At 44.2% G+C, this 57671-nt stretch carries 53 protein-coding genes, 3 tRNA genes, 1 rRNA gene and 1 pseudogene (1 of these 58 running past the window's edge); 33 read left to right on the forward strand and 25 right to left on the reverse strand.

Going from position 1 to position 57671, the window contains the following annotated elements:
* Positions 1-75: ribosomal RNA gene (rrf, locus tag DK415_RS09590) — 5S ribosomal RNA — on the forward strand; the annotation flags it as partial.
* Positions 76-253: 178 nt separating this feature from the next.
* Here rrf and mutS read toward each other — a convergent pair.
* Complete coding sequence (gene mutS / locus DK415_RS08335; RefSeq protein ID WP_109433231.1) at positions 254-2854, reverse strand: DNA mismatch repair protein MutS; 2601 nt, start codon at positions 2852-2854, stop codon at positions 254-256.
* 21 nt (positions 2855-2875) lie between these two features.
* On the reverse strand, positions 2876-4204 hold the full coding sequence (gene srmB / locus DK415_RS08340) for an ATP-dependent RNA helicase SrmB (RefSeq protein ID WP_109433232.1): 1329 nt from the start codon (positions 4202-4204) through the stop codon (positions 2876-2878).
* Between the two features lie 89 nt (positions 4205-4293).
* Here srmB and DK415_RS08345 point away from each other — a divergent pair, with 89 nt between their 5' ends.
* Complete coding sequence (locus tag DK415_RS08345; protein ID WP_109433233.1) at positions 4294-5001, forward strand: tRNA1(Val) (adenine(37)-N6)-methyltransferase; 708 nt, start codon at positions 4294-4296, stop codon at positions 4999-5001.
* Between the two features lie 58 nt (positions 5002-5059).
* On the opposite strand, the gene pnuC is transcribed toward DK415_RS08345, so the two are convergent.
* Complete coding sequence (pnuC, locus tag DK415_RS08350; protein ID WP_109433234.1) at positions 5060-5749, reverse strand: nicotinamide riboside transporter PnuC; 690 nt, start codon at positions 5747-5749, stop codon at positions 5060-5062.
* A 191-nt stretch (positions 5750-5940) separates the two neighbouring features.
* Here pnuC and rapA point away from each other — a divergent pair, with 191 nt between their 5' ends.
* Together rapA and rluA are read left to right on the forward strand one after the other, a co-directional pair.
* Positions 5941-8799: an RNA polymerase-associated protein RapA gene (gene rapA, locus DK415_RS08355; RefSeq protein WP_109433235.1), complete on the forward strand. Its 2859-nt coding sequence runs from the start codon at positions 5941-5943 to the stop codon at positions 8797-8799.
* Between the two features lie 2 nt (positions 8800-8801).
* Positions 8802-9461, forward strand: a complete 660-nt coding sequence (rluA, locus tag DK415_RS08360) for a bifunctional tRNA pseudouridine(32) synthase/23S rRNA pseudouridine(746) synthase RluA (RefSeq protein WP_048750592.1) — start codon at positions 8802-8804, stop codon at positions 9459-9461.
* Positions 9462-9532: 71 nt separating this feature from the next.
* Here rluA and purT read toward each other — a convergent pair whose 3' ends face one another.
* From purT to DK415_RS08380, 4 genes are all read right to left on the reverse strand, one after another.
* On the reverse strand, positions 9533-10714 hold the full coding sequence (gene purT, locus DK415_RS08365) for a formate-dependent phosphoribosylglycinamide formyltransferase (protein ID WP_109433236.1): 1182 nt from the start codon (positions 10712-10714) through the stop codon (positions 9533-9535).
* 10 nt (positions 10715-10724) lie between these two features.
* A complete protein-coding gene (gene luxS, locus DK415_RS08370) occupies positions 10725-11231 on the reverse strand; it encodes an S-ribosylhomocysteine lyase (RefSeq protein WP_109433237.1) in 507 nt (168 codons plus the stop codon).
* A 214-nt stretch (positions 11232-11445) separates the two neighbouring features.
* On the reverse strand, positions 11446-11931 hold the full coding sequence (locus DK415_RS08375; protein ID WP_109433238.1) for a YqaA family protein: 486 nt from the start codon (positions 11929-11931) through the stop codon (positions 11446-11448).
* A 66-nt stretch (positions 11932-11997) separates the two neighbouring features.
* Positions 11998-12603, reverse strand: coding sequence for a beta-phosphoglucomutase family hydrolase (locus tag DK415_RS08380; RefSeq protein ID WP_109433239.1), 606 nt, complete (start codon positions 12601-12603; stop codon positions 11998-12000).
* Positions 12604-12728: 125 nt separating this feature from the next.
* Here DK415_RS08380 and DK415_RS08385 point away from each other — a divergent pair, with 125 nt between their 5' ends.
* Complete coding sequence (locus DK415_RS08385) at positions 12729-13109, forward strand: PRD domain-containing protein (RefSeq protein ID WP_109433240.1); 381 nt, start codon at positions 12729-12731, stop codon at positions 13107-13109.
* Between the two features lie 70 nt (positions 13110-13179).
* Here DK415_RS08385 and DK415_RS08390 read toward each other — a convergent pair.
* The 6 genes from DK415_RS08390 to DK415_RS08415 all read right to left on the reverse strand — a co-directional run bounded on the left by DK415_RS08390 (position 13180) and on the right by DK415_RS08415 (position 16547).
* Positions 13180-13256, reverse strand: a tRNA-Arg gene (locus tag DK415_RS08390).
* Between the two features lie 54 nt (positions 13257-13310).
* Positions 13311-13387 (reverse strand) — tRNA-Arg (locus DK415_RS08395).
* A gap of 17 nt (positions 13388-13404) precedes the next feature.
* A tRNA-Ser gene (locus tag DK415_RS08400) sits at positions 13405-13498 on the reverse strand.
* Between the two features lie 125 nt (positions 13499-13623).
* Entirely contained in the window at positions 13624-15639 is a 2016-nt protein-coding gene (gene rep, locus DK415_RS08405) for a DNA helicase Rep (protein WP_109433281.1), read from the reverse strand.
* A gap of 9 nt (positions 15640-15648) precedes the next feature.
* Positions 15649-15879 carry a YceK/YidQ family lipoprotein gene (locus DK415_RS08410; RefSeq protein ID WP_109433241.1) on the reverse strand — a complete coding sequence of 77 codons (231 nt, stop codon included), beginning with the start codon at positions 15877-15879 and terminating at the stop codon, positions 15649-15651.
* Positions 15880-15998: 119 nt separating this feature from the next.
* Positions 15999-16547, reverse strand: a complete 549-nt coding sequence (locus tag DK415_RS08415) for an outer membrane protein (RefSeq protein ID WP_109433242.1) — start codon at positions 16545-16547, stop codon at positions 15999-16001.
* A gap of 216 nt (positions 16548-16763) precedes the next feature.
* Here DK415_RS08415 and polA point away from each other — a divergent pair, with 216 nt between their 5' ends.
* Entirely contained in the window at positions 16764-19562 is a 2799-nt protein-coding gene (polA, locus tag DK415_RS08420; protein ID WP_109433243.1) for a DNA polymerase I, read from the forward strand.
* Between the two features lie 15 nt (positions 19563-19577).
* Positions 19578-19895, forward strand: coding sequence for a cupin domain-containing protein (locus DK415_RS08425; protein WP_109433244.1), 318 nt, complete (start codon positions 19578-19580; stop codon positions 19893-19895).
* Between the two features lie 114 nt (positions 19896-20009).
* Here DK415_RS08425 and DK415_RS08430 read toward each other — a convergent pair whose 3' ends face one another.
* Positions 20010-20855: an SDR family oxidoreductase gene (locus DK415_RS08430; RefSeq protein ID WP_109433245.1), complete on the reverse strand. Its 846-nt coding sequence runs from the start codon at positions 20853-20855 to the stop codon at positions 20010-20012.
* Between the two features lie 166 nt (positions 20856-21021).
* Between DK415_RS08430 and DK415_RS08435 the strand changes: the two genes are divergently transcribed.
* The 9 genes from DK415_RS08435 to glyS all read left to right on the forward strand — a co-directional run bounded on the left by DK415_RS08435 (position 21022) and on the right by glyS (position 31639).
* The gene (locus DK415_RS08435; RefSeq protein ID WP_109433246.1) at positions 21022-21384 is read left to right on the forward strand and encodes a winged helix-turn-helix transcriptional regulator; all 363 of its coding nucleotides are present in this window, start codon (positions 21022-21024) and stop codon (positions 21382-21384) included.
* 140 nt (positions 21385-21524) lie between these two features.
* The gene (gene glyQ, locus DK415_RS08440; RefSeq protein ID WP_048749789.1) at positions 21525-22433 is read left to right on the forward strand and encodes a glycine--tRNA ligase subunit alpha; all 909 of its coding nucleotides are present in this window, start codon (positions 21525-21527) and stop codon (positions 22431-22433) included.
* A gap of 53 nt (positions 22434-22486) precedes the next feature.
* Entirely contained in the window at positions 22487-23137 is a 651-nt protein-coding gene (locus DK415_RS08445; RefSeq protein WP_109433247.1) for an FABP family protein, read from the forward strand.
* Between the two features lie 9 nt (positions 23138-23146).
* On the forward strand, positions 23147-23407 hold the full coding sequence (locus DK415_RS08450; RefSeq protein WP_048749786.1) for a hypothetical protein: 261 nt from the start codon (positions 23147-23149) through the stop codon (positions 23405-23407).
* Between the two features lie 66 nt (positions 23408-23473).
* Positions 23474-27493, forward strand: coding sequence for a S6 family peptidase (locus DK415_RS08455; protein ID WP_109433248.1), 4020 nt, complete (start codon positions 23474-23476; stop codon positions 27491-27493).
* Positions 27494-27578: 85 nt separating this feature from the next.
* Positions 27579-28856, forward strand: coding sequence for a histidine-type phosphatase (locus tag DK415_RS08460; protein ID WP_109433249.1), 1278 nt, complete (start codon positions 27579-27581; stop codon positions 28854-28856).
* A complete protein-coding gene (locus tag DK415_RS09475; RefSeq protein WP_162540480.1) occupies positions 28822-28974 on the forward strand; it encodes a hypothetical protein in 153 nt (50 codons plus the stop codon). Before DK415_RS08460 ends, DK415_RS09475 begins: the two co-directional genes overlap by 35 nt.
* A gap of 11 nt (positions 28975-28985) precedes the next feature.
* The gene (locus DK415_RS08465) at positions 28986-29498 is read left to right on the forward strand and encodes a hypothetical protein (protein WP_109433250.1); all 513 of its coding nucleotides are present in this window, start codon (positions 28986-28988) and stop codon (positions 29496-29498) included.
* 17 nt (positions 29499-29515) lie between these two features.
* Entirely contained in the window at positions 29516-31639 is a 2124-nt protein-coding gene (gene glyS / locus DK415_RS08470) for a glycine--tRNA ligase subunit beta (RefSeq protein ID WP_109433251.1), read from the forward strand.
* Between the two features lie 108 nt (positions 31640-31747).
* On the opposite strand, the gene hemB is transcribed toward glyS, so the two are convergent.
* The 7 genes from hemB to yrfG form a co-directional block, all read right to left on the reverse strand.
* Complete coding sequence (hemB, locus tag DK415_RS08475; RefSeq protein ID WP_109433252.1) at positions 31748-32770, reverse strand: porphobilinogen synthase; 1023 nt, start codon at positions 32768-32770, stop codon at positions 31748-31750.
* A gap of 18 nt (positions 32771-32788) precedes the next feature.
* Complete coding sequence (tatC, locus tag DK415_RS08480) at positions 32789-33556, reverse strand: Sec-independent protein translocase subunit TatC (RefSeq protein ID WP_048749774.1); 768 nt, start codon at positions 33554-33556, stop codon at positions 32789-32791.
* Between the two features lie 37 nt (positions 33557-33593).
* Positions 33594-34205 carry a Sec-independent protein translocase protein TatB gene (tatB, locus tag DK415_RS08485; RefSeq protein WP_109433253.1) on the reverse strand — a complete coding sequence of 204 codons (612 nt, stop codon included), beginning with the start codon at positions 34203-34205 and terminating at the stop codon, positions 33594-33596.
* Positions 34206-34208: 3 nt separating this feature from the next.
* On the reverse strand, positions 34209-34439 hold the full coding sequence (gene tatA / locus DK415_RS08490; RefSeq protein ID WP_109433254.1) for a Sec-independent protein translocase subunit TatA: 231 nt from the start codon (positions 34437-34439) through the stop codon (positions 34209-34211).
* A 295-nt stretch (positions 34440-34734) separates the two neighbouring features.
* Positions 34735-35610 carry an Hsp33 family molecular chaperone HslO gene (hslO, locus tag DK415_RS08495; protein WP_109433255.1) on the reverse strand — a complete coding sequence of 292 codons (876 nt, stop codon included), beginning with the start codon at positions 35608-35610 and terminating at the stop codon, positions 34735-34737.
* Positions 35611-35676: 66 nt separating this feature from the next.
* Complete coding sequence (hslR, locus tag DK415_RS08500; protein ID WP_109433256.1) at positions 35677-36093, reverse strand: ribosome-associated heat shock protein Hsp15; 417 nt, start codon at positions 36091-36093, stop codon at positions 35677-35679.
* A 12-nt stretch (positions 36094-36105) separates the two neighbouring features.
* Positions 36106-36765 (reverse strand): GMP/IMP nucleotidase, encoded by a 660-nt coding sequence (gene yrfG, locus DK415_RS08505; protein ID WP_109433257.1) that lies wholly within the window; start codon positions 36763-36765, stop codon positions 36106-36108.
* A gap of 39 nt (positions 36766-36804) precedes the next feature.
* On the opposite strand from yrfG, the gene nudE reads away from it, so the two are divergent.
* The 12 genes and pseudogenes from nudE to DK415_RS08565 all read left to right on the forward strand — a co-directional run.
* On the forward strand, positions 36805-37395 hold the full coding sequence (gene nudE / locus DK415_RS08510; RefSeq protein WP_109433258.1) for an ADP compounds hydrolase NudE: 591 nt from the start codon (positions 36805-36807) through the stop codon (positions 37393-37395).
* A 123-nt stretch (positions 37396-37518) separates the two neighbouring features.
* Positions 37519-39525 carry an OPT family oligopeptide transporter gene (locus DK415_RS08515; protein WP_109433259.1) on the forward strand — a complete coding sequence of 669 codons (2007 nt, stop codon included), beginning with the start codon at positions 37519-37521 and terminating at the stop codon, positions 39523-39525.
* Between the two features lie 63 nt (positions 39526-39588).
* A complete protein-coding gene (locus tag DK415_RS08520) occupies positions 39589-40017 on the forward strand; it encodes a hypothetical protein (protein WP_109433260.1) in 429 nt (142 codons plus the stop codon).
* A 36-nt stretch (positions 40018-40053) separates the two neighbouring features.
* Positions 40054-40872 carry a 3'(2'),5'-bisphosphate nucleotidase CysQ gene (gene cysQ, locus DK415_RS08525; RefSeq protein WP_109433261.1) on the forward strand — a complete coding sequence of 273 codons (819 nt, stop codon included), beginning with the start codon at positions 40054-40056 and terminating at the stop codon, positions 40870-40872.
* Between the two features lie 71 nt (positions 40873-40943).
* Positions 40944-42428, forward strand: a complete 1485-nt coding sequence (zwf, locus tag DK415_RS08530) for a glucose-6-phosphate dehydrogenase (RefSeq protein WP_109433262.1) — start codon at positions 40944-40946, stop codon at positions 42426-42428.
* 94 nt (positions 42429-42522) lie between these two features.
* Positions 42523-43221 (forward strand): 6-phosphogluconolactonase, encoded by a 699-nt coding sequence (pgl, locus tag DK415_RS08535; RefSeq protein ID WP_109433263.1) that lies wholly within the window; start codon positions 42523-42525, stop codon positions 43219-43221.
* 33 nt (positions 43222-43254) lie between these two features.
* Positions 43255-43647, forward strand: coding sequence for a GNAT family N-acetyltransferase (locus DK415_RS08540; protein ID WP_109433264.1), 393 nt, complete (start codon positions 43255-43257; stop codon positions 43645-43647).
* Positions 43648-43830: 183 nt separating this feature from the next.
* Positions 43831-44250 (forward strand): hypothetical protein, encoded by a 420-nt coding sequence (locus DK415_RS08545; protein WP_109433265.1) that lies wholly within the window; start codon positions 43831-43833, stop codon positions 44248-44250.
* 165 nt (positions 44251-44415) lie between these two features.
* On the forward strand, positions 44416-44949 hold the full coding sequence (locus DK415_RS08550) for a hypothetical protein (protein WP_039847814.1): 534 nt from the start codon (positions 44416-44418) through the stop codon (positions 44947-44949).
* A 204-nt stretch (positions 44950-45153) separates the two neighbouring features.
* Positions 45154-46608 (forward strand): decarboxylating NADP(+)-dependent phosphogluconate dehydrogenase, encoded by a 1455-nt coding sequence (gene gnd / locus DK415_RS08555; RefSeq protein ID WP_109433266.1) that lies wholly within the window; start codon positions 45154-45156, stop codon positions 46606-46608.
* A gap of 75 nt (positions 46609-46683) precedes the next feature.
* Entirely contained in the window at positions 46684-47001 is a 318-nt protein-coding gene (locus tag DK415_RS08560; RefSeq protein WP_109433267.1) for a DUF4298 domain-containing protein, read from the forward strand.
* Between the two features lie 15 nt (positions 47002-47016).
* Positions 47017-49194: pseudogene (locus tag DK415_RS08565) on the forward strand (TonB-dependent hemoglobin/transferrin/lactoferrin family receptor); the annotation flags it as partial.
* 81 nt (positions 49195-49275) lie between these two features.
* Here the strand turns inward: DK415_RS08565 and aphA are convergent.
* Positions 49276-49983, reverse strand: a complete 708-nt coding sequence (gene aphA / locus DK415_RS08570; RefSeq protein ID WP_109433268.1) for an acid phosphatase AphA — start codon at positions 49981-49983, stop codon at positions 49276-49278.
* A 219-nt stretch (positions 49984-50202) separates the two neighbouring features.
* Here aphA and hslV point away from each other — a divergent pair, with 219 nt between their 5' ends.
* From hslV to DK415_RS08590, 4 genes are all read left to right on the forward strand, one after another.
* Positions 50203-50730, forward strand: coding sequence for an ATP-dependent protease subunit HslV (gene hslV / locus DK415_RS08575; protein WP_005704683.1), 528 nt, complete (start codon positions 50203-50205; stop codon positions 50728-50730).
* A 20-nt stretch (positions 50731-50750) separates the two neighbouring features.
* Positions 50751-52082 (forward strand): HslU--HslV peptidase ATPase subunit, encoded by a 1332-nt coding sequence (gene hslU, locus DK415_RS08580; RefSeq protein WP_109433269.1) that lies wholly within the window; start codon positions 50751-50753, stop codon positions 52080-52082.
* Positions 52083-52219: 137 nt separating this feature from the next.
* On the forward strand, positions 52220-52963 hold the full coding sequence (locus DK415_RS08585; protein ID WP_109433270.1) for an MlaA family lipoprotein: 744 nt from the start codon (positions 52220-52222) through the stop codon (positions 52961-52963).
* A gap of 13 nt (positions 52964-52976) precedes the next feature.
* The gene (locus DK415_RS08590) at positions 52977-53471 is read left to right on the forward strand and encodes a YfbU family protein (protein ID WP_109433271.1); all 495 of its coding nucleotides are present in this window, start codon (positions 52977-52979) and stop codon (positions 53469-53471) included.
* Between the two features lie 79 nt (positions 53472-53550).
* Here the strand turns inward: DK415_RS08590 and DK415_RS08595 are convergent, their stop codons facing one another.
* On the reverse strand, positions 53551-54234 hold the full coding sequence (locus DK415_RS08595; RefSeq protein WP_048749730.1) for a 2,3-diphosphoglycerate-dependent phosphoglycerate mutase: 684 nt from the start codon (positions 54232-54234) through the stop codon (positions 53551-53553).
* Positions 54235-54526: 292 nt separating this feature from the next.
* On the opposite strand from DK415_RS08595, the gene DK415_RS08600 reads away from it, so the two are divergent.
* Complete coding sequence (locus DK415_RS08600) at positions 54527-56185, forward strand: phospho-sugar mutase (protein WP_109433272.1); 1659 nt, start codon at positions 54527-54529, stop codon at positions 56183-56185.
* Between the two features lie 76 nt (positions 56186-56261).
* Here the strand turns inward: DK415_RS08600 and DK415_RS08605 are convergent, their stop codons facing one another.
* Positions 56262-57116 carry a DUF808 domain-containing protein gene (locus DK415_RS08605; protein WP_109433273.1) on the reverse strand — a complete coding sequence of 285 codons (855 nt, stop codon included), beginning with the start codon at positions 57114-57116 and terminating at the stop codon, positions 56262-56264.
* A gap of 202 nt (positions 57117-57318) precedes the next feature.
* A protein-coding gene (locus DK415_RS08610) for a hypothetical protein (protein ID WP_109433274.1) crosses the window boundary here: on the reverse strand, positions 57319-57671 show its 3' portion. 64 nt of this gene lie beyond the right edge of the window; 353 of the gene's 417 nt are visible here — the last part of the coding sequence; the start codon falls outside the window, past its right edge; it ends in the stop codon at positions 57319-57321.

Consider the following 57671-nt stretch of genomic DNA (forward strand, 5'->3'; position numbering starts at 1 on the left):
GAACTCAGAAGTGAAACGCCGTAATGCCGATGGTAGTGTGGGGCATCCCCATGTGAGAGTAGGTCACCGCCAAGCCTGATACGAACCCCTGATGTGAGAGCATCGGGGGTTTTTGCTTTTTACAGCATAGGAATTTAGTCGTATTAAAAAAGAATAGAAGAAAACTGACAATAAACTATAAATGGCTGAGATAAACCATAAGAAAACCGCACTGAGATTTTTATCTAAAGTGCGGTTTTATTTTTTTCTATTTTTATTGCTTTATCATTTTCTTTAACTGATACAAATAGGCCAATGCCTGTTTTGGACTTAATTCATCCGGATCTAATTCTTGTAACATATTCAATAACATCTCCTTATTTTCATCTTCCGCCTGATCAAATGTTAATTCACCTTGGCGTTGATTTAATAAACGAAGATCCTGAATCTGTTGGTTGGCGTTTTGCTGTGACAGTTTTTCTAATTGTGCCAGTTTTTGTTTGGCAAGCTTGATAACCTGTTGCGGTACTCCTGCTAAGGCGGCGACAGCAAGACCGTAACTTTTGCTGGCAGCACCTTTCTGCACGGCATGCATGAAAGCAATGGTGTCATTATGCTCAATGGCATCTAAATGAATATTACCTATGCCTCGTACCTGTTCCGGCAGTACGGTGAGCTCAAAATAGTGGGTGGCGAATAAGGTTAAAGAACGAATTTTCTTCGCCAACCACTCAGCACAAGCCCAGGCGAGGGACAAACCGTCATAAGTGGAGGTTCCACGGCCGATTTCATCAATTAACACCAAACTTTTGTCTGTCGCTTGATGCAGAATATTCGCCATTTCCGTCATTTCCACCATGAAGGTTGAACGCCCTGAAGCAAGATCATCAGAAGCGCCGATACGGGTAAAAATACGATCAATAGGGCCAATGACTGCACTGTCTGCCGGTACAAAACTGCCCATGTACGCCATTAAGGTAATCAGCGCCGTTTGACGCATATAGGTACTTTTACCGCCCATATTCGGGCCGGTGATAATGAGGAAATGTTGCTGTTCCGTAAGCTCTGTTGGGTTGGCAATAAACGGTTCTTTCAATACTTGCTCCACCACGGGGTGACGGCCATTTTGAATATGAATGCCCGTTTGTGCCGAGAAGGTCGGCGCCACATAGCTCAGACTTTCCGCCCGCTCCGCTAAATTGGTGAGCACATCCAATTCGGCTAATGCCAAACCGGCGAGCTGTAAGTCCCCCAAGTGCGGTAATAATTGGTCGAAAATTTCATCATATAGCTGCTTTTCCAGCGCCAAAGAAGCACCTTTTGCTTTCAACACCTTATCTTCATAGGTTTTCAATTCAGGAATGATATAACGTTCTGCATTTTTTAAGGTTTGACGGCGCACATAATGAATCGGCGCCTTATGGGCTTGCCCCTGGCTAATTTGAATGTAATAGCCGTGCACCGCATTGAAGCCTATTTTTAAGGTATCAATGCCGGTGTTTTCCCGTTCCCGCTGTTCCAGTTCTTCTAAATAACGGGTGGCACCCTCGGCTAATTCACGCCACTCATCCAATTCGGCGTTGTAGCTCGTCGCAATGACGCCACCATCACGAATTAACACCGGTGGGCTGTCAATAATCGCCCGTTGTAAAAGGTCAAATTGTGCGGAGAAATCACCTAGCTGCTGATAAAGTGCGGTCATTTTGGTGGATGTTTTTTCAGCCAACAGATTTTTTATATAAGGAATTTGTTCCAGCGCGGTACGCAAGCGGGTTAAATCACGCGGACGGGCGGTGCGTAACGCCACGCGCGTTAAAATGCGCTCCATGTCACCCACTTGTTGTAAATAAGGTTGCAAATCCGCCGCTAAATCCTGTTCTAAAATCACCCCAATGGCTTGTTGGCGTTGTTTGAGTTTTGCCACATCGCAAATCGGCTGATGAATCCAGCGTTTGAGCAAGCGACTGCCCATTGGGGTCACACATTTGTCTAATACGGCCGCCAACGTGTTTTCCGTACCGCCCGCCAGATTTTGAGTGAGCTCCAGATTGCGACGGGTTGCCGCGTCCAACTGAATATTTTCGCTGTGTTGAATGAGATGAATGCTTTGAATATGCGGCAAGGCGGTGCGTTGCATTTCGCGCGCGTATTGCAATAAACAACCGGCGGCACATAAACCCAGAATCGCTTTTTCCACACCAAATCCGCACAAGTCTTTGGTATTAAATTGATGGCAAAGCTGTTGAATTGCGGTTTTTAGCTCGAATTCCCAAATAGGGCGACGACGTAAACCTTTAGCGTGTTCAATGAGCTGAAAATCGGCAAAATTCTCACAATAAAGCAATTCTACCGGCGCGATGCGTTGTAATTCTGTTTGCAAATCCGCTTTGGATTGCGGTTCGCATAGCTGAAAACGACCGGACGTCATGTCTAATGTCGCCAAACCGAAATGATCTTTTTCCTGATACACGGCGGCAATGAGGTTGTCTTGTCGTTCCGGTAACAACGCTTCATCGCTCACCGTGCCCGGCGTGACAATGCGCACAATTTGGCGTTCAACAGGGCCTTTCGCCGTATTCGGATCACCGATTTGTTCACAAATGGCGACGGACTCCCCTAACTGTACCAACTTCGCTAAATAGCCTTCCACCGCGTGATAAGGTACACCTGCCATGGGAATCGGCTGCCCTGCAGACTGTCCGCGTTTGGTCAGCGAAATATCCAACAGTGCGGAGGCGCGTTTCGCATCGTCATAAAACAACTCGTAAAAATCGCCCATGCGATAAAACAACAAAATATCCGGATTCTCCGCTTTGAGTTGCAGATATTGTTTCATCATCGGCGTATGCTGTTCGAAATTTTCTTTTGACATCATGTGGTTATCTTATTCTGGCGATTATTGGGCGGTTTTCGTTGTAGCGGCACTTGGTTTACGGCGTTTCCCGATATTTTTACGATCTTGATGGCGCTGTTTAGCTTTTTTATCCGTTTTCTTTTGCGCTTCGCGTTTTTCTAATTTTTTCGCTTTTTGTTTTTTGCTGACGGTTTTGATTTCGCCGTCTTTCGGCGCTTTGGTACGCGGTTCCAAACCTTCAATCACACGGGCTTTCAGAATTTCTTGGGTATAACGCTTAATTTTGCCCAACAGACGATAATCGTGCGCTTCTACGAAAGACACTGCGGTGCCTTTTTTGCCGGCGCGCGCGGTACGCCCGATGCGGTGCAAATAAGTATCGGCGCTGTACGGTAAATCAAAATTCATAATGTGGCTGACGTCATCAATATCGATACCGCGTGCGGAGACATCCGTGGAAACCAATACCGTTACCACGCCGTTTTTCAGTTTATCGATAGCATTGTTGCGTTGGGTTTGCGCCATTTCGCCTTCCAGATACGTGCTGCGAATACCGCGTTTGCGCAGATTTTCCGCCAGTTCGCGCACATCTTCCCGACGACGTACGAACACAATGCCTTTGCTGACTTGTTCTTGCTCAATGAAACGCGCTAATAATTTGAATTTATGCTCATTACTGTCGGCGTGATAATACCACTGCTGAATTTTCTTCCGCTCACGTCGGCTCGGTTCTGCATCAATTTTCACCGGCTCGTTTAACGTGCGGTCGGCAAAATCTTCCAATAAATCCCCTTCAAGGGTTGCCGAGAACAACAACGTTTGCTTACGCCAACGGGTTTCTGCCGAGATTTTCTCCGCATCTTGCCCGAAGCCCATTTGCAACATTCTGTCCGCTTCGTCAAAAATCAGAATTTCTATTGCGCGGCAATCAAAATTTTCTTCTTTAATGTATTGCAACAAACGCCCCGGGGTCGCCACCACGATGTCTTGATTTTTATTGAAAATCTCACCGTGATTTTGATACGCCACACCACCGGTGATAGTTGCAATGCTGAGTTTGGTGAAGCAGGCAAGTTCTTCCGCCTGTTCCGCCACCTGCATGGCAAGTTCACGGGTTGGTGTAAGAATCAACACACGTGGCGCGCCCGGTTTACGGCGTGGATAATCCAACAAATGTTGAATCGCCGGTAGCAAAAACGCGGCGGTTTTTCCGGTGCCGGTCGGTGCTGACCCTAGGACATCAAAGCCCTCCATCGCGGCAGGAATGGTTTCCTGTTGGATGGCGGTAGGACGTTGGTAGCCTTTTTTCTGGAGGGCGTTGAGTAATTCAGGCGCGAGATCAAAATCTGCAAATTGAGTGAGGTTTGTCATTGGTATTTGTTGTTCATTAGCATTAAAATTGCGCCGAATTATACCGCACTTTGCCGTTAAAGTGCGGGCCTTTTTGACGGTGTTTTTCGATGAGTAATACGGGTTTTCGTTTTAAACAATTTCAGGTAAATCATGATCGCTGTGCTATGAAAGTGGGCACGGACGGCATTTTATTGGGCGCGTGGGCGGATGTGACGCAGGCAAAACAGATATTGGATTTAGGTAGCGGCAGCGGTTTAATCGCCTTAATGTTGGCTCAACGCAGTTCTGCCGAAAGCCGAATTTTTGCCGTAGAAATTGATCCTGCGGCGGCACAACAAGCCTGTGAAAATGTATTAATTTCACCGTGGAAGAATAAAATTCAGATGTATCAGCAGGATATAGATAGTTTTTGTACTCAAACAGCAGAGCGCTTCGACTTGATTGTCGCCAACCCACCCTATTTCCAAACAGGAGTAGATTGCCGTAATGAGGAGCGGAATACAGCCCGTTATTTTGCCGCACAAAGTCATTTACATTGGTTAGAGACCGCTGCTGCTTGCTTGGCACCCAAGGGAAAAATCAGTTTTGTGTTACCTTTTGACGCTGGAGAAACTTTGCTAAAAAGCACCGCACTTTATTGTGTTGCGCGTTGCGATGTCATTACTAAGCAAGGCAAAGCGCCACAACGTATGTTGTTGACCTTTGCCAAACAACCAGAAACATTGCGATATGACGAGTTGATTATTTACGACATACAAAATCAATATCACGCCGATTTTGTTGCATTGACGCAGGATTTTTATTTGAACTTCTAAAAACGCCATAAAAAAAACACCGCACTTTCTTTAAAAGTGCGGTGTTTTTCTTTGTTTCTTAGGCCTGTTTCATTAATTTCGTCCAGTTGTAATAACCGTATAACGAGTTCAATAAATAGGCACTATACATTAAATACATGGCTGGGGTTTCCGCCCATAAGGCAATGGAAAGGATATTTAACAAAATCCATAAAAGCCATTGTTCCCGGTAGCGTAAAATCATCAATAATTGAGCTGAAACAGTAATCACGGTGGTCAAACCGTCTAATCCAGTGGAGCTGCCGCCTGCCGCATTAAGGGCTTGCACGAACAATAACGTACCGACAATCACTGTGGTGGTTAGGATGAGCCAGCCTTGCAGTGTTAGTGATTTCGCAATAACGCTTTCTGCACCGCTCTTTTCTTGTTGCATATGGGTTTTCCACATGAAATAACCGATAAATTGCGCTGGGATATAAACATACAAGACGGTATTCATTTCGCCGATGAAATTCTCGCCCCATGCTACATAGAAGTAAGTGTAGGCAAAAATCAGCCCGAACAGATAATTACTGATTTTCCCTTTACTGACAAACACCACACAAATCACGCCGGCAATCCCGGAAATCATGGCTAAAGGCGATTGCGGATCTAATACAAAAGCAACAATTTGCGCCGCAATAAAGAGAAATAGCCAAAACACTTCAAAAGGTTTCCAGTCGGAAAAAAGTTCTTGTTTTATTTGATGTAAATACGGTTGTAGATTCATAGTCACCTCACAAATGGGATAAAGTGCGGTCATCTTAGGAAATATTTTTTAGAATGTAAAGGATTTGCTACGTTTTTGTGTTGCTGATCACAAAAAAGATGTCATCACGTTAAACATGAATGGCATCGTGTCATTTCTTTTTCAGCGTAACAGGGCTAAAATAGCACCTTTTTATCAGTAGAGAGAACATCATGACTTTTGCGATTGGGCAGCGTTGGATCAGTGAAACGGAAAATAATTTAGGCTTGGGGGTTATTCGTGCCGTAGATTTTCGGCAAGTGACAATTGATTTCCCTGCAGCACAAGAACAACGTATTTATTCGGTGCAAAACGCGCCGTTAAATCGTGTGCAATTTCGTATCGGTGATTTGATTCAACATGTAGAAGGTTGGCATGGCGAAGTGCTTAATGTGGCGGAAAATAATGGCTTGCTGTTCTATTTGGTACAACAAGAGGGCAAGGAAGACCGTGTCGTCAGTGAAATGGAGCTGGCTCATCGCATTTCTTTTTGCCGACCGCAAGAACGTCTGTTTTCCGCACAGATTGATCGTAACGACCATTTCGTGTTGCGTTACCAAGTGTTGCAATACCAAAAAGCGCAATTTCAATCGCCTTTGCGGGGCTTACGCGGTATCCGCGTCGGGCTGATACCTCATCAATTACACATTGCGAAAGAAGCCGGGCAGCGTATTGCACCACGTGTGTTGTTGGCCGATGAAGTGGGTTTAGGTAAAACGATTGAAGCCGGCATGATTTTGCAGCAGCAATTATTTGCCGAAAAGGTACGCCGCGTGCTGGTTATTGTGCCGGAAACGTTGCAACATCAATGGTTGGTCGAAATGTTGCGTCGTTTTAATTTACATTTTTCGCTGTTTGACGAAGAACGTTGCGCGGATTTTGCCGCGATAGAAGAGCAAGAAGAAGTGAATCCGTTTACCACCGAATCCATGATTATTTGTGCCTTGGATTGGTTGGTGCAAACGCCAAAACGGGTACAACAAATTTTGGCGGCCGGTTTTGATATGCTCATTGTCGATGAAGTGCATCATTTGGTGTATGACGAAGTCAATCCAAGTTTGGAATATCAGTTAGTGCAACAACTGACACAACAGATTCCCGCCGTGTTATTACTCACAGCCACACCGGAGCAGCTTGGTCAGCAAAGTCATTTTGCCCGTTTGAATTTATTGGACCCACATCGTTTCCACGACTATCAGGCTTTTTTAAAGGAACAGCAAAATTATCAGCCGATTGCTGAAGCCACACAGGCATTACTGGAGAATCGCCCATTAAATGTGGATGAAAAGCGTACGATTTCCTTGTTGTTGGCTAAGTCGATTAATTTTGAAACCGGCAATAAGGCGAAGTTAATTCAACAGCTTATCGACCGCCACGGCACCGGGCGTTTATTGTTCCGCAATACCCGTCAAAGCGTACAAGGCTTCCCGAAAAGGGTGTATCACCCTATTGCCTTATCTCAGCCGAAGCAATATGAAAATGCAGTGAAAACGCTCCTTGCCTTTGGTGAAAATCCGTTGCAATGCGCGCTTTATCCTGAACATTTTCTGCGAGAACTTAACGCCAATATGGCATGGTGGGAATTTGACCCACGTGTGCAATGGCTGATAGATTTTTTAAAACAACATCGACAGGAAAAAGTGTTGGTGATTTGTCGTTATGCAGATACGGCAATTCAGCTGGAACAAATTCTGCGAGAAAAAGAAGGCATTCGTAGTGCGGTATTTCACGAAAAAATGTCTATTGTGGAACGCGATCGTGCGGCGGCGTATTTTACCCAACAAGAAAATGGTGCACAGGTGCTACTCAGTTCCGGGATCGGCTCTGAGGGGCGAAACTTCCAATTTGCCTGCCATTTGGTGCTGTTTAATTTGCCGGAAAATCCTGATTTGTTAGAGCAGTGCATCGGGCGTTTGGATCGCATTGGACAAACGCGAGAAATTCAAATTTATCAGCCGTATTTTGCCGACAGTGCGCAAGCGATGTTGGCTGATTGGTATCACTTGGGCTTAAATGCCTTCAATGAGACATGCCCGATGGGTGCCTTGTTGTTCGAACAGTTTGCCGAAGCCTTGCAAAAAACGTTGAAAAATCCGACCGCACTTGACGCTCGTCAGGACTTAATTAAGCGTACTCAAGAGGAGCGGTTACGCCTGAAGCAGCTGTTGGAACAAGGGCGTGATTTGTTGTTGGAGCTCAATTCTAATGGTGGTGAGGCAGCGAAGCAGCTGGCACAAGACATTGCTGGGCAAGATGGCAGTCAGGAGTTAGTCAATTTTGCCTTGAATCTGTTTGATGTCATCGGTGTGGAACAGGAAGATTTAGGTGAGCAATCCATCGTCATCACGCCCACAGGCACGATGCTTATGCCCGATTTCCCGGGCTTGAAAGAGGAAGGTGTCACGGTCACTTTCGACCGTCAATTGGCGTTGGCGCGTGAGGAGTTGGAATTCCTCACTTGGGATCATCCGATGATTTACCACGGCATTGATTTAATCACTTCCGGTGACATTGGCAAAAGCGCCGTGGCGTTGTTGGTGAATAAAAATCTGCCGTCAGGCACGCTGTTGCTAGAGCTGATTTATGTGGTAGAAAGCCAAGCGCCACAAGGGTTACAATTAACCCGATTCTTACCGCCAACACCGATTCGCCTGTTGCTGGATAATCGCGGTAATGATTTGGCACCGCAGGTGGCATTTGACACATTACAACGCAAATTGAAGCCGATGGAACGTAATGTGGCGAATAAAATTGTGAAAATGCTGCGTCCGAGCATTGAAGGGCTAATTGCCCAAGGTGAGCGTTTGGTGGTGGCGCAAAGTGAGCAGATTATCAATGCCGCACAGCAAGAAGCCGAGCAGCAATTGGATGCAGAACTCAACCGATTAATTGCGTTACAAAAAGTGAATAAAAACATTCGCGCCGATGAAATTCACACGTTAGAACGTCAACGCACCCAAATTTTACAGCTGTTACAACAGGCAACCTGGCGTTTAGATTGCTTGCGAGTGATTGTGAGTAATAAGGAATAAATATGGCCCTGATTGAATATAATCCGCCGCAAGAACCTTGGCTGGATTTGGTGTATCGCGATGATTATATTGCGGTGGTGAACAAGCCAAGCGGCCTACTTTCAGTACCGGGCAATCAGCCGCAATATTACGACAGCGCGATGTCGCGGGTGAAAGAAAAGTACGGTTTTTGTGAACCGGCACATCGACTCGACATGGCCACCAGCGGGATTTTGTTGTTTGCTTTGAGTAAAGCGGCCGATCGCGAGTTAAAACGCCAATTTCGTGAACGTGAACCGAAAAAATATTATCAAGCGCTGGTTTGGGGACATCTGGAGCAAGATCATGGTGTGGTGGAATTGCCACTGATTTGTGATTGGGAAAATCGCCCACGGCAAAAAATTTGCTTTGAACGAGGCAAAAGAGCGGTCACTTTTTACGATGTTTTACAACGTTATCCCAATAATACGACACGCGTAAAACTTACGCCGATTACAGGGCGTTCCCATCAATTACGCTTGCACATGCTGGCACTTGGGCATCCGATTTTAGGTGATAAATTCTACGCACATCCACAAGCCAAAGCGTTATCGCCTCGCCTCTGCTTGCACGCGGAAAGCCTGCAGATTCAACATCCGATTACCGGAGAAACGATGGAATTCACCGCGCCAGTCGGTTTTTAATAAAAAAGTGCGGTGAAAAAATAAGGTATTTTTTCACCGCACTTTAACTGTGATTCAACGATAAGCTGAGCTTATAAAATCACATCTAATTTGTCATAGGCACGACGGGCTTTTTCTAAGGCTTTTTCAACGCTGATGTCGCGTGTCAAAATCACCCCTAAACGACGATGGCCATTCACTTCGCCTTTACCAAAAATGCGTAAGTTGGTTTGTGGTTCGGCAAGTACCTGCGCCAAGTTAGCAAATTGTACTTGTTTGGATTTACCTTCCACCACAATGGCTTTAGAGGCGGACGGGCTGATGAAATCGATGCTTGGAATCGGCAAGCCTAAAATGGCACGAGCGTGCAAGGCGAACTGTGATAACTCTTGTGAGATCATGGTCACCATACCGGTATCGTGTGGACGCGGGGAGACTTCGTTAAAAATCACGTCGTCGCCACGCACAAACATTTCCACACCAAAAATCCCACGACCACCTAATGCACCAGTGATTTTCTCCGCGATGTCTTGCGCTTTTTTCAATGCAGTTTCCGACATGGCTTGTGGTTGCCAAGATTCACGATAATCGCCATCGACTTGAATGTGTCCGATTGGCGCAAGGAACGAAGTACCATTCACATGGCGTACGGTGAGCTGGGTAATTTCGTAATCAAATTTAATGAACCCTTCCACAATGACGCGTCCGGCACCGGCACGTCCGCCTTCTTGGGCGTAATCCCATGCGGATTGGATTTGATCGAGGGTACGAATAACGCTTTGCCCATGACCGGAGGAGGACATAATCGGTTTGACTACGCACGGAACACCGATTTTTTCGACCGCACTTTTGAAGTCGTCAAAGTTGTCTACGAATTCATAAGGTGAGGTTGGCAAGCCCAATTCTTCCGAGGCTAAACGACGAATGCCTTCGCGGTTCATGGTCAGCTTCGTGGCTTTGGCGGTCGGGATAACGGTGAAACCTTCTTGTTCCAGTTCAAGTAAAGTATCGGTGGCGATAGCTTCCACTTCCGGCACGATAAAATCAGGACGTTCCTTTTCCACAATGGCGCGTAATGCCGCACCATCCAACATGGAAATGGTGTAAGCACGGTGTGCTACTTGCTGTGCGGGGGCGTTTTCATAGCGATCTACTGCAATCACTTCAACACCTAAACGTTGTAATTCAATGACAACTTCTTTGCCCAATTCACCCGCACCAAGCATCATTACTTTCAGTGCTTTTGGGGTTAATGGCGTGCCGATTGTGGTCATGGGGGGCTCCTTATTGTTTGAGTAGGCTTTCGTCTAAGGTTAAGTCTTCGTTTTTATTCACGCCGATACCGCGTTCTAATACGTTTTGTGCGATTTGATGTGCTTCATCCAAAGAATGTTCGGTGTATGTACCGCATTGGTATTCATTCAGTTCAGGAATTTCACGTTGATTTTTCACATTGAGAATATCCTGCATGGAGGCCGCCCAAGCCTGTGCAACTTGAGTCTCATTTGGGGTGCCGATTAAGGACATATAAAAACCGGTGCGGCAACCCATCGGCGAAATATCGATAATTTCGACATCTTGACTATTGAGATGATCACGCATGAAACCGGCAAATAAATGTTCTAGTGTGTGAATGCCCTTCGGTGGCAAATTTTCCTTATTGGGAATGGTAAAACGCAAGTCAAAAACAGTGATGTTGTCTCCTTTTGGAGTTTGCATTATTTTGGCAATTCGCACAGCTGGCGCATTCATGCGGGTGTGGTCAACTTTGAAACTATCAAGTAATGGCATTTATTTTTCCTCAAATGGAGTGGTTTTTGTTTATAAAATAATCAATTGATACTTTTTTCGAGATTTTTTAAATTATTTACGAACTTTTTTCGCTATACTGCTGTCATAGATAACGAGCAACTTGCAGTTGTTTTAATAAAATTGGTTCCTTAGGTTATTCGCCTCTCCTCGTGAGAGGCATTTTTTTAGCCATTCTACCGTAAAATGGCCTTATTTAAAGAACGGCAACACCCAAAAATAATAAAAAAACGTACCGCACTATTTTTCCCAGTGTCATAAAAATCAGACACGCCACCCAATTTAATCTCAACCAGCCTGCCACGGTACAAAATACATCACCGACGATCGGTAACCAGCTAAAAAATAACATCACACTGCCGTAACGTTGTGTTTTTTCTAATACCCAAGTGAGTTTTGCATTTTGTGGCGGTGTATTAAAAGTGGGGAGCCAGCGCCCAAGCGCATAGGTGGTCAGACTTCCCAGCGTGTTTCCGGCGACGGCAATCCACAGTAGGCTTTGAATATCCACAGAAAAATAAGGGGATCCTGCCCATAAAAGCGGTGTGATGAGGGTGACAAAAATAATTTCAGAATTACCGGGAAGGACAGTCGCGCTGAGAAAAGCGCTGGCGAACATAATCCACAATCGATGCTCGCCAAATAAGGCGAACCACCCATCCCAGCTAAAAAGATCAAACATGATTAAATGTGCGGAAAATAAGCGCGTAAGTCATTTTCATGATCTGCTGTGATTGCGCATTGATAATCACGAATTACCTCGTATTAATTTGTTGACCCGAACATCAAACACATCCATGCCGGCGCGTAATCCGGCTTGGATGCCAAAATCGCCATCTTCAAAGACTAAGCAACGTTGTGGTTTGGCTTGAATCAGTTCGGCGCAACGTAAAAAGGTGTCCGGCGCGGGTTTATGATTTTGAATATCTTCGGCAGTCACGATGGCGGAGAAATATTTCTCAAAATCGAATTTGTCTAACAAAATTTTTGCAATAGTGCGGTGAGAGCCTGTGCCTAATGCCAAAGGTTTTTTATTATAAAATGCGCGAACAATATTGGCGGCTGGCAGCAATGTGGCATGTTGCATAATCAGTTTTTTGCCATATTCTCTTTTTAATTCAATGACATCCTCTAACTTATCTAAAGGCATGGCATAGCGTTTCATCATTTCTAGCGCAATAGTTCTTACCGGTGCTCCGCCCATTTCATATAACAGGTTGCCATCAAACGGATAACCATAATGTTGCCCGACCATTTCCCATGCTTTGGCATGGCTAGGCATGGTGTCGATGACGGTGCCGTCCATATCAAAAATTAAGCCGTCATACTGATTTATTACTTCATTATCTAACATGTTGCTTTCCGAATTACCTTAATAAAATGAGAGGGGAGTTATTTTGCTACAATTTTGTGATCAATGCACCGTTTAATTCATCGCGATTCGGTTATACTTGGGCAACTTTTTTGAGAGCGAGAAGAATGGATCTTCAACAACGACTTTGGGCATTTCAAGTCCGAGAATTAATTGACGAACATATTGTGCAAATCGTGCTGAATGTGCGTTGTCATTTGCAACAAGATTGGCGGGTAGATGTTGAAACCGAGCAGGTAAAAATGATGTTGGTGCACATTGCCAGTGCCTTGGGGCGGATTCAACGTGGCCATTGTGTTTCGCCGTTGTATGCCGATTTTTTGGAGGAAATTCAAAGTGCGGTGGTTTTTCCACAAGTTTTGCAAATTCACCAAAAGATATTGAAATTAATTCCGTTGGCGATTCCCGAAGAAGAACAAACGTATTTTTTGGCAAACGTGTACGGATTAGTATTGGATCAACCACAGGTGTTAGAACGGCTTCGTTAAAAATACACGAAAAAACGACCGCACTTTTGGTTGTTCTAGAAAATGAGTTGGAGATTATAAAGAAGTGAAATGGCGCACCCGAAAGGATTCGAACCTTTGACCGCTCGGTTCGTAGCCGAGTACTCTATCCAGCTGAGCTACGGGTGCGTAGTTGGTGTTTAATTTGCTCAAACCATTTTAAACAATAGAGTCGATTTAAAATGGCGCACCCGAGAGGATTCGAACCTCTGACCGCTCGGTTCGTAGCCGAGTACTCTATCCAGCTGAGCTACGGGTGCGAGACAAATTAAACAAATGGCGGTGAGAGAGGGATTCGAACCCTCGATGGAGTTTTTGACCCCATACTCCCTTAGCAGGGGAGCGCCTTCAGCCTACTCGGCCATCTCACCACAATCGGTTTGTGGGCGGTATAATACGGGTTTATGACAATAAGTCAAATTATTTTTTCCGAAAAGTGCTTGAAATCAAGTTAGTTGTGCGATTTCTCGACAACTTCAAGTATCCCCTTCGCTGATTATTTCCCGCGTAAAATCGCCCGTAAATTGGCAATATGGCTTTGTGTTTTCGCTTGTTGCTGTTCGGCACTTAACGGCGGTTTATCCCGTTCCCATTGCAAATCGTTTTCCGGCAACTCCAGTAAGAATCGGCTTGGCTCCGGACGAATCAATTCGCCGAACTGGCGTCGTTCTTTGCACAACGAAAACCACAGATTCTGCTGCGCACGCGTAATGCCCACATACGCCAAACGGCGTTCTTCTTCCACGTTGTCTTCGTCAATACTGGTTTGATGCGGCAAAATGCCTTCTTCCATACCGATTAAAAACACATGCGGAAATTCTAGCCCTTTGGAGGCATGAAGCGTCATTAATTGTACCTGATCGCTGTCGTCTTCCTCTTCTCCTCGTTCCAGCATATCGCGTAAGGTTAAGCGGGTAACGATCTGATTGAGGTTCATCGGCTCGTTAAATTCATCGCCTTTGAGCATATCAGCAACCCAATCAAACAACGTTGCCACGTTTTTACTCTGCATTTCTGCCGCTTTTGGACTGGTGGCGTATTCGTATAAATATTCTTCATAATGTAACGAAGCAAGCATGGAGCGCACAGCGCGTTCAGGTTCGGAACGTTGTATTTCATCATTCAATTCCACAATCCAACGGGCGAATTTTTGCAACGCATCATAGGCTTTCGGGGTGACCCTCTGAATCAGCTCAAAATCAAAAATTGCTTCAAATAAGCTGACATGTTTTTCTTGTGCCAGCGAACCCAATTTTTCCAGCGTTGCCGTACCGATTTCTCGTTTTGGTGTGTTCACAATGCGTAAAAACGCTGCATCATCATCTTGATTTACCACCAAACGCAAATACGCCATCATATCTTTAATTTCCGCACGGGAGAAAAAGGATGTGCCGCCGGAGATTTTGTATGGAATGCGGTTTTGCATCAGAATTTTTTCCAGCAAGCGCGATTGGTGGTTGCCACGATACAAAATGGCATAATCACGATAATGGGTTTTAGCGATAAAACGGTGAGCAATGAGTTCGCTCACAACACGTTCTGCCTCATGTTCTTCGTTTTTCGCTTCAATAATTTGTAACTTTTCTCCTTCCCCTAACTTGGAAAAGAGTTTTTTGTCGAAAACATGATCATTGTTATCGATGAGGATATTGGCGCAATGCAAAATGCGTTGGCTAGAACGGTAATTTTGTTCCAGTTTAATCACCTGTAACGCCGGAAAATCATCGCGTAATCGCACCATATTCTGTGGTCGCGCACCACGCCAAGAATAAATAGATTGATCGTCATCACCCACCACCGTGAAACGTGCACGATCGCCCACTAACAACTTAATCAACTCATATTGGCTGGTATTGGTGTCTTGGTATTCATCCACCAACAGATAGCGAATTTTCTCCTGCCATTTGGACCGCACTTCGGCGTTCTGTTTGAACAGTAGGGTCGGCAACATAATCAAATCATCAAAATCCAAAGCATTGTAGGCACGCAGTTGTTTGTTATAGCGGTCGTAACAATGAGCGAAGGTTTGTTCTTGCTTATCACGCGCCAATGTCATCGCTTGTTGTGGGCTAGATAAGTCATTCTTCCAATTAGAAATGCGATTGATCAGCGTACGCAGTAAATCTTTATCTTCCTGCAACAGGTCAGCGGTGAGTTCCTTTAACAGCGCCATTTGATCATGCTCGTCAAACAACGTCATATTGGCTTTAAAACCTAAGTGCTTATATTCACGCTTAATAATGTCAAAACCGAGGGTGTGAAAGGTGGATACAATTAGCCCTTTGGAGGATTCCTTACCGATAGACTGTGCCACGCGTTCTTTCATTTCGCGAGCGGCTTTGTTGGTGAAGGTGACGGCGGCGATTTGCTTTGGAAGATAACCACACTTGCGAATGAGATGAGCAATTTTATTGATGATGACGCGCGTTTTTCCAGAGCCTGCACCGGCTAAAACGAGGCAAGGACCGGACACATATTCCACGGCTTGTTGTTGTTGCGGATTGAGTTTCATAGTCATTGATTATTCACTTTGCGACCACGCATAAGGCAATAACGCCGTATCCAACAGGAAGGACAAGGGCACATCCAAAATCGGCAAGCCCCAATGCTTTGCCATCTCGACATCGTATTTTGTGCCGGCATAAGGGCTATAAGGTTCTGTCGGATCCACGAGTTTTACCACGGTGCCACAGGCATTTGCGGTGAAAAGTGCAGTCGAAAAAAGCACTGTTTTTAAGGGTTGAAATTTCATAAGTGGGCGGATTTTACACCAAATAAGAAAAGATGTGGAAAGGTTTGCACAAGATTATTCGGGCAAAAAAATGCGCCGTTGGTTTTCCTTCGGCGCAATGTATTTAAAATCAATTTAAATTAGAAACGGTAAGACGCATTGGTGCTGAAAGTATTGCCTTTGAGGCTATCGCCACCAAATCTGTTACCGGTACGTAAGTATTCCAAACCTAATTCAAAGTTTGGCGCTAAGTTCGCTTTTACACCTGCACCTAAACCATAACCGGCTTTTGTTTCGGTGATTTTGGTGACAACTCTACCGTCAGTCGTTGTTGCATCAAATTTAACCACTTCTGCGCTTACTTTTGCATAAGGTAACACAGATGGGGTCGCACGGTAGCCAAGTAGATATCCTACGCCTAAACGGCCTTTTTGTTGTACTTTAGTGTCAGCATTGTCCACTAATGTAGAGTTGTGTGGTTTGAATTTACCTTCAACAATACCCACAACATTTTGTCCATGGTTGAAACCATAGTCCGCGATTAAATCTACGTTTGAGATGCGTTTTGCATGTTCGTATTTGGTTGTACCTACGCCAACACCTACGCCGAAACCGGTGAAATCAGATGCGACTGCGGAAGTTGAAGCAAGAACAACGGCGCTAAGTGCTAAAAGTGTTAATTTTTTCATGAGATCCTCTGCTGGATTGTATTAAAAACGGCCTGAGTATAGGCATTTTTTCTATAAGGATCAAGATCCTTTGGTGATATCAAGGATCTTGAAAGACGAAGTGTGGTCTGTTTTTTCGGTGTTTTTTAATCCCTTTTTTCATGGGGATTTCCCCATGCGCCCTTGGCCGATTTTCGCTATAATGCGACAACATTTTATCAACATCATGAGATGATTATGGCTCAAATTGCTGCAAATCCCCTTGTCCTCGTGGACGGTTCTTCTTATTTATACCGCGCCTTTCACGCTTTCCCTCCGCTCACTAATTCCAACGGAGAGCCGACAGGCGCCATGTATGGTGTGTTGAATATGCTGAAAAGCCTGATTTCTCAGGTGCAGCCAAGCCACATAGCGGTAGTGTTTGATGCCAAAGGCAAAACCTTCCGCGATGAAATGTTTGAGCAATATAAATCTCACCGTCCACCGATGCCGGACGATCTGCGTAAACAAATCCAGCCGTTGCATGACATGATCCTTGCCTTGGGTATTCCGCTGTTGGTGGTGGAAGGCGTTGAAGCGGACGACGTAATCGGCACGTTGGCACGCCAAGCGTCGCAAAACGGGCAAAAAGTACTGATCAGTACCGGCGACAAAGACATGGCGCAGCTGGTGGACGACAACATTATGTTGATTAACACCATGAACAACAGCCTGCTGGATCGTGATGGCGTGATTGAAAAATACGGTATTCCGCCAGAGTTGATTATTGATTATCTGGCGTTGATGGGCGACAGCTCCGACAACATTCCTGGTGTCTCAGGTGTCGGTGAAAAAACAGCGCTAGGGCTTTTGCTGGGCATCGGCAGCATGGCACAAATTTATGCCAATTTGGATAAAGTCGCCGAACTGCCGATTCGTGGTGCGAAGAAACTCGGAGAAAAATTGCTTGCTGAAAAAGACATGGCAGATTTGTCCTACGCGTTGGCAACCATCAAAACCGACGTGGCATTGGCATTTTCTCCGCAAGAACTTGTGCTTGGTGACAGCAACAATGACGCCTTAATCGAATATTTCGGGCGGTATGAATTCAAACGCTGGCTAGGCGAGGTGATGAACGGCACCAATTCTGTAACGCAACCGACGCAATCAGTGAAAATTAATCACTATCAAGCGACGCCGGCAGTCAAAACCGATGAAAGTGCGGTTGAAAACTCGGTTAAATTTAACATCGACCGCAGCCGCTATGAAAACATTCTGACTGAAGCGGATTTAGCCCGTTGGGTGGAAAAATTGAGTGCCGAGAAACTGATCTCGGTGGATACGGAAACCGACGGGCTGGATTATATGTCCGCCAATTTGGTCGGTATATCTTTTGCATTGGAAAATGGCGACGCAGCGTATTTACCGTTGCATTTGGATTATCTCGGTGCGCCAAAAACGTTGGAAAAAAGCACCGCACTTGCTGCCCTCAAACCCATTTTAGAGAACCCGAACATCGGGAAAATTGGGCAGAATCTCAAGTTTGATATGACTATTTTTGCCCGCAACGGCATTGCGTTGCAGGGCATTGAATTCGACACCATGTTGCTTTCTTACACCTTGGACAGCACCGGTCGACACAACATGGACGACCTAGCGAAACGCTATCTCGGACACCAAACCATCGGCTTTGAAGATATTGCCGGCAAAGGGAAAAATCAGCTGACGTTCAACCAAATCCCGCTAGAACAAGCGGGCGAATACGCGGCGGAAGATGCCGACGTGACCATGAAATTGCAACAAGTGTTGTGGGAAAAACTTCAGTCGCAACCCAGTTTGGTGGAACTCTATCAATCCATCGAATTGCCGTTGCTCGGCGTGTTGTCGCGCATGGAGCGTTGTGGCGTACTGATTGATTCTGATGCGCTGTTCTTGCAGTCCAACGAAATTACCGAAAGATTGACCGCACTTGAAATGCAGGCGTACGAACTGGCAGGACAACCGTTCAATTTGGCGTCCACGAAACAGTTGCAAGACATTCTGTTCGATAAACTCGGCTTGCCGGTGTTGCAAAAAACCCCGAAAGGCGCGCCGTCCACCAATGAAGAAGTGTTGGAGGAACTGGCGTACAGCCACGAATTGCCGAAAGTGTTGGTGGAACATCGCGGTTTGAGCAAACTGAAATCCACTTACACCGACAAATTGCCGCAAATGGTGAACCCGCAAACCGGGCGCGTGCACACCTCTTACCATCAAGCCGTAACGGCAACTGGGCGGCTTTCTTCCAGTGATCCGAATTTGCAGAATATTCCGATTCGTAACGAGGAAGGACGCCGCATTCGCCAAGCCTTTATTGCACGCGACGGTTATAAAATTATCGCCGCCGACTATTCCCAAATTGAGCTGCGCATTATGGCGCATTTGTCCAACGACGCGGGTTTGATTAACGCGTTCGCACAAGGTAAAGACATTCACCGCTCCACCGCGGCGGAGATTTTTGGTTTGCCGTTGGAACAGGTGACGAGCGAACAACGCCGCAACGCGAAAGCCATTAACTTCGGCTTGATTTATGGCATGTCCTCTTTCGGACTTTCCCGTCAGCTTGGGATTTCCCGCGCGGATGCGCAACGCTACATGGATTTGTATTTCCAACGTTACCCGGGCGTGCAAACCTTCATGCACGACATCCGTGAAAAAGCGAAAGCACAAGGCTATGTGGAAACCTTGTTTGGACGACGCTTGTATTTGCCGGAAATCAATTCTTCCAACGCCATGCGTCGTAAAGGTGCGGAACGGGTGGCGATTAACGCGCCGATGCAAGGCACCGCTGCCGACATCATTAAACGCGCCATGATTAAACTAGATGAAATCACGCGTGATGATCCGGATATTCATATGATTATGCAGGTGCACGATGAATTGGTATTTGAAGTGCGGTCGGAAAAAATCGCGTTTTTCAGCGAGCTCATCAAACAACACATGGAAGCTGCCGCCGAACTTGTGGTGCCACTGATTGTGGATGTTGGCGTGGGCGAGAATTGGGACGAAGCCCACTAACGTTAAGGAGAGAGCATGGCACACAAAATTATCCGTAGCGCAGATTTTACTGCCACCCGCGCTTGGGGCGGTTTGGATATCACTGAAATGAATGGCATCAGCGTGCGGTTACATTGGACGGATGAGCCTTATAAATGGCATATCAATGATGGTGAGGAAGTTTTTGCTGTGATGAACGGCGTGGTGGAAATGCACTACAAAGAGCGCGGCGAAGCCAAAAGTGTGTTGCTAGAAACCGGTGACATTTTCTATGCCGGCATCGGCACCGAACACGTCGCGCACCCGCAAGGCGAAGCACGGATTTTGGTGATTGAAAAGGTGGGGAGTGTTTAAAAATAAAAAGAGCGGTCGGTTTTAAAAATGTTTTTATATCGACCGCTCTTTTTTATTCTTTTGCCAATTGTTTTTGAGGAGCGCCAATCTAAGGGACACAGATCAAATGAACAATTACAGCGCCTGTTTCACCGCCACATCCAGACCTGCTGTTGGGCGGCCAAGCAATTTCTCAAGGGTTTTGTCTTCTGAGAATAATGCACCGTTTGACGCATCCACATCCCATTGTGCAATTAAGCCTGCAAAGCCTTCATCTAATCCTGCTTGCACAAGTGCTGCGGCATAATCTGCTGCAGGAATATCCACGTAAGGGATTTCTTTACCGGTTTGTCTACTGATTTCTGCAGCAAGATCAGCTAATGTCCAGCTGGTTGATCCGGCAAGCTCGTAAGTTTGGTTTTCGTGGCCTTCACCTAGGGCGACATTTACGGCCGCTTCTGCAAGTTCTGCGCGAAGTACAGAGGAAATTTTGCCGTTTTTTGCTGAACCGTAGAAAGCATTATTTGCCAACGCCGCCGGGATGGACGCAGTATAGTTCTCTGTATACCAGCCATTGCGTAAAATGGTGTAAGTGATACCGGAGGCTTTTAATGCGGCTTCGGTTGCAACGTGTTCACCAGCAAGAGATTTGACGGTATTTTCATTAGTGGCGCCTAATAAACTGGTATAAATAATGTGTTTTACACCGGCTTTTTTTGCCGCTTCAATCACATTTTTATGTTGTTGAATTCGCTGCCCCACTTCACTGCTTGAGACTAAAATTAACGTATCCACGCCTTGTAACGCTTCTACTTGTCCTTCTGGTTTTGCATAATCAAATTTGCGGGCTTCTACGCCGGAAATTTTTTCCGGGGAACGCACAAGTGCGATGACGTTTGCGTGTTTTGCTTTTAATAAATTTAACGCGATTGCGCCGAATTGACCTGTTGCGCCGGTAATTGCGATAGTTTTCGTTGTCATGATGTTTTCCTTCTCGTTAAGTTTAAATTGAGTTTGAACATTTGATTGTTCGCTTGATGTGGCGTATTATATTTCAATACTTACTTTTAGGAAGTACTTACATAAACGTAAGTTTTGGGGTTTTTTGAAAATAATTTTTAATTGATTGATTTTTAAGGAATTAAAAATGGAAAAAGTTTTTGAGCGTGGCAATGTGTTGGCTTCTGCCTGTCCTTCCCGGCAAATTTTGCAGCATTTAACCAGTCGTTGGGGGGCGTTAGTATTGGTGAGCTTGCATTCCGGCACCAAGCGTTTTAGTGAACTTCGTCGCTCTATTGATGGCGTGAGCGAGCGTATGTTGACAAAAACCTTGCAGGAACTGGAAGCGGACGGCATGTTAATTCGCAAATCCTACAATACCGTGCCGCCGCAAGTGGATTACACCTTAACGGAATTCGGTTCGCAGGCGTCCAATAAAATGTTTGAGTTGGTGGATTGGTTGGAAACAAATCTTGACGGAATTTTGGCGAAGCAAGCCGCGAATCCGTAAGAACTACGGCATGATGGTTGCTAAAGTGCGGTGAAAAATCGACATGTTTTTCCACCGCACTTTTTTTCACCTTTCCTTTATCCCGCCTTGTGTTTTCAGTATAATGGCACACATTTTCTCCATCTAAATAGACAGAACATATTATGACAAAATTTAATGTAAAAACTTTCCAAGGCATGATTCTTGCCTTACAAGAATACTGGGCGAACCAAGGCTGTACCATTGTGCAACCCTTTGATATGGAAGTGGGCGCAGGTACCTCTCACCCGATGACCGCATTACGCGCGTTAGGTCCTGAGCCGATGGCGTTTGCTTATGTGCAACCTTCCCGCCGTCCGACCGATGGTCGCTATGGTGAAAACCCAAACCGTTTACAGCATTACTACCAATTCCAAGTGGTGATTAAACCCTCTCCGGACAATATTCAAGAATTGTATTTAGGTTCCCTTGAAATGCTTGGTTTTGACCCGACCAAAAACGACATTCGTTTTGTGGAAGATAACTGGGAAAACCCAACTTTAGGCGCATGGGGCTTGGGCTGGGAAGTGTGGTTAAACGGCATGGAAGTGACTCAATTTACCTATTTCCAACAAGTGGGCGGCTTAGAATGTAAACCGGTTACCGGCGAAGTAACTTACGGTTTAGAGCGTTTGGCAATGTACATTCAAGGCGTGGATTCCGTGTATGACTTAGTTTGGTCTGACGGCCCGCTTGGCAAAACCACTTACGGTGACGTATTCCATCAAAATGAAGTGGAACAATCCACCTACAACTTTGAATATGCCGACACCGATTTCTTATTCCATTGTTTCGATCAATATGAAAAAGAAGCGAAAAGCTTATTGGAATTAGAACGCCCGTTGCCACTGCCGGCTTACGAGCGCATTTTAAAAGCGGCACACAGTTTCAACTTGTTAGACGCGCGCAAAGCGATTTCCGTTACTGAGCGTCAACGCTACATTTTACGCATTCGTGCCCTTACTAAAGGCGTGGCGGAAGCCTATTATGCCAGCCGTGAAGCCTTAGGCTTCCCGGGTTGTAAAAAATAAAGCGAAAAGTCACCGCACTTTATGTGTTAACACCGTGATATAAGGAGAACATCATGAAAGATTTTCAATACCCCGACGATATTTACACCGAAGCTGAACCGGACGAAAACACGCTAGCGAATTTAGGGCCTTTAGCGCCTATGGCGGGAATTTGGAAAGGAAAGCGTGGGCTTGATATCAACCCGAAAGCTGAAGGGGCAGTGAAAGATCCTTATATCGAATATTACGAATTACAACCGATTGATGCGCAAACCAATGGGCCGCAATTGTTTTATGGCTTGCGCTATCACACGCATATTGTGCAGCCTGATGAAGTGGAAACCTTTCACGATCAAGTAGGCTATTGGTTATGGGAGCCGGCAACAGGCAATATTTCCTTGTCGTTGAGTATTCCACGTGGACAAAGCCTCATTGCCACCGGTAATGCTGCGGCAGATGCGAAAGAGTTTACGCTAAAAGCCGTGCGAGGCTCTTTAACGAATGGCATTATCTCGAATCCGTTTTTAGAACAATCTTTCACGACAGAAAGCTATGAAATTACGGTGAAAATTCATGAAGATGGTACTTGGTCTTACGATCAAATTACCACGATGATTATCCCGAATTACGACAAGCCGTTTGAGCATCGCGATCGTAACCGTTTAACCAAAATCGCTGAACCGACATTAAATCCGACCGCACTTGCTGTGGCAAATAAAAAGTAAGGTATTGCGATGAAACCTATTCTTTATTATGCCGAGCAATGTCCCGATACAGCCCCGTTTGTGGCGGAATTAAAACGTCTTGGTGTGGAATATGAGAAAGTGGAAGTTTTATCTTCTATTCCTAATTTGAAACAATGGTTGCGTTTACGTGATCGTCATCCTGCATTTGATGAGGTGAAAGCACAAGGTTATGCCGGCTTCCCTGCGTTATTGTTGGACGATGATCGCGTTATCTTGGATCAAACCCAATTAAAAACTGTTTTTGCTTGATATGAGCACCATGCTTAAACTCGCTAAATTTTGATAAACCTCGTTCAATTTTATTAAATCCATTTTATGAAAAAGAGACATTCTCAACCTACATTCATTGCGCTGTTTGTGGCGTTAAACGTAACCCCAGTGGCTTTTGCCGGACAGGTCTATTCCGGTGTGGATTATCAATATTTTCGTGATTTTGCCGAGAATAAAGGTAAGTTTACGCCCGGTGCGCAAAATATAGAGGTGGTGAATAAAAAAGGCGAGTCTGTCGGCACTATGATGCAAAACGCACCGATGATGGATTTTTCGGTGGTTAGCCGTAATGGTGTGGCAGCGCTGGTGGGTGATCAATATATCGTTAGCGTGGCACATAATGTGGGTTATAGCGGTGTTGACTTTGGCATGGAGGGTAGTAACCCCGATCAGCACCGATTCGGTTATAACATCGTTAAACGAAATAATTATAAAAACGACCCTACTCACCCTTACATGACGGACTATCATAACCCTCGTTTAACCAAATTCGTCACGGAAGCTGCGCCGATAGAAATGGTGTCAAAGATGCAGGGTAGCATCTATGGCGATTTAGAAAAGTATCCAATGCGGGTACGAATTGGTAGCGGTCGGCAAGTTGTGCGTGATGCTCAGGACAAGGATACAGAGGTTTCAGGCGCATACCACTACAGAACCGCAGGTAATACGTTTATGCAAGGCTGGGCGAACAATGGTGAGGTCAGTTTAAGCGGTGATGTGCGTTATCCGAATCAATATGGTCCGTTACCCATTTCAGGTTCTAGCGGTGACAGTGGTTCACCGATGTTTATTTATGATAAAACCGCAGGAAAATGGCTGTTAAACGGTGTATTGCGTAGCGGACACCCTTATGAAGGCAAAGAGAATACCTACCAAATTGCACGTAAGAATTATTTGGATGAAATCATTGCAAGAGATTTGGTCACGGTATTTGAAGCTACAGCAGCCTCTTATGACTGGACAACAGACGGCAATGGCAGTGGCACCTTAACCAAAGGTAGCCGTGCTGTTACGACCACACCACTGGCCAATTACAGCCTACCTTCTTCCGGTAGAGATGAATCTTTTGGATATGGCGGACCAAACCCTTATATGCCGGCACAGCATCACGGTAAGAACATTTACTTTGGAAATATGCAAAGTGGCACGATAACCCTGAAAAATAATATCGATCAAGGCGCCGGTGGGTTGACCTTTGAAGGGGATTTTGTGGTGCAGCCTACCACCGATGAAACCTGGAAAGGTGCTGGCGTTTCAGTGGGGGAAGGCAGTACGGTCACATGGAAAGTCAAAAATCCGGCAGGCGATCGTTTGTCTAAAATTGGGCAAGGCACGTTGTTGGTTAATGGCAAAGGCGAAAACCTTGGCGATATCAGTGTAGGGGATGGTGTTGTCGTTTTAAATCAACAAGCAGACGAGCAAGGCAAAAAACAAGCCTTTAATCAATTAGGCATTGTGAGCGGTCGCCCAACGGTGAAATTAGAAAGTGACGACCAAGTCAATCCAAACAATATTTATTTCGGTTTCCGCGGTGGTCGTTTAGATCTCAACGGTCATTCGCTTACCTTTAATCGCATTCAAAATACCGATGAAGGCGCACAAATTGTCAACCACAACAAAGACACGGCAGCCACTGTCACGCTTCTTGGTAATGTACAAATCAATAATGAAAAGAACATTAATCAATCCAAAGCCACCGCATTTAACGGTTGGTTTGGTGAAACCAATGCGGCACTTCACAATGGTCGATTAAATGTCGCTTATCAACCTACGAACGCCGACAGTGTCTTTTTATTGTCAGGCGGAAGCAATTTAAAAGGCAATATTACACAAGAAAACGGCACGTTAGTTTTTAGCGGTCGCCCAACGCCTCATGCTTACAACCACTTGAATAGACCTGCGCTCATTGGTCGACCACAAGGCGAAGTGGTGATGGACGATGACTGGCTAAGCCGTACCTTTAAAGCGGAAAAATACATTATTAACGGTGGAAGTGCGGTCGTTTCTCGAAACGTTTCTGCGATAAACGGCGATTGGCAATTAAGCAACAACGCCAATGCTACATTGGGAGTTACCGATAAACAGGCGAATTTCATTTGTGCCCGTTCTGACTGGACGGGGCTGACCAAATGCGCCAACCAAACCTTATCTGATAAAGTCTTTGCGAGCATTGAGCGTAGCAAAATCAATGGTAATTTTGTCCTGAACGACAGTGCGAAATTATCGGTTGTAGGACTTGCAGATGTTATGGGTAATGTGGTGTTAAACGGGCAAACTCAATATCACTTGGCACATAAAGCCACTCAAACTGGCACGCTTGCGCTGAATAACCAAACTGTGGCAACGGTTGAAAATGCGACTTTGACGGGCGATGCAACGCTTTCTGATCAGGCAAAATTAAACTTCATTAACGCTCGTTTTGATCATCAAATTCAGGGCAGCAAAGAGACGCTGGTTTCTTTGTCAGACAATGCAAACTGGATGTTACCGAACAGCACAACAATAGGTAATTTAAGCCTCAATAACGGGCAAGTGACCCTTGGTGCGGATATTGCATCTCAAGCGAATGATCAAATATTTAAGAAACTTACGGTGTTAGGTGATTTAAACGGAAAGGGAACGTTTAGTTACCCTACTCATTTGCAAGAAAATAAAGGCGCACATGTGACAGTGAATGGCTTGGCAACAGGTGATTTTGTGCTAAACGTACGCAATACCGGTGTAGAGCCTCAAACCTTGCAACAGCTCAGTTTATTGACTCTGATAAATGCTACTCAAACCGATAACGTCAAGGTTTCTTTGGCAAATGGCAAAGTCGATGTGGGAACCTATCGCTACGAGCTGAAAAATGATAATCACGATTACCGTTTATACAATCCGAAAAAAGAACTGGAGTTGGAAGAACAGGCTCGTTTAGAGGAAGAGAAGCGCAAAGCGGAAGAAGCACGAATCGCCGAAGAGAAACGTAAAGCAGAAGAAAAACGACTTGCTGAGGAGAGACGCAAGGCAGAAGAAGCGGCAAAAACCGCTGAAGAGAAACGTAAGCTAGAGGAAGCGCTTCGAATCGCGGAAGAAAAGCGTAAAGCGGAAGAAGCTCGAATTGCGGAAAATAAACGTAAAGCAGAGGAAGCTGCACGAATCGAGGCAGAAAAACGTAAAGCCGAACAAAAACGCAAAGCAGATGGGCAAACGCAAAAAGAGATGATCAGCCGTTATTCAAATAGCGCCTTATCCGAGTTGTCTGCAAGTGTGAATGGCGCCTTGCTCATTATTGATGAATTAAATAAACATCTTGTTGGAGAGAGCCGATCTCACGTTTGGGCAAATACGGTTCGTGCTTCTCGTCATTATGAGGCAGATGAATTCCGTGGTTACAAGCAAGAAAGCTATTTAACCCAGTTAGGGACACAACATATTGATGACAATTACCGCGTCGGTTTATTGTTCTCTCATGCCCGAGCGAAGAATACTTTTGATGACAATATCGGTGGGAAAAATCGCCTGACCATGTTGTCTGCTTTTGGCAAATATGATTTTGCTAACGGCTTGAACATCACAGCAGACATGAGTTATGGCTCAAGTGCGGGTGAAATTCGAGGTGAATTGCAAGATGCGGATATTCAACGCCATATTGTCGCTTTAGGCGCAGGAGTGGGATACCAAATCAATTTAGGCAAACTTGCTGTTAAACCGAATATGAGTCTTCATCGCTACCACATTTCCGGCGAAAATTACCAATACGAGCAATCAGAAATTCATGTGCCGGCGGCGAATTTTAATGTTTACCAAGCGGGCGTGACGGTGGATTATTCGTTTATGCCATGGCAAGGCGTAACCCTTCGTCCATCACTTGGCGTAAATTATGTGGATGCCTCTGATTCCAAACTCACCGTGCAGTTAAATCAGGCGCCATTGATGCAACGTTTTGATCGTTATTGGCAACAAGAAATTGGCTTAAGTGCTGATTTAGGCGGTTGGCAGGTTAGCACCTATGCTGCCCAATCTCGCGGCAAACAGTTGGATAAACAACATCAGTTTGGTTTGAAAGTAGGGTATCGTTGGTAAAGCAATCGAACCCGACAGAAACAAGCACGAAAGATGATAGCATTGTGCGGTTATCGAGTTATTCTTATTTAGAAAGGTAAAAAAGATGAAAAAAACACCTCAAATTCTGACCGCACTTTTGCTTGGTTCTGCCTTTGCGGGCGGTGTATTTGCCGAGGAACATCGCCTAAATACACCGAGTGCAGAGTATGAACTTGAGAAAGTCTTAATTTTCAGCCGTCATGGATTACGCTCGCCGGTGGAAAAAGATCCGCAAGAAATGGCAAAATATTCTCCGTATGCGTGGGCGAAATGGGATGTGCCATCCGGTCATCTCACGGCAAAAGGTACCGTGCTAGAAACCTATTTCGGGCAATATTTAGGGCAATGGCTTGCGGATAAAGGGTTATTAACAACAGAACGTTGTGCATCGGGCGAAGGCATTTTCGCTTATGCGAATGGTGTGCAACGCACAATTGCAACAGGTCAGGCGATTGTTTCTGGCGCATTTGCAGGCTGTAATGTTCAACTGCAACATCACGGTAAAATTGGTTCAGAAAAAGATCTGATTTTTAATACACAGGCGCATAATCCAAGTAAAACCTTGATTGAATCTGCAAAAAATAATGTTGATTTAACCGCTTTACAGCAAAAATTAGCGCCAAATTATGCGTTATTAAGTGAAATCATCGATTATAAAAATTCACCAAACTGTTTGCAAAAAGGCGAGTGTGATTTAGGTGGGAAAGTCGGTGAATACAGTATTAAAGACGGAAAGTCGGTCAAAATTACGGGTTCTATTAGCACCGGGAAGAAAATTGTCAGTGCATTATTGCTCGCGCATTATGTGGGTAAACCTGATTCAGAAATTGCAAACAGCAATGTTGATAGCCAAGAAAAATGGCGTGCAATTAACGAAATTAAAAACGAATATTACCGCACTTTATTTAAAAACAATGAAGCGCTGGCACAAAATGTCTCGTATCCGTTGTTAGCATTTATTCAGCAACAGCTGAATAGTGAAAACAAAATTAACGTATTGGTTGGACACGATTCGAATATCGTCGCTCTGCTTGCGGCACTAGGCGTTGAGCCTTATGAGTTGAATGATTCATTGGAAAATATCCCAATCGGTGGCAAGTTGCTATTTGAAGTGTGGAAGCACAAACCCAGTGGTAAGTTCAAATTTAAGTTAGATTATGTGTATCAAACTACTGAACAGCTGATTAACATCACGCCATTAAGTTTAGCGACACCACCAAACCGAACAGCATTAACCCTCAAAGGCTGTGAAAAAGATGAAAATGGTTTTTGTGATTACGAGCGTTTTCAACAGGTGTTGAGTGAGAGTGTTGGAAACAGCAAGCTATCGGGAAGTAGATAATTCTGATATTCATATCGCGGAATATATGATGGTGTTGCCAAGTAAAGAAGTGCTGGAACAACGGTTGCATTTGGCGGTAGAAAGGGCGAGAGAGCGGTTTTGGATTCAACATAACTAAAAAGGATAAATATGACTAAATATCAGGATTCATCAAATAATGTAACCTTTGGTTCGGACTCTCCGATTATGAAGGATATTAAAGGGGATGTGATATATAAACCAGGTGGTGATGTGATTGTTAATCCACCACAAGAAAAAACTGTAAAAGCTTTCATAGAATGTTCAGATGAAGAATTAAGAGAATATGCTTTTGAATTAGCTGAACGTTTTAAAAAAGAAAGATCTGAAAAAAAGAAATTAGTTAAAGAACGTTCTATTAAGTTATTTTTAATAACTGTAGCTATACTTATCATAGCTACAATATATGTAGTCATTAAAAGCCAAGATAAACATATATTAGATATAGCAGTATTTTTAGTTGCTGTATTATCAATAGTTATCGGATATGCTGCCTTTTTAGGTATATCAACTCCCAATAAAATTGAAAAACAATATCTTGCCACAGCACAAAATATTATTGATGAACTAGATTTTAGACAAAATAAATCTTATTCGGAAGAAATTAGAAAAAAATTTAAATAACATTTTAGAGAAACAAAATGACAACCCAAAACTTCCTAGTAGAAATCGGCACAGAAGAGCTGCCACCAAAAGCTCTCAAAACATTAGCGACCTCTTTTGCGGATAACGTTGAGGCGGAATTAAACCAAGCAGGTTTATCATTCGACAAAATCGAATGGTTTGCGGCGCCGCGTCGTTTGGCGGTGAAAGTGTTGAACTTAGCCACACAGCAACCGAGCAAAGAAATCGAAAAACGCGGGCCCGCAGTCTCTGCAGCTTTTGATGCAGAAGGTAAACCAACTAAAGCGGCAGAAGGCTGGGCGCGTGGTTGTGGTATTACCGTTGAGCAAGCAGAACGCATTGCAACCGATAAAGGCGAATGGCTCGTTCACCGTGCGAAAATTGAAGGTCAACCGACTAAAAACTTGCTTAACGGCATTGTGGCAAATGCGTTGGCAAAATTGCCAATTCCAAAACCAATGCGTTGGGCAGATAAAACTGTGCAATTTATTCGCCCTGTTCACACGGTAACTATGTTGTTAGGTGATGAATTAATCGAAGGCGAAATTTTAGGTGTGGCAAGTGCGCGCACCATTCGCGGTCACCGTTTCTTAGGCGAGAAAGAATTTGAAATTCAACATGCAGACCAATATCCACAATTATTGCGTGAAAAAGGTTCTGTAGTAGCAGATTTCAACGAGCGTAAAGCCGAAATTTTGTCAAAATCTCAAGCAAAAGCGACCGCACTTGGCGGCGTGGCTGACATTGAAGAAAGCTTGCTTGAAGAAGTGACTTCATTGGTGGAATATCCAAACGTCTTATCGGCAAAATTTGAAGAACGCTTCTTAGCGGTGCCTGCGGAAGCTTTGGTTTACACCATGAAAGGCGACCAAAAATATTTCCCAATTTATGATAAAAATGGCAAATTATTACCGCACTTTATTTTTGTATCAAACATCAACCCAGAAGATCCAACAGCGATTATCGAAGGGAACGAAAAAGTGGTTCGCCCACGTTTAACCGATGCGGAATTCTTCTTCAAAACCGACTTAAAACAAAAACTGGTCGATCGTTTACCACGTTTAGAAACCGTGTTATTCCAACAACAGCTCGGTACATTGAAAGACAAAACTGACCGTATTGAGCAACTGGCAGGCGAAATTGCAAAACAAATCGGCGCAGATGAAGCGAAAGCAAAACGTGCCGGCTTACTGTCAAAATGTGACTTAATGACCAACATGGTGTTTGAATTCACCGATACGCAAGGTGTCATGGGGATGCACTATGCCCGTCATGATGGTGAAGATGAAGAGGTCGCAGTGGCGTTAAACGAACAATATATGCCACGCTTTGCCGGTGATGAATTACCAAAATCACTCGTGGCAAGTGCGGTCGCTTTAGCGGATAAATTTGATACCTTAACGGGGATCTTTGGTATCGGACAAGCGCCGAAAGGCAGTGCAGACCCGTTCGCCCTTCGTCGTGCAGCATTAGGTGCGTTACGCATTATCGTGGAGAAAAAACTACCGCTTGACTTGGAAGACTTAGTGAAAAAATCTATTGATGCATACAATAGCATTTCTATTAGCAAGTTCAATAAACTCGATATTGAAACTCAAGCACAGGTTATGTTTGGAGAACGTTTTAAAGGTATTGAGAAAGAAGTGGTGGACTTCATGCTTGGTCGTTTCCGTGCATGGTACCAAGATGAAGGCATTGCGGTGGATGTGATTCAAGCGGTATTGGCGCGTCGTCCAACCCGTCCGGCTGATTTTGATGCGCGTGTGCGTGCGGTTTCACATTTCCGTACACTTGATTCTGCGGAAGCTTTGGCAGCTGCTAATAAACGTGTGGCGAATATTTTGGCGAAAGCGGAAGACGACATTGGCACAATTGATGTGGCGTTATGCGTTGAACCGGCAGAACAAGTGCTTGCGCAAAGCGTGTTAAGTCTGGCGAAAGAGGTTCAGCCGTTAATCGCACAAGGCGAATACACGGCGGTGTTGGATAAACTCGCCGGCTTGCGTCAACCGGTAGATAACTTCTTTGACAATGTGATGGTGAATGCGGAAGACGCGAAATTGCGTCAAAACCGTTTAGCCATTTTGAACACGTTGCAAGGTTTGTTCTTACAAGTGGCGGATATTTCGTTGTTGCAATAAAAGATAAAAGTGCGGTCACAAAATCATGTGTTTTTTCCACCGCACTTTCCGTATAAAAAAAGCCGAATAGGATTATTCGGCTTTTTCTTTAGATCTTCTATCAAGAAATTATTTATTCTTTCCTTCCAAATACAACCACTCTGCCACTTGTTTGGCGAAGTAAGTCAAAATACCGTCAGCGCCGGCTCGTTTGAAGCAAAGTAAAGATTCCATGATACATTCTTTTTCTTTTAACCAGCCGTTTTGAATGGCGGCCATGTGCATGGCGTATTCACCGGAAACTTGGTAGGCAAAGGTTGGTACGCCGAATTGTTGTTTTACGCGATAGACCAAATCTAAATATGGCATACCCGGTTTCACCATCACCATATCGGCACCTTCCTCCAAGTCTAATGCCACCTCTTGTAAGCCTTCGTCGCTGTTAGCCGGATCTAATTGATAGGTCTTTTTATCGCTGCCTTTTAAGTTACCGGAAGAGCCCACAGCGTCACGGAACGGGCCGTAATAGTTGGAGGCATATTTAGCGGAGTAAGCCATGATGAGGGTGTTAATAAAGCCTTTTTCTTCCAAAGCGTTGCGGATTCTGCCGATTCGGCCATCCATCATATCGCTTGGTGCGACCACATCTGCGCCGGCTTCTGCGTGGGACAGGGCTTGTTTGATTAATACCTCGGTGGTGATGTCGTTCAGTACGTAGCCTTCTTCGTCGATAATGCCGTCTTGTCCGTGCACGGTGTAAGGGTCAAGCGCCACATCGGTTAACACGCCAAGGTCAGGATAGGCGGATTTCAGTGCTTTCACTGCGCGTTGCACCAAGCCGTTCGGGTTATAGGCTTCTTCCGCCATTAAGGATTTTTTCGCCTGTTCTACCACAGGAAATAGCGCAATCACCGGAACGCCGTATTTCACTAATAAACCTGCTTCAACTAACAGTTGGTCGATGGTTAAACGTTCTACGTTTGGCATGGAAGGCACGGCTTCACGATGATTTTCGCCTTCAATAATAAATACGGGATAAATCAGATCATCAACAGTTAGTTTGTGTTCCGCCATCAAGCGGCGACTAAAATCCTGTTTACGCATACGGCGTAAACGGCGGGTTGGAAAACCGGTAAAAATTTGTTGTGTCATATTATCTCCCGAATTGAATTAGTGATTAGATGTGTTGTTTTCTTCTTGAGCGGTTTCATTTTCTTCACGCGGACGGTAGAAGCGGGAGAAAAGAATGCCCACTTCAAATAACAAACACATCGGAATGGCGAGCAGGGTTTGTGAGAACACATCCGGCGGAGTTAAAAGCATGCCGATAAAGAACGCACCCACAATAATGTAAGGGCGTTTGGCTTTTAAATCTTCTGGCGTGGTGACTCCTGTCCAGCACAGCAAAATGATAGCAACAGGCACTTCAAAACAAATGCCGAAAGCCAGGAATAGAGTAAGAACAAAATCTAAGTAGCTACTGATGTCCGTGGCGATCGAGACGCCTTCCGGTGCTGTTTTTGTTAAAAAGCTAAACACTAATGGAAAGACAACATAGTAAGCAAAGGCTACGCCTAGATAAAACAACAGCGTGCTGGAAAATAGCAGCGGATAAATGAGGCGTTTTTCATGCTGATATAATGCCGGTGCCACAAACGCCCAAATTTGGTAGAGCAAAAATGGGACTGAAATAAAAATAGCGACAACCCCAGTCAGTTTAATCGGGGTGAAAAACGGCGTTGCAATGTTGGTGGCAATCATACTGGAGCCGTTTGGCAAGTTTGCGGTTAACGGTGCCGCCACAAAGTTATAAATTTCATTGGAGAAGTAAACAAGCGCGATAAATATCACCGCAACAAAAATAATGCTGCGTAATAAACGATTGCGTAGTTCTACTAAGTGAGTGATAAGGGGTTGAGTATCGTCAACGCTGGTCATAAGTTATCCTGATGTGAGGCTGCCCCGCAAAGCACGGTTAACTTTTGTCTGAGGCTTTGTCTGACGTGTCCGATTCCGTGTGAGCTGGTAGCGGGTTGTCCGGATCATATTGATTGATGTAGTAGGCGAGTTTCTCGTCTAATTCAATTTCTTCTTGCTCCGCCTGTTCTGCCGGAGAAAGAGCGGTTATATTTTCCGTTGTTTCTTCTTTTGGTGTTTCTAAAGCGACAGTATCCAATGCGGGCGTTTCTGTTTGTAGCGATTCAGTGAGATTTTCTACCGCACTTTTATCCGCCTGCACCTGCTTCAATTCATTGATTTGATCTTGAAGTGTTGTGTTGGTCTCATTGGCTTTTTGTTCTAGCTCAGAGCGTAGCTTGTCAGCGGAAGCTTTAAGTTCTTCCACGGTTTTGCCTAATTCCGGCGACAACGCCTTGAGGTTTAAACTTTCCGCTTTTTTGATGCTGTCTTGTAATTCCTGCAATTTCAGCTCTTGTTTTAGTTCATTTTGGACGTTCGCCGCCAGGCCGCGAATTGTGCGCACCCAACCCATTACGGTACGAATCGCCACCGGTAAACGTTGTGGGCCTAGTACTACTAAGCCCACAATGCAAACTAATACAATCTCGGAAAAACCAATATCAAACACGGATTATGCCTGTTCTTTTTCTTTGTTTTTTTCTTGTTCCGGTTGTGCGCTTTGTTTTTGTTCCACTTTGTCGAAACTTGCGTCAGCCGGTTTGGCTTCTTCGTTCATAGCTTTTTTGAAGCCTTTTACTGATTCACCTAAATCAGTACCTAAACTACGTAATTTTTTCGTACCGAACAGTAACACGATAATTAAGACTAAAATCGCTAATTGCCAAATGCTAATACCGCCCATAAAAACCTCGTCATTCTATAAAAGTAATAAATAAAAAACGTGCGAAACTATACCCGTTTTACGCAGTTTGAACAATAGCTCGGCAGGATTATTTTTGTATTTCTTGATTTAGTTCATATTGGGTTAATGCCTTGGTGGATAAGGCTTAACGTAATAGTTATCAGCATGGATTTATTGTAAAAAACAAATGGAAAAAGCACCGCACTTAACCGAGCAGACTTTTGCCTGTGGTAATTGGAATAAAAGAAAAAGGCGCACATTTAAAATGTACGCCTTAGATGAGATAGGTTTGCGGTTAAGCTTGCGAACCTGCTTTTAATTTCTCAATCGTTTCTTTATTGAAGAAATAATGCGTGCCACAGCATTCGCATTGCATATCGATGGTACCTTGGTGTTCAGCAAGAATATGGTCAATTTCTTCTTCCGAAATTAATAACAAGGCAGCGCCTGAACGTTCTTGCGAACAGCCACAGTGGAAGGTCACCGATTGTGGCGCGAAGAGTTCAACGGTTTCTTCGTGGTATAGGCGGTACAACAATTCTTCTGCGCTTAAGCCAAAAATCTCGTCGTCTTTAATGGTGGCGGTTAAGGTAGCTAAATGCTCAAAATCGTCCGGTGAGCCTGAACCATCCGGGACAATTTGTAATAACATGCCGGCGGCGACCGGTTTGCCGTCATATTCACCACTGCGGATAATCAGTTGTGTTTGGAGTTGTTCGGAACGGACGAAATAGTCTTCCAAACATTCACTGATGGTCGGTTTGTCCAGTGGTACGATTCCTTGATAGCGTTCGCCTTCTTTCGGTGCAATGGTGATCACCAACACGCCTTTACCGATCATTTGGTGTAGGCTCATGTTGTTATCAATATCGCCTTGCAAACGGGCAAGCGCACGGATTTGTTGCTGATCGTTGCCGTTGATTAATGCCAGTTTTAATGGGCCGTCGCCTTGAATTTGCACAGTGATGTCGCCGTTAAATTTTAAGGTGGCGGTCAGCAAACTGGTGGCGACCATCATTTCGCCTAATAAATTGCGCACGGCTTGCGGGTAATGATGGGTATTTAAGGTGTCGTTGAACGTTTGATTTAAGCGTACCCATTCGCCACGCACTGCGCGGTCTTTGAATAGGTAACGATAAAGTTGGTCGTTGTCTTTGGTATAAGTGGTCATCTTTTATTCCTAATTGAATGTTATTCGCCAAATATAGGGGCGTTTCCCTCGATTACAAGGTGGCGCTTATACTTGGTTTTGATGTTTGAATTTAAGTAAATCGCGACGTTCTTTTTTGTCCGGGCGGCGATCCGGATGCGGCATGGACAGCGCGTTCATTTTGCGTGCCATGGCAAGTTTTTCTCGATTGGCAAGGCTTTGTTCCGTTTCGCGATAAAGCAGTTGCGCTTCCGGTGCGCCTCGCCGTTGAGTGGAAAGCGCCAACACAACGATTTCTTTTTCGTCACTGCCTTGGCGTATTTTTAGGGTGGCGCCTACTTCCACGATTTTATTCGGTTTGCTGCGTTGCCCGTTGTAATGGACTTTGCCTCCGTCAATCATTTCTTTGGCGAGTGTGCGGGTTTTGTAAAAACGCGCTGCCCACAGCCATTTGTCCAAACGCACTGCTTCTTTTTCTTCTTCCATTTGAGAATGTTTTGCCATGTTGCCGCGTCCTTACAGTAAAGTGCGGTAGTTTTTGACGGAGAAATGACGCTCAAAGGATTTGTCCGCCAATGTACTGTCCGGGTTTTCCACGCCGATGGTGTAGGCGATGCCAAATTTTTTAGCGCTATCCAACACCGGTTCTGTGTCGTCAATAAAAAGGGTTCGGCTCGGATCGAATGGCGTGAATTGTTGCAAACGTTGCCACAAAGACTGTTCCACTTTGGGCGCATTAAACTGATGGCTGGAAAGCAACAAATCAAAGTGCGGTGCTAAATCGCAGTGTTTTAATTTTTCTGCCAAACTAAACGGGTGGCTGTCGGTGAGCAAAATTAATTTTTTGCGGCGTTCGCGGGCGGCTTGTAAAAACGGATAAACATCCGATCGCACTTTGATGTAATCGCGCTGTTGTTGTAACAATTCGCGCAACGGTAAATCTAAATTTTTCGCCCAAAAATCAATGCAATACCATTGCATACTGAATTCCACCTGCTGATAACGACGATGGATCAGTTCGCGACTTTTTTCCACAGAAAGCTTGAATTTGTCGGCATATGCCTGCGGCACCACCTTTTTCCAGAAACGATGATCGAAATACAGATCGATTAGCGTGCCGTCTAAATCTAGAATCACGGTGTCGATTGCTTGCCAGTCAAATTTTTGTTGCGCCATCCCTGTTGTGGTCCCTTTTCTTTGTAAAAATAGTGGGGTATGGTATCGCTATTTCAGTGGTTTGTAAAACAAGGGAAGAAGAGAACAATGTTACAAAAACCAACCATTCTCAATATAAAAACTGTAGCAAAATCAACGATATTTGAAATTCAATCGGTGGATTTGAAATTCGCCAACGGAACGCACCGCACTTATGAACGTTTTCGCCCCGGCAAATACGCTTCGGTGATGGTGGTGGCGATTGATGGCGAGGATATGTTGTTAGTGCGTGAATATGCCATGGGAACAGAGCGCTATGAGTTAGGATTTGTGAAGGGCAGAATGGATGCAGGTGAAACGCCGGAACAAGGCGCCAATCGCGAGTTGCAAGAAGAAATTGGTTTAGGCGCAACATCTTGGGTACATTTGCGCACGATTAATTCATCTGTTGGTTTCATGAATAATCCTATGCACATTTTATTGGCACAGAATTTTTATCCGAGCCAACTGGAAGGCGACGAGCCGGAACCGTTGCAAGTGGTACGCGTGCCGTTGGCAAACATTAACGAATTGTTGCAAGATCCGGAATTCAATGAAGCGAAAAATCTGACCGCACTTTATTTACTTCGGGATTATTTAAATAATCATTAATAATCACTATGGTTATTTAAATAAATTCTAATAAAAATAAAAAGATATTAAATGAAACTTGATTATTCACCGCTTTTTTGTCAAGGTGGCAACGTTTTTTATTTAAAAGATAGGTAATGTGTTATGCAATCTACAAACTTAAAAGAGTTGACCTTCCGAGGCATGTTCCTTGGGGCGTTGATTACGGTGTTGTTTACCGCATCTAACGTTTATTTGGGTCTGAAAGTGGGGATGACGTTTGCGTCGTCGATTCCGGCGGCAGTTATTTCCATGGCGGTACTGAAATTCTTTAAAGATTCCAGTATCTTGGAAAACAACATGGTGCAAACTCAAGCATCTTCTGCGGGTACGCTTTCCTCTGTGATTTTCGTGTTGCCGGGCTTATTGATGATGGGCTACTGGCAAGACTTCCCGTTCTGGCAAACCATGTTGATTTGTGCTGCGGGTGGTACGTTGGGCGTGTTGTTCACGATTCCATTGCGTCGTGCCATGGTGGTAAATAGCGATTTACCTTATCCGGAAGGTGTTGCTGCGGCGGAAATTTTGAAAGCCGGTAATAATTCTGATGCAGACAGCGGTGTGAAAGATATTGCTTATGGCGGTATTTTTGCCAGCGTCGTGGCGTTCTTAACGAACGGTTTACGTTTGATGGCAGATGGCGCTAGCGCGTGGTTTACCGGCCCGGGCGGCAAAGCCATTTTCCAACTGCCGATGGGCTTTTCTTTAGCCTTATTAGGCGCTGGTTACTTAATCGGTATCGTGGGCGGTATTGCGATGTTGTTGGGTACCTTCTTTGCTTGGGGCTTAGCGGTACCGTTCTTTACCATGTCCGGTGATATGCCAACTGATGGAACTATCGTAAGTTACGCCATCAGCATGTGGAAAACGAAAGTACGTTTTATCGGTGTGGGAACAATCGGGATTGCGGCTATTTGGACGTTATTGATTCTGATGAAACCAATGGTGCAAGGCATGGTACATTCTTTCCGTATGTTGAAAGGCACACAAGGTGCGTCTGAACATCGTATTGATATCGACCTTTCACCAAAAACCATGATTTACATTTTAATTGCCGCTGTGGCGTTAATCGTGGTTTCCTTACATCACTTTATTGCTGCTGCACCGATTTCTCCGGAATTGGCGTTATTGTTAGTGGTGGTTTGTACTTTCTTGGCGGTATTTATCGGTTTCTTCGTGGCGGCAGCTTCCGGTTACATGGCGGGACTTGTGGGGTCTTCCTCCAGTCCGATTTCCGGTATCGGGATTATTTCCGTGATCGTGATTTCCTTGGTGTTGGTTTCTATCGGCAATGCGTCCGGTTTATTTGAAACCGTCGATGGACAGAAATTCTTGACCGCACTTACCTTGTTTACTGCGTCTATCGTGTTAACCACGGCGACCATTTCTAACGATAACCTGCAAGATTTAAAAACCGGTTTATTGGTCGAAGCGACGCCTTGGCGTCAACAGGTGGCATTGATTATCGGTTGTTTCGTGGGTGCCTTAGTGATTGCTCCGGTATTGGAAATCCTTTACCACGCTTATGGTTTCACCGGTGCGTTACCGCGTACGGATATGGACCCTTCACAAGCCTTATCTGCGCCACAAGCAACGTTAATGACCACCATTTCACAAGGGATTTTCTCTAATAAATTAGAGTGGACTTACATCTTAACCGGCGTGGGTCTTGGTGCGGTGTTAATTATTATTGATAGCTTCTTGAAAAAAATGAGTAACAAAGCCTTTGCGTTACCGGTATTGGCTGTAGGGATTGGTATCTACTTACCACCTTCTATCAATATGCCGGTTGTGACCGGGGCATTCTTGGCGTGGTTGATTAACCGTCACATGACCAAATATGCGGCACGTAGTGGCGACAAAGACGTGACTAAACGTGCAGAGCGTTTCGGCACCTTGTTCGCCGCGGGCTTGATTGTAGGCGAAAGCTTAATGGGCGTTGTATTAGCCTTTATTATTGCCGCCTCCGTTACCTCAGGTGGATCTGAAGCGCCATTGGCCTTGAATTTGGCAAACTGGGATACGATTGGTGAAGTGCTTGGTTTAGCCGTATTTATCGCCGGTGTGACCATTTTCACCTTGCGTGTATTACGTGCAAAAAAATCTGCGTAATCGCTAAAATTACTCTACAATAGGCTGTCTTTTGATAGCCTATTTTTTTACTCAGGAATTCTTATGCCGTCTAAATTTCCATACCTAAAAGCACTCGTTTTATTTCCTTTACTTGCTCAAATTATTGGCACGCTCGTGAGCATTTACGTTGATGACAACACTGATGAATTATTCACCACAGCAGATGTCGTGCTATTTAGTTTCTTAGCCACATTTATCGTGGCAACCGTGCCGGCGTTGTTGATTGCGTTATGGGCAAAGATTTATCGTTACACGCGTTATAACGTGGTGGCGATCGTGTTAATTTCTCTGACTATTGCCTTTTGTTATGGAAACATCGCGAGTTTTATTTATATGACGCTAACCCAACCTGCTATGACCTTTGGTGTGTGGTTGCATGGCGGCGGCATTGATATGGCATTTTTGCTCAGCTTTGGTATGGCACTGTATTCGGTTCTCGTGTTGCCTTTGTTGTTGCCGAAAACGAGATAAATTGCGACTTGGATTGAGAACATAGGAGGGAAGACTATGCCAATTCTCACAACGCATTTATTACAGGATGTGATTCATATCGCCCAGCAGGCGGGCGAGCATTTACGTCGTTTTTATCAACATTCGGTGTCTGTGCAAATCAAAGCAGACAACACACCGGTGACGGAAGCAGATTTGTTTTCCAGTCAATTTTTAACGGAAAAACTGACCGCACTTACCCCACATCTTCCCATTTTGTCAGAAGAGAATTGCAATATTCCCCTTGCGGAGCGGCAGGCGTGGGAGTCTTATTGGTTAATTGACCCTCTTGATGGCACGCAACAATTTATTAATCGCACCGATCAATTTTCCGTGCTCATTAGCTTAGTGAAAAATCATCAACCGGTGTTGGGCGTGATTCATGCGCCGATATTGGGCTACACCTATTACGCCATGAAAGGATTCGGATCCTATAAGCTGCAAGAGGGCAAACCGTGCAAATTGGCATTCCGCGACATTGCTTTAGACCGACCTTTGCGCATTGCTGTCGGTTCGGCGACAACCGCTGAAAAAGTGCGGTCGATTTTAAGCCCGAATTTTGATTATGCATTTCACATCTGCGGTTCCAGCAGCTTAAAAAGCACACTGGTGGCGGATGGTGTATGTGATTGTTACATTCGCTTAGGTCGCACCGGTGAGTGGGACACGGCCGCCGCAGAGATTTTGCTGGCGGAAATGGGCGGGGTGGTTTTTGACTTAAATTATCAACCGCTGACTTACAATCAACGGGAATCTTTCGTGAATCCGAACTTTTTAATGGGCGTTACGCGAGATTTTCCATGGGATAATATCTTTCGCTCCGATTTATCAGAGTGATTAGAAATGCCGGATGATTTTCCTTATCATACGATGCATTTATTAAATCGTAACATTAATGTGGTAACCAAATGAAAACAGAAAACTGTTGTATCGTTATCTTCGGCGCATCCGGAGACTTAACCTATCGTAAACTTATTCCGGCGTTGTATGACCTTTATAAAATTGATCGGTTAGGCGATGATTTCTCCGTTTTGGGTGTGGCGCGTACTGAATTAAACGACGATTCTTTCCGTGAAAAAATGCGTCAAACGCTAATCGAACACGAAGGCGCGGAAGGCGAATGTTTAGAACAATTTTGTCGCCACTTATATTACCAAGCCGTTAACACCTCAGACAAAGCGGATTATGCCAAATTGATTCCGCGCTTGGATGCCTTGCATGAAACTTATAAAACCAACGGCAACACCTTATATTATTTATCCACGCCGCCGAGTTTATATGGCGTGATTCCGGAATGTTTGGCAGAGCATGGTTTAAACAAAGAAGAGAATGGTTGGAAACGTCTCATTGTGGAAAAACCATTCGGTTATGACCGTAAAACCGCCGAAGCCTTGGACGTTCAAATTCACCGCTTCTTTGATGAACACCAAATTTATCGTATCGACCATTATCTTGGTAAAGAAACCGTACAAAACCTGCTTGTATTGCGTTTTTCTAATGGTTGGTTTGAGCCGCTTTGGAACCGTAACTTTATTGAATACGTGGAAATCACCGGTGCTGAATCTATCGGTGTAGAAGAGCGTGGTGGTTATTACGACGGTTCCGGCGCAATGCGTGATATGTTCCAAAACCATTTGTTGCAAGTGTTGGCGATGGTGGCAATGGAGCCTCCGGCGATTATCAATGCGGATTCCATGCGTGATGAAGTGGCGAAAGTATTACACTGTTTACGCCCGTTAACCCATGAAGACATGGAGCATCATTTAGTCCTCGGACAATACACGGCCGCAGAAATCAACGGCAAAATGGCGAAAGGCTATTTGGAAGAAAAAGGCGTACCGGCAGATTCCCGCACGGAAACCTACATGGCATTGCGTTGTGAAATTGAAAATTGGCGTTGGGCAGGCGTGCCGTTTTATGTGCGTACCGGCAAACGTTTACCGGCGCGGGTCACCGAAATCGTGATTCATTTCAAAACCACACCGCACCCGGTGTTTAGCCAAAATGCGCCGGAAAATAAATTGATTATCCGCATTCAGCCGGATGAAGCTATTTCCATGCGTTTCGGGTTGAAAAAACCGGGCGCCGGTTTTGAGGCAAAAGAAGTTTCCATGGATTTCCGCTATGCCGATTTGGCGGGCGCTACCGTGATGACCGCATACGAACGTTTGTTACTTGATGCCATGAAAGGCGATGCGACCTTATTTGCCCGTACCGATGCTGTACATGCCGCTTGGAAATTCGTGCAACCGATTTTGGATTACAAAGCTCAAGGCGGTCGCGTGTATGACTACGAAGCCGGCAGTTGGGGGCCGGTATCAGCCGATAAACTAATTGCCAAAGAAGGCAAAGTATGGCGAAAACCAAGTGGTTTGATGAAGAAAAAAGTTTAATTTAGTCAATCTCATGTAGGGTGGGCTTCAGCCCACCGTTCCTAATATCTAACATAATAAAATGGTGGGCTAAAGCCCACCCTACGGAAAAACAATGAACTATATTACCTTTCCAACTGCTCAACACGCGGTAGAAAAAATTGCCCAAGAATTTGTGATTTATAGCCAAGCAAATCATCCCGTACACATTTCCTTGTCCGGCGGTTCTACACCGAAATTATTGTTTAAAACTTTGGCGCAAGCGCCTTACGCGGATGCTATTAACTGGAAAAACCTCCATTTCTGGTGGGGCGATGATCGCATGGTGCCGCCATCTGATTCCGAAAGTAATTACGGCGAAGTACAAAAACTCTTGTTCGATCACATCAACATTCCGGCAGAAAACATTCACCGAATTCGTGGCGAAAACGAACTGCACTTAGAGCTTAAACGCTTTGAAGAAGAATTAAGTGCGGTCATTCCTGACGGCGTTTTTGATTGGATTATCCTCGGCATGGGCACAGACGGGCACACGGCTTCTTTGTTCCCGAATCAAACCAATTTCGCGGATGAAAACCTCGCAGTGATCGCCAAACATCCGGAAAGCGGACAGCTCCGCATTTCCAAAACCGCCAAGTTAATTGAACAAGCCAAACGCATTACCTATTTGGTGACAGGCGAAGGCAAAGCGGAAATCCTCAAAGAAATTCAAACCACACCAGCGGAATACTTGCCTTATCCCGCTGCAAAAATCAAAGCAAAAAACGGCGTGACGGAGTGGTATTTGGATAAAGCAGCGGCGAAGTTGCTATAACGGATTGCGATTAGGCATAGTGAGCTTAAAGACATGATCGAATACAAAACCAATTTTCCTATTTCAGTAGAACAATTTATTGAATTGCTCAATAAAACTACTTTAGGCGCACGTCGTCCATTAGAAGATAAAAAACGTGTGGCGGCGATGTTACACCATGCCGATTTATTGGTGACAGCTTGGGATGGCGAGCGATTGGTGGGTGCCGCCCGTTCGGTGACGGATTTTGCCTATTGTTGTTATTTGTCTGATTTGGCGGTGGACGAACAATATCAAAAACAAGGTATCGGCTCGCAGTTAATTGAACACACCAAACAGGCGTTACATCCACAAGCCAAAATCGTGCTGTTATCTGCCCCGCAAGCGGTGGATTACTATCCGCATATTGGATTTACGCAACACATGAGTGCGTGGACGAAGAGTTAAAAAACGCTTGGAAAAGTGACCGCACTTTTGCGTAGCAAGAAGAAGGATTACTGATAGCGCACGCTTCATAGCCTGTGCTTGTAGATAAAGGCACACGTTGGGAAACGTGCGCTATTGTGAAAGTCGGGATTGCCGGCGGTGGTGGCAATAATTTTACAAATACCTCTTTAATGGAGATAAAAGATGAAAAAACTTTTAATAATTGCCTTAGCAACCGTGCTTGTTGCTTGTTCTTCCGGCATTAATGTTGATGAGCTCATGATGAAAATGCCGAAAAATGACCGCACTTTTGTGTTGCAAATTCCGGCATCCAGTAATCCACTTTCGGATTCGATGGTGGTAGGAATGATTAAAACATCAGGTTCTCCATCAACGTCAAGTATGGTGCAGGCTTTATCTATTGATAATGCAAATATTGGTGTGGCAGGGAATAGTCAAATGATTAATAAAGCCACTGCACTTTATGCATTGGAACATGTAACGCAAGTCGGTAAAAATGTCGGCGTCTATATGATGGGCGACAGTGAAAGCGATAAAGCGGATCTAGAAAAAGCTGCAAGCAGAAAAAATATTAAATTACATTATTTCATTAACAAAAAGTAATCTCACTGATAGCGCACGCTTCATGGCCTGTACTTGTAGATAAAGACACATGTTGGGAAATGTGCGCTATTGTGGGGTTATTAGTATTTGAGTCAGTATTATAGCTAATTAAATAGTTATAGATATGCTACCTTAGTGAGAATTTATTATCTTAGATTTAAGTGTATGAAGAAAAATATCAATTTTATTATTGGATTAGTAATAATTATCTTATCTTTAATAACTATCTACTATATTATTCGTTGGATATCTGAGAATAATACTATTGGCATCCCATTATTCACAGCAACTTTAGGTTTTATCGGTATTATTTATAGCCAATATCAATCTAAATCCAGAGATATAAGAGAAAGCCACCGAGCCAGCAAGATTGAAACATATAGAATGTTTTTTGACTTGGTAAACCTATTTCAAAATAATGCCAGAAAAAATATAAGCATAGATTTAGACGATGAAGAATTCCAAAAAAATATACAAGAACTCACAGAGAATATGATGCTTTGGGCTTCAGAGGAAGTAATCATAGCATGGCGTGATTTCAAAAATATCGAGTCTAGTTCTGACGATCCTTATTTGGCATTACGAAAAATTGATAAATTATATAGGGCTATAAGGAAAGATCTTGGACACAATGATAACAATCTAAAAGATTTAGATTTGATAAAAATAAATCTTAAGGATCCAGAAAATCTTAACTAGCTAGCTCAGATAGCGCGCGTCTCCCGACGCGTGCTGATAACTTACGAAATTTGTAAGGCGCGCGTCGGGAGACGCGCGCCAGTATAAGTAAAAAATAATTGAAAAAACGACCGCACTTTTTGCGTGTGGTCATGTGGTGCAACTTGTTGCACCAAAGTATTCAAATCGGTACAACAACTTGTACCCTACCAACAGGAGAAAACAATGTCAGTAAAAGGCGACATCGGTGTTATCGGCTTAGCCGTGATGGGGCAAAACCTCATTTTAAATATGAACGACCACGGATTTAAAGTGGTGGCGTATAACCGTACCACATCCAAAGTAGATGAATTTTTACAAGGTGCGGCAAAAGGCACCAATATTATCGGCGCTTATTCTTTAGAAGATTTGGCGAGCAAATTAGAAAAACCGCGCAAAGTGATGTTAATGGTGCGTGCGGGTGAGGTGGTGGATCAATTCATTGACGCATTACTACCGCACTTAGAAGAAGGCGACATCATTATTGATGGCGGTAACTCAAACTATCCGGACACCAACCGTCGTGTGGCGGCATTACGTGAAAAAGGCATTCGCTTTATCGGCACCGGCGTTTCCGGCGGTGAAGAGGGCGCACGCCACGGGCCATCCATTATGCCGGGCGGTAACGAAGAAGCATGGCCATTCGTGAAACCGGTATTACAAGCGATTTCCGCCAAAACCGACAAAGGCGAAGCGTGCTGTGATTGGGTGGGCAAAGATGGCGCAGGCCATTTCGTAAAAATGGTGCATAACGGCATCGAATACGGCGACATGCAATTAATTTGTGAAGCCTACCAATTCTTAAAAGAGGGCGTGGGCTTGTCTGATGATGAGTTGGAAGCCACCTTCAAAGCATGGCGTAACACCGAATTAGACAGCTACTTGATCGACATCACTGCCGATATTCTTGGCTATAAAGATGAAGACGGTAACCGCCTTGTGGATAAAATTTTAGACACCGCAGGGCAAAAAGGTACGGGCAAATGGACGGGGATCAATGCTCTTGATTTCGGTATTCCATTGACGTTAATCACCGAATCCGTGTTCGCACGTTGCGTATCTGCTTTTAAAGATCAACGCGTTGCCGCAAGCCAATTATTCGGCAAAACTGTGGGCAAAGTGGAAGGCGATAAAAAAGAATGGATTGAAGCGGTGCGCAAAGCGCTATTAGCGTCGAAAATCATTTCTTACGCACAAGGCTTTATGTTGATTCGTGAAGCCTCTGAAAACTTCAACTGGAATATCAACTACGGCAACACCGCCTTATTATGGCGCGAAGGCTGTATTATTCGTAGCCGTTTCTTAGGCAACATTCGCGATGCGTACGAAGCGAACCCGGATTTAATCTTCTTAGGTTCCGACAGCTACTTCAAAGGCATTTTGGAAAACGCCATGGGCGAATGGCGCAAAGTGGTGGCAAAATCCATCGAAGTGGGCATTCCAATGCCATGTATGGCGTCGGCGATTACCTTCTTAGACGGTTACACTTCCGCCCGCCTGCCGGCAAATCTGTTGCAAGCGCAACGTGACTACTTCGGCGCGCACACTTACGAACGCACCGACAAACCACGCGGCGAATTCTTCCACACCAACTGGACGGGGCGCGGCGGCAATACCGCATCCACCACGTATGATGTGTAATTTGTAAAACACGCTGTAAATGGACCGCACTTTAAATGAAAGTGCGGTCATTTTTTTGAATGTTTTGGAGGTCGTATGTTATCGAAAGCCCGTTTAGAGCAAATCACAGAAATGGAAGGCATTCTGAACGAAGCCAATGATTTTTTAGCGGAAGCTGAGGCGTTTCTTGAAAAATGGCAGGCGTTTCTGCCGAAAATGGAAGCTTTGGAGCGCTATTATTTTGACGGTGACTGGCGTGAGGATTATGCCGCTTATGAACAAGGCGAAATTCCACCTGATTTGCCTTGTGGTGTATTAGGCGAAGACCCAGTGTTTAATGCGAGCGTTATGCAGCGCGAATTGGCGGTGCAATGGCTGAAATTAATCAGTCGGATTTTAGACAATAATAAATAAGTCGTACCAGATCATAAAAATGCTGAAACCATTCAAAAAGAACTTATTCGAGATACTCGTGATTTAGTACGCTATACCACTGACGTTGGGATTAGTGATAACGGACGATTCTTAAAAGGATTTTCCATTCGTGGTGTCGAAGGAAACCGAGTTGGTATTAGTGTAGATGGTGTGAATTTGCCTGATAGTGAGGAAAACTCACTTTATGCTCGTTATGGGAATTTTAATCCTTCGCGTTTAGGTATTGATTCAGAATTAGTCAGAGGTATTGATATTGTTCGAGGAGCAGATGCACTTAACTCTGGTAGCGGAGCTTTAGGAGGTAGTGTTGATTACCATACTTTAGATGCGCAAGATATTGTGAAACATAATAATAGATTTGGGGCCTTATTACGTGGTGGATATGCCAGTAAAAATAGTGAGTGGGTCAGAACAGTAGGTGCCGGGTATGTTGGTGATAAAGTGGATGCTATTTTTATGTATTCACAACGTACAGGCCATCAAATGAAGAGTAAGGGAGAGGGTCCTGAATTTAATTATTCGAAAAGCCAACATCCAGATCCGGCTACGCACCGTTTTCATAGTTATTTAGCTAAGGTTGGCTATCAAATCACTCCTCATCATAAGGTCGGCGTTGGTGTTAATGGCCAAAAAGGTAACCGATATGTAGATGAACGTAGCTATACTTCTTTCGGAAGTGCTTGGCGTGAGGCAGATGATCAGAATAAACGCATCAATGTAAACGCGTATTATCTTTACACACCAGAGTCTGATTACTTAGCGTTTGGTAAATTGGATTTTGATTATCAAAAAACAGATTTGGCAGCGGTCAACTATAAAGGACTACGCGATTGGAAAACAAATGAGAAAAAATTGGGTGAAGTTTTTGATCGTCGTATGAAAACCGAGTTTAAACGAGTATCTGTTGACTTAGAAAGTGTTCCGTTTAACTGGAGGGGAGAACATGTTTTCTCCTTTAAAACCTATGTAAGTGAACGAGAATTTAAAAATATTAACCATGATACCAATGAATATGGGTTAGACGAATGGTACACCATTCAAAGACCTGTAAAAACGAGAATGTATGGAACTTCATTAAAAGATCAAATCACATGGAATCCTCATTTTGAAAGCGGTTGGCGACCAACATTCTCTGCAAATATTGGTACTCGTTACGATTACGCCAAACTTTCTCCTCAAGGTTTGAATGCTGCTTGTAGTAAGGCTTGTTTGGCTGAAGGGGAACCCGCACAAAGTAGTTTCTCAAATTGGAGCGGCTTTCTAGGTTTAGATGCTCAAACAACAGATACTTGGAAATTTGGTTATCAGTTAAGTACAGGCTATCGTATTCCTACTGCCACCGAATTATATTTCAGTTTTACCAATGCTTATGGTACATGGAAATCTAATCCTGGATTAAAGTCAGAGCGTAGTATCAACCATACGCTTTTTGCTAAAGCACAGAATGAAAAAGGTATGTTTGATATTCATTTATATCAAACCCGTTATCGTAATTTCTTGTTTGAACAGGAAAGTATTATTGAGCAGACCCAATATGGACGGACTTACCAAACACCAATGCAACAAATGGTGAATGTCGATAATGCACGAGTAAATGGTATAGAGGTGAAAGGAAGTCTGAATTTGGATACGGTTCTTTCTGTTCCGAAAGGTTTCAAACTATATGGAGCATTAGGTTATAGTAAAGGTAAATTATCAAATTCAACTAGCCTACTTTCTATTCAGCCAGTAAAAGCTGTTTTAGGATTTGATTATGAAGATCCAAACGGTAAATGGGGTATTTTTAGCCGATTAACCTATTTAGGGAGCAAAAAAGCAAAAGATGCCAAAACACTTGAAATTAAGAAGCGTTGTCTAGAATGGTCTTATGATTATTGGTATGGTAAAGACATTTGTTCAAAAGAAGAGCTATACCAATCTGTTGAGAACTATAAGTATCTTAATAAATCTGCCTATTTAGTTGATTTATTCGGTTTTTATAAAATCAGGGAAGATATTACATTGAGAGCAGGGGTATATAATCTGTTTGATAAAAAATACCATACCTGGGATGCTTTGCGTGGCGTTAATGCACACAGCACAACAAATAATATTGATAGAAATGGTGTAGGTCTTGAACGTTTTTATGCACCGGGACGCAACTATTCCGCCTCCATTGAAATTCGCTTCTAATCCAAGCTGAAATTCATTGAAAAAACAGACCGCACTTTGAGCATTTCAAAGGGCGGTCAATTTTTTATGTGTTTTTAAAAATTAATAGCTTGAGTTAATTAACACTTCTTCACCATATCCGCCAAGGGTTGGCATTGGTTGGTAAGTTGAGTTAGCAGCGCGCATGAGGCGGATGCCACGAACGCCGGCTTCTTTGGCAGCAAGAATGTCATCGTCACTGTCGCCGTAGTGAATGGTGACTTTGTGTTTGATAATGCCAGGGGTTTTGTTGTATTTGGTGCTAAGCTCACGCCCACCCATGAATTCTACCGGGTGCATGTCTTTAATATTAAAGGCTTTTTGTAATACTGGGGTAACGCCATCTTTATCGCCGGCAGTGCGTCCGGTGATGAAATAAATTTGGTCGCCACGGGCTTGGTGCATATTAATTAAATCTATGGCAATTTGTTTTGGAATGGAATATTGGTCACAACCAGCATTCACTTCATTCCAGAAATCTTGGTTTTTTAAGTAATCATGTTTGCCCGGAGAATATTTTTGTTGTCCGTGATAAAAACAAGGACTACTGAATAGCACGGTATCGTCAATATCAAAACTTACATTGATCGGTGCTTTACCTTCCAATTCTTTTTTCAGTTGCTCAACGGAAATCCAGTGGATTGGTTGTTCCACGAGCATTTCACGGGCATTGGTACCTTGATTGGTGTAAGGTTCGGTTTTGGCCGCCATGGCGGGAATTGCTGCCGCGGTTAAAAGGGCGACAAGAGAAAGTTTAACAAGATTTTTCATTGTGACTCCTGATGAGATTGTGAATATATCGGCGGCAATCCTACCTTTTTTGTTCTATTACGCAATTTCAAGCAATCGTTTGCTATACAAAATTCTGACCGTGATCACATTTTTACTATTTGATTGGTGAATAAATAACCAATATTGTTTTTCCCCTTGAATTCCCCCTAAATTACCTCAATATAACCTCCACATTTTCCATTTTTAAAGGACAACATTATGACTACGATAGTAAGTGTACGTCGCAACGGCAAAGTGGTTGTCGGCGGTGACGGACAGGTTTCCCTTGGCAATACGGTGATGAAAGGTAACGCGCGCAAAGTGCGTCGTTTGTATAACGGCAAAGTGTTGGCAGGTTTTGCGGGCGGCACGGCAGATGCCTTTACATTATTTGAGCTTTTTGAGCGTAAATTAGAAATGCACCAAGGGCATTTATTGAAAAGTGCGGTGGAATTGGCGAAAGATTGGCGCACTGACCGCGCATTGCGTAAATTGGAAGCGATGCTAATTGTGGCAGACGAAAAAGAAAGCCTGATTATTACAGGCATCGGTGATGTAGTACAACCGGAAGAAGATCAGATCCTTGCTATCGGCTCTGGCGGCAACTACGCTTTATCTGCTGCCCGTGCGTTGGTGGAAAACACCGAGTTGTCGGCACGTGAAATTGTGGAAAAATCTCTCAAAATTGCCGGTGAAATTTGCGTGTTCACCAACACCAATTTTACTATTGAAGAATTGCCGAATTAAAAATTTATAAGGAATAAACCATGTCTGAAATGACGCCTCGTGAAATAGTTTCTGAATTAGATCAACATATTATCGGTCAAAGCGACGCCAAGCGTGCAGTGGCGATTGCTTTGAGAAACCGCTGGCGCAGAATGCAGTTACAAGAGCCGATGCGCCACGAAGTAACGCCGAAAAACATTCTTATGATTGGGCCGACTGGTGTGGGAAAAACCGAAATTGCCCGCCGTTTGGCAAAATTAGCCAATGCGCCGTTCATTAAAGTGGAAGCCACCAAATTTACCGAAGTCGGTTATGTGGGCAAAGAAGTGGATTCCATTATTCGCGATTTAACCGACAGTGCCATGAAATTGGTACGCCAACAGGAAATCGTCAAAAATCGTGCTAAAGCAGAAGAAGCGGCAGAAGAGCGAATTTTAGATGCCTTATTGCCTGCGGCGAAGAACCAATGGGGTGAAGTGGAAAACCGCGATAGCCAAAGCAACACCCGTCAGATTTTCCGCAAGAAACTACGCGAAGGTCAGTTAGACGATAAAGAAGTGGAAATCGATGTCGCCGGTGTGCCGATGGGCGTGGAAATCATGGCACCTCCCGGCATGGAAGATATGACCAGTCAACTACAATCCATGTTTGAGAACCTTTCCGGTAGCCAAACTAAAAAACGCAAAATGAAAATTAAGGATGCCTTAAAAACCTTAATTGATGATGAAGCGGCGAAATTGGTGAACCCGGAAGAGTTGAAACAAAAAGCCATTGATGCGGTGGAGCAAAACGGCATCGTGTTTATCGATGAAATCGACAAAATTTGTAAGAAAGGCGAATACAGTGGCGCAGATGTCTCCCGTGAGGGCGTGCAACGCGATTTATTACCGTTGGTGGAAGGTTCTACCGTGAACACCAAACACGGTATGGTCAAAACCGATCACATTTTGTTTATCGCTTCCGGTGCGTTCCAAGTGGCTCGCCCGTCAGATTTAATCCCGGAATTACAAGGTCGTTTGCCGATTCGTGTGGAACTTTCTGCACTCACCGCTGAGGATTTCGAGCGTATTCTGACTGAGCCGAACGCTTCTTTAACCGAGCAATACAAAGCCCTAATGGCAACGGAAGGGGTAAACATTGAATTCACTCAAGATGCCATTAAGAAAATCGCTGAGGCGGCATTTCGTGTCAATGAAAAGACCGAAAATATCGGTGCGCGCCGTTTGCATACCGTGATGGAGCGCTTAATGGATAAAATCTCTTTCAACGCCAGCGATATGGATGGGCAAACCGTGAACATTGATGCCGCATATGTCACCGAAGCCTTGGGCGAGGTGATTGAGAACGAAGATTTAAGCCGTTTCATTCTGTAGTTTTTTCTTTGTTATGAAGGCACGATAAACATCGTGCCTTTTGTTTTCTTAAGTGCGGTGGGTTTTTAGAAAGTTTTTGTAGTTGCAGGGTAAGTTGTTTACAATGAGCCCATCTTTTCATCAGCTTGAGTGTCATTATGCAGATAAAAAAATGCCTTGCCGCATTACTATTAGGTTCCGTGTTATTAACCGGATGTTCTTCTTCCATCGATCCGCAAACCGGCGAACGTAAAGACGCCTTGGAAGGGTTTAACCGTAAAATGTGGGACTTTAACTATCATGTTGCCGACCCTTATGTGTTAAAACCGTTAGCTAAGGGATGGAAAAATTATGTGCCAAGCCCGGTGCGTACCGGTGTTATCAATGTGGCGGATAACCTTGATGAACCGGCAAGTTTTGCCAACCGTTTGATTCAAGGGGATTTTAAGCAGGCACTCATCCATTTTAACCGTTTCTGGATTAACACGATTTTCGGATTGGGCGGTTTAATTGATGTGGCAAGTTATAGCGATCCGTTGAAAAAACAAGGCGATAACCGTTTTGGTGATACGTTAGGGCGCTATGGTGTTGGAACCGGCCCTTATGTGATGTTGCCGTTATATGGTGCCGCAACACCGCGTCAAGATATTGGCAATCTGGCAGATACGACTTATCCAATGCTTTCCTTGCTTGGCCCTTGGGGCTTCTTAAAAGCCGGTTTGCAAGGCATTGATACGCGTGCGAAATTGATGGATAAAGAAGCACTATTGGATCAGGCGCAAGACCCGTATCTTACTTTCCGTGAAGCTTATTTCCAACGTTTGGAACAACGCATCAACGGCGATAAAGAGAAAAAAGCGGATCCGGTTTTATCAAACGATATTCTCAACCAAATTGATTAATAGGAGAGCGGTTATGGAAATGTCATCTACCCAACGTTTAATTTTAGTTAACCAATATAAATTAATGGCGTTATTAGACCCGACCAATGCGGCAAAATACCAACGTCTAGAAACCATTGTGAAAGGTGGATTTAGCTTGGAATTGCGTGAGTTGGACAACGAGTTTTCGGTGATTTCGGAAGAAGAATGCCGCACGGTATTGGATACGTTGGAAATGTACAAAGCGTTGCAAATTTCCTATAACAATTTGAGTGATAAATCCGAATTGAGCGAACACCGATTACAGTTCGTTGGTTACTGTGCCGTGCGTGAGAAAAAATACCTTAACTATCTCCGTTTCATCACAAGCGTGGAAGGAAAATATCAGGAATTTATGCGTTGCGAACACGGTTGCGATTCCCAAACGCCAATGAGAGACAAATATTCTCGCATGATCGATGCGTGGAAAGCGTGCCCTCATGAATATCATTTAAGCATGGCGGAAATTCAGAATATCTTGAATGCTTAATTTTTAAAAACACCGCAAAAATAAACCGCACTTCAGTCACTAAAGTGCGGTTGTTTTTTAGGGTGAATTTTATTGGGGATTACAAATAAGATTTTTCAACCACTTTTAAGTTGTCATCTAATTTATACACCAACGGCTGGCCGGTTGGGATTTCTAAATCCATGATATCCGCATCGGAAATGCCTTCAATGTGTTTTGCAAGTGCACGTAGAGAGTTACCGTGCGCAACCACTAAAACGCGTTTACCACTTAATAATGCCGGTGCGATTTGGTCTTCCCAGAACGGAAGTACACGCTCTAAGGTCACTTTTAAGTTTTCGCCATCCGGAATGACATCAGCCGGTAAGTGTGCGTAGCGACGGTCATTGTGGGCAGAATTCGGATCTTTCGGATCTAACAATGGTGGTAATGTGTCGTAAGAACGGCGCCAAATGTGAACTTGCTCATCACCGTATTTTTCGGCGGTGGCTTTTTTGTCTAAGCCTTGTAGTTCACCATAGTGACGTTCATTTAAACGCCAGTTTTTCACTTGTGGAATCCATAATTGGTGAGATTCTTCCAACACGATATTACAGGTTTTGATCGCACGAGTAAGGACGGAGGTGAAAGCAATGTCGAATTCAAAACCGGCATTCAATAATTTTTGACCTGCGGTTTTGGCTTCTTCCACGCCGCGCTCGGTCAAATTGACATCGCGCCAACCGGTAAATAAGTTTTTTGCATTCCATTCACTGAAGCCGTGACGAATAAAAACTAATTCCATAATAAGTCTCCTAGATTAATTAAAAAAACTGCTTCAGTTATAGCAAAAAAACGCTTTTTTATAAAGGAAAAACTCGTTTATTTTCCACCGCACTTTTGCGTCAAAAGGGCATCTTTCACGAGGTTTTTTTCGCACGTCTTTTTTAATAAAAAAGAGGCAACCGATTGCTTTCGGTGAATCTGTGAAATAGATCAAAATACAGGGAATTAATCGGAAATAAACGTTCCCATCACAGATGTTTTTAGATAGGCTAGAGGGAGTTTTTCAATTATTCATGTTACAAGGAGTCACTATGTCAGCACTTTTCGAGATGGCACAAAATTGGTTAAACCAAGATCCGGACGCTGAAACGCACGCAGAATTAACCGCACTTTTAAGCGCGGCAAAAAGTGGCGATGCAAAAGCGGAAGCTGAACTTGCTGCCCGTTTTGACGGACGTTTACAATTCGGTACCGCCGGTTTACGCGGTCGCCTGCAAGCCGGTTCTATGGGGATGAATCGCGTGTTGGTGGCGCAAGCTGCCGGCGGGTTGGCTGAGTATTTAAAAGGGTATGACAAACAGCCTTCTATCGTGATTGGTTATGACGGCCGTAAAAACTCCGATGTATTTGCACGCGACACGGCTGAAATCATGGCGGGCGCCGGCATTAAAGCCTATTTATTACCACGCAAATTACCAACCCCGGTGTTGGCTTACGCTATTCAATATTTTGATACCACCGCAGGCGTGATGGTGACAGCGAGCCACAACCCACCGGAAGATAACGGCTATAAAGTTTATTTAGGCAAAGCCAACGGCGGCGGACAAATCGTTTCTCCTGCAGACAAAGACATTGCGGCGTTAATTGATAACGTCGCTGCTGGCAGCGTGAAAGATTTACCGCGTAGCCAAGATTACGTCGTGTTAGATGACACTGTGGTAGATGCTTACATTGCGAAAACAGCCGCGCTTGCGAAAGAACCACAAACTGACATTAACTACGTTTACACCGCCATGCACGGCGTGGGCTATGAAGTGTTGAGCAAAACGTTGACAAAAGCAGGCTTGCCACAACCGCACATCGTTGCTGAACAAGTCTGGCCGGACGGCACTTTCCCAACCGTGAACTTCCCTAACCCGGAAGAAAAAGGCGCGTTAGATTTAGCGATTCAAGTGGCAAAAGCACACAATGCCGAATTTATCATCGCCAATGACCCGGATGCTGACCGTTTAGCAGTGGCAGTGCCGGATGCTGAAGGCAACTGGAAACCATTACACGGCAATGTGGTGGGCTGCTTCTTGGGTTGGTATTTGGCGAAACAATATCAAGCACAAGGTAAAAAAGGCGTATTGGCTTGTTCCCTCGTGTCCTCGCCTGCCTTGGCAGAGATTGCGAAACGTTATGGTTTTGAATCCCAAGAAACCCTTACCGGCTTCAAATATATCGGTAAAGTCCAAGGCTTGTTATTCGGTTTTGAAGAAGCGTTGGGGTATTTGGTGGATCCGGACAAAGTACGTGATAAAGACGGTATTTCAGCCGCTATTGTGTTCTTGGATTTAGTGCGTAGCTTGAAGAAACAAGGTAAAACCTTGACAGATTATGCAGAGGAATTCACCAAAGAATTTGGCGCTTATGTGAGCGGACAAATTTCTATTCGTGTGAGCGATTTGTCTGAAATCGGCAAATTAATGACCGCACTTCGCAACAACCCGCCAAGCCAAATCGGTGGTTTCAATGTGGCACAATTTATCGATCACACCAAAACCGACCGTCAAAGCGACATTTTGGTCTTCGTCTTGGAAAACGGCAGCCGCCTTATTGCGCGTCCGTCTGGTACTGAACCGAAAATCAAATTCTATCTTGATGCACGTGGTACAGATCCGAAAAATGCCGATCATGTGTTGGCGGAATTCGATGCGGCAGTTCGCGCGATTTTACGTCAAGAGGCATATGGTAAGCAGGATTGCTAACCAGCCCGACTAACGAGAAATAAAAAACGGTATTCTTATTTAAGAATACCGTTTTCTTTGGGAAAGTGCGGTGGATTTATGCCACTTTTTTCTCAAAGAATTTCATTAATGGCAATATCACTAAACAACAAATTGCGCCTACAGCCAAACCGGTAACCAGTGTGGCGATTTGCCCTAAAACGCCTTCAGCAAGCTGAACATTTGCCCAAAAGTGGTGAATTGTCTCAACGTTATGCACGAAAATCCCGCCACCGACCAAGAACATCGCCAAGGTGCCAATGAAGCTTAATGAGCGCATGAATTTTGGCATTAGAAATAAAACGCTTTTACCGACATGGCTTGCGATACCGCCTTTTTGCATTAAAAATAAACCGAAATCATCAGCTTTGACGATAAGCGCCACAATGCCGTAAACGAAAACAGTGATGCCAATTCCGATGAGTGAAAGGGCGATGATTTGCACGGAAATTGGTGATTCGGCAAGCTCACCTAAGGCGATAATAATGATTTCGGCAGAAAGAATGAAATCTGTGCGTACGGCACCACGAATTTTGGCTTTTTCATCGAAAGCATTTTTTTCGTGATAGTGTTCATGAGCAAAAAATTTATGCAGGATTTTTTCCACGCCCTCAAAGCACAAATAGGCTCCGCCGAGCATCAATAAAGGCACGATGAGCGCCGGCAAAAAGGCGGCTAACAACAGTGCGATAGGAATTAAAATAACCTTATTTACCAAGGAACCTTTTGCCACCGCCCACACAATCGGCAATTCCCGTTCTGCAGTGGCGCCGGTCACTTGATTGGCGTTCAACGCCAAATCATCCCCCACCACACCGACAGTTTTCTTGGCAGCCACTTTAGTCATCACAGACACATCGTCCAATAACGATGCAATATCATCCAATAAAGTAAACAATGAGCTAAACGCCATTTTCTTTCCTTGTATTAAAACGAAACAAATAAGTGCATATTGTGGGGAGGAGGGCGATGGGAAGTCAACGGGAATTTACGAAAGTGCGGTTAAAAACGAGGGAGATTTTGACCGCACTTTTGGTGGGGTAGGTATTTACTTCTATATTAGTTTCTATATTTTTTGTTTTCCCTACATACTGTTGAGTTGTTAATATCCTGAGCTAGGTATTAGGTATCAAACATTCTTGGTAAATTTTTCTACACCTAGTCACTGTTAGAAAGTTTTCATTTCCTATATTTATTATAAGCATCACAAACATCTTTGAATTTATAACAATATGTATATAACTAGCATTAAAAACAAATCCTTTATCTCTTAAACACATGGCATATCTTCTATTTGACTCTTTTCTGTTTTTTACTCCAACAACTTCTTGAAACCCTGAAACATCTTTAATTTCAAGTCCTTGAATAGACTGATTAAAGCAAGCCATATGAGTATCTTTAGTTAAAGGTTTTTTTGTATCTTTATGAACCCAGATATTCTCATCCCAATAAGATGAGTATGAAGGCA

The sequence above is a fragment of the Aggregatibacter segnis genome (assembly GCF_003130075.1).
GTDB classification, from domain to species: Bacteria; Pseudomonadota; Gammaproteobacteria; order Enterobacterales; family Pasteurellaceae; genus Aggregatibacter; species Aggregatibacter segnis_A.

Excerpts from the sequence above, each read along its gene's own strand:
- mutS (WP_109433231.1), bottom strand. The coding sequence starts at position 2,854 with ATGATGTCAAAAGAAAATTTCGAACAGCATACGCCGATGATGAAACAA.
- srmB (WP_109433232.1), bottom strand. The coding sequence starts at position 4,204 with ATGACAAACCTCACTCAATTTGCAGATTTTGATCTCGCGCCTGAATTA.
- DK415_RS08345 (WP_109433233.1), top strand. The coding sequence starts at position 4,294 with ATGAGTAATACGGGTTTTCGTTTTAAACAATTTCAGGTAAATCATGAT.
- pnuC (WP_109433234.1), bottom strand. The coding sequence starts at position 5,749 with ATGAATCTACAACCGTATTTACATCAAATAAAACAAGAACTTTTTTCC.
- rapA (WP_109433235.1), top strand. The coding sequence starts at position 5,941 with ATGACTTTTGCGATTGGGCAGCGTTGGATCAGTGAAACGGAAAATAAT.
- rluA (WP_048750592.1), top strand. The coding sequence starts at position 8,802 with ATGGCCCTGATTGAATATAATCCGCCGCAAGAACCTTGGCTGGATTTG.
- purT (WP_109433236.1), bottom strand. The coding sequence starts at position 10,714 with ATGACCACAATCGGCACGCCATTAACCCCAAAAGCACTGAAAGTAATG.
- luxS (WP_109433237.1), bottom strand. The coding sequence starts at position 11,231 with ATGCCATTACTTGATAGTTTCAAAGTTGACCACACCCGCATGAATGCG.
- DK415_RS08375 (WP_109433238.1), bottom strand. The coding sequence starts at position 11,931 with ATGTTTGATCTTTTTAGCTGGGATGGGTGGTTCGCCTTATTTGGCGAG.
- DK415_RS08380 (WP_109433239.1), bottom strand. The coding sequence starts at position 12,603 with ATGTTAGATAATGAAGTAATAAATCAGTATGACGGCTTAATTTTTGAT.
- DK415_RS08385 (WP_109433240.1), top strand. The coding sequence starts at position 12,729 with ATGGATCTTCAACAACGACTTTGGGCATTTCAAGTCCGAGAATTAATT.
- rep (WP_109433281.1), bottom strand. The coding sequence starts at position 15,639 with ATGAAACTCAATCCGCAACAACAACAAGCCGTGGAATATGTGTCCGGT.
- DK415_RS08410 (WP_109433241.1), bottom strand. The coding sequence starts at position 15,879 with ATGAAATTTCAACCCTTAAAAACAGTGCTTTTTTCGACTGCACTTTTC.
- DK415_RS08415 (WP_109433242.1), bottom strand. The coding sequence starts at position 16,547 with ATGAAAAAATTAACACTTTTAGCACTTAGCGCCGTTGTTCTTGCTTCA.
- polA (WP_109433243.1), top strand. The coding sequence starts at position 16,764 with ATGGCTCAAATTGCTGCAAATCCCCTTGTCCTCGTGGACGGTTCTTCT.
- DK415_RS08425 (WP_109433244.1), top strand. The coding sequence starts at position 19,578 with ATGGCACACAAAATTATCCGTAGCGCAGATTTTACTGCCACCCGCGCT.
- DK415_RS08430 (WP_109433245.1), bottom strand. The coding sequence starts at position 20,855 with ATGACAACGAAAACTATCGCAATTACCGGCGCAACAGGTCAATTCGGC.
- DK415_RS08435 (WP_109433246.1), top strand. The coding sequence starts at position 21,022 with ATGGAAAAAGTTTTTGAGCGTGGCAATGTGTTGGCTTCTGCCTGTCCT.
- DK415_RS08445 (WP_109433247.1), top strand. The coding sequence starts at position 22,487 with ATGAAAGATTTTCAATACCCCGACGATATTTACACCGAAGCTGAACCG.
- DK415_RS08450 (WP_048749786.1), top strand. The coding sequence starts at position 23,147 with ATGAAACCTATTCTTTATTATGCCGAGCAATGTCCCGATACAGCCCCG.
- DK415_RS08455 (WP_109433248.1), top strand. The coding sequence starts at position 23,474 with ATGAAAAAGAGACATTCTCAACCTACATTCATTGCGCTGTTTGTGGCG.
- DK415_RS08460 (WP_109433249.1), top strand. The coding sequence starts at position 27,579 with ATGAAAAAAACACCTCAAATTCTGACCGCACTTTTGCTTGGTTCTGCC.
- DK415_RS08465 (WP_109433250.1), top strand. The coding sequence starts at position 28,986 with ATGACTAAATATCAGGATTCATCAAATAATGTAACCTTTGGTTCGGAC.
- glyS (WP_109433251.1), top strand. The coding sequence starts at position 29,516 with ATGACAACCCAAAACTTCCTAGTAGAAATCGGCACAGAAGAGCTGCCA.
- hemB (WP_109433252.1), bottom strand. The coding sequence starts at position 32,770 with ATGACACAACAAATTTTTACCGGTTTTCCAACCCGCCGTTTACGCCGT.
- tatC (WP_048749774.1), bottom strand. The coding sequence starts at position 33,556 with ATGACCAGCGTTGACGATACTCAACCCCTTATCACTCACTTAGTAGAA.
- tatA (WP_109433254.1), bottom strand. The coding sequence starts at position 34,439 with ATGGGCGGTATTAGCATTTGGCAATTAGCGATTTTAGTCTTAATTATC.
- hslO (WP_109433255.1), bottom strand. The coding sequence starts at position 35,610 with ATGACCACTTATACCAAAGACAACGACCAACTTTATCGTTACCTATTC.
- hslR (WP_109433256.1), bottom strand. The coding sequence starts at position 36,093 with ATGGCAAAACATTCTCAAATGGAAGAAGAAAAAGAAGCAGTGCGTTTG.
- yrfG (WP_109433257.1), bottom strand. The coding sequence starts at position 36,765 with ATGGCGCAACAAAAATTTGACTGGCAAGCAATCGACACCGTGATTCTA.
- nudE (WP_109433258.1), top strand. The coding sequence starts at position 36,805 with ATGGTATCGCTATTTCAGTGGTTTGTAAAACAAGGGAAGAAGAGAACA.
- DK415_RS08515 (WP_109433259.1), top strand. The coding sequence starts at position 37,519 with ATGCAATCTACAAACTTAAAAGAGTTGACCTTCCGAGGCATGTTCCTT.
- DK415_RS08520 (WP_109433260.1), top strand. The coding sequence starts at position 39,589 with ATGCCGTCTAAATTTCCATACCTAAAAGCACTCGTTTTATTTCCTTTA.
- cysQ (WP_109433261.1), top strand. The coding sequence starts at position 40,054 with ATGCCAATTCTCACAACGCATTTATTACAGGATGTGATTCATATCGCC.
- zwf (WP_109433262.1), top strand. The coding sequence starts at position 40,944 with ATGAAAACAGAAAACTGTTGTATCGTTATCTTCGGCGCATCCGGAGAC.
- pgl (WP_109433263.1), top strand. The coding sequence starts at position 42,523 with ATGAACTATATTACCTTTCCAACTGCTCAACACGCGGTAGAAAAAATT.
- DK415_RS08540 (WP_109433264.1), top strand. The coding sequence starts at position 43,255 with ATGATCGAATACAAAACCAATTTTCCTATTTCAGTAGAACAATTTATT.
- DK415_RS08545 (WP_109433265.1), top strand. The coding sequence starts at position 43,831 with ATGAAAAAACTTTTAATAATTGCCTTAGCAACCGTGCTTGTTGCTTGT.
- DK415_RS08550 (WP_039847814.1), top strand. The coding sequence starts at position 44,416 with ATGAAGAAAAATATCAATTTTATTATTGGATTAGTAATAATTATCTTA.
- gnd (WP_109433266.1), top strand. The coding sequence starts at position 45,154 with ATGTCAGTAAAAGGCGACATCGGTGTTATCGGCTTAGCCGTGATGGGG.
- DK415_RS08560 (WP_109433267.1), top strand. The coding sequence starts at position 46,684 with ATGTTATCGAAAGCCCGTTTAGAGCAAATCACAGAAATGGAAGGCATT.
- aphA (WP_109433268.1), bottom strand. The coding sequence starts at position 49,983 with ATGAAAAATCTTGTTAAACTTTCTCTTGTCGCCCTTTTAACCGCGGCA.
- hslV (WP_005704683.1), top strand. The coding sequence starts at position 50,203 with ATGACTACGATAGTAAGTGTACGTCGCAACGGCAAAGTGGTTGTCGGC.
- hslU (WP_109433269.1), top strand. The coding sequence starts at position 50,751 with ATGTCTGAAATGACGCCTCGTGAAATAGTTTCTGAATTAGATCAACAT.
- DK415_RS08585 (WP_109433270.1), top strand. The coding sequence starts at position 52,220 with ATGCAGATAAAAAAATGCCTTGCCGCATTACTATTAGGTTCCGTGTTA.
- DK415_RS08590 (WP_109433271.1), top strand. The coding sequence starts at position 52,977 with ATGGAAATGTCATCTACCCAACGTTTAATTTTAGTTAACCAATATAAA.
- DK415_RS08595 (WP_048749730.1), bottom strand. The coding sequence starts at position 54,234 with ATGGAATTAGTTTTTATTCGTCACGGCTTCAGTGAATGGAATGCAAAA.
- DK415_RS08600 (WP_109433272.1), top strand. The coding sequence starts at position 54,527 with ATGTCAGCACTTTTCGAGATGGCACAAAATTGGTTAAACCAAGATCCG.
- DK415_RS08605 (WP_109433273.1), bottom strand. The coding sequence starts at position 57,116 with ATGGCGTTTAGCTCATTGTTTACTTTATTGGATGATATTGCATCGTTA.